This is a genomic window from Sphingopyxis panaciterrulae, from assembly GCF_014199295.1.
GTDB classification, from domain to species: Bacteria; Pseudomonadota; Alphaproteobacteria; order Sphingomonadales; family Sphingomonadaceae; genus Sphingopyxis; species Sphingopyxis panaciterrulae.
Genome location: NZ_JACIJH010000001.1, coordinates 163761 through 220674, shown reverse-complemented (window position 1 = coordinate 220674; position 56914 = coordinate 163761). Strand labels below are relative to the sequence as shown.

52 protein-coding genes (2 of these 52 only partly in view) are annotated in these 56914 nt (G+C 67.7%); 18 read left to right on the top strand and 34 right to left on the bottom strand.

The window, feature by feature from the left end; genetic code table 11:
• The 5 genes in view from FHR21_RS01145 to FHR21_RS01125 are tightly spaced (at most 35 nt apart) and all read right to left on the bottom strand, a layout consistent with a single transcriptional unit that may run on beyond the window.
• A protein-coding gene (locus FHR21_RS01145; protein ID WP_184094460.1) for a flagellar basal body rod protein FlgF crosses the window boundary here: on the bottom strand, positions 1-53 show its 5' end (the start). Its footprint begins 691 nt before the window's first position; 53 of the gene's 744 nt are visible here — the first part of the coding sequence; its start codon is at positions 51-53; its stop codon lies off the left edge, out of view.
• Between the two features lie 35 nt (positions 54-88).
• On the bottom strand, positions 89-916 hold the full coding sequence (locus FHR21_RS01140; RefSeq protein WP_184094458.1) for a flagellar hook-basal body complex protein: 828 nt from the start codon (positions 914-916) through the stop codon (positions 89-91).
• 4 nt (positions 917-920) lie between these two features.
• Positions 921-1235, bottom strand: coding sequence for a flagellar hook assembly protein FlgD (locus FHR21_RS01135; RefSeq protein ID WP_184094456.1), 315 nt, complete (start codon positions 1233-1235; stop codon positions 921-923).
• Positions 1236-1238: 3 nt separating this feature from the next.
• On the bottom strand, positions 1239-1649 hold the full coding sequence (gene flgC, locus FHR21_RS01130; RefSeq protein ID WP_184094454.1) for a flagellar basal body rod protein FlgC: 411 nt from the start codon (positions 1647-1649) through the stop codon (positions 1239-1241).
• Positions 1646-1984 (bottom strand): flagellar basal body rod protein FlgB, encoded by a 339-nt coding sequence (locus FHR21_RS01125; protein ID WP_184094452.1) that lies wholly within the window; start codon positions 1982-1984, stop codon positions 1646-1648. The genes flgC and FHR21_RS01125 overlap by 4 nt, the downstream gene beginning before the upstream one ends.
• Before the next feature lie 276 nt (positions 1985-2260).
• Here FHR21_RS01125 and FHR21_RS01120 point away from each other — a divergent pair, with 276 nt between their 5' ends.
• The 6 genes from FHR21_RS01120 to FHR21_RS01095 all read left to right on the top strand — a co-directional run bounded on the left by FHR21_RS01120 (position 2261) and on the right by FHR21_RS01095 (position 7392).
• On the top strand, positions 2261-2779 hold the full coding sequence (locus FHR21_RS01120) for a flagella basal body P-ring formation protein FlgA (protein ID WP_184094450.1): 519 nt from the start codon (positions 2261-2263) through the stop codon (positions 2777-2779).
• A gap of 232 nt (positions 2780-3011) precedes the next feature.
• The gene (gene flgM / locus FHR21_RS01115) at positions 3012-3320 is read left to right on the top strand and encodes a flagellar biosynthesis anti-sigma factor FlgM (protein WP_184094448.1); all 309 of its coding nucleotides are present in this window, start codon (positions 3012-3014) and stop codon (positions 3318-3320) included.
• Positions 3314-3619, top strand: coding sequence for a hypothetical protein (locus tag FHR21_RS01110; protein WP_184094445.1), 306 nt, complete (start codon positions 3314-3316; stop codon positions 3617-3619). The genes flgM and FHR21_RS01110 overlap by 7 nt, the downstream gene beginning before the upstream one ends.
• An 80-nt stretch (positions 3620-3699) precedes the next feature.
• Complete coding sequence (locus FHR21_RS01105) at positions 3700-4515, top strand: transglycosylase SLT domain-containing protein (protein WP_184094443.1); 816 nt, start codon at positions 3700-3702, stop codon at positions 4513-4515.
• Positions 4512-6635 carry a flagellar biosynthesis protein FlhA gene (gene flhA, locus FHR21_RS01100; protein ID WP_184094441.1) on the top strand — a complete coding sequence of 708 codons (2124 nt, stop codon included), beginning with the start codon at positions 4512-4514 and terminating at the stop codon, positions 6633-6635. Before FHR21_RS01105 ends, flhA begins: the two co-directional genes overlap by 4 nt.
• Positions 6625-7392 (top strand): sigma-70 family RNA polymerase sigma factor, encoded by a 768-nt coding sequence (locus FHR21_RS01095; RefSeq protein WP_184094440.1) that lies wholly within the window; start codon positions 6625-6627, stop codon positions 7390-7392. The genes flhA and FHR21_RS01095 overlap by 11 nt, the downstream gene beginning before the upstream one ends.
• A gap of 82 nt (positions 7393-7474) precedes the next feature.
• Here the strand turns inward: FHR21_RS01095 and FHR21_RS01090 are convergent, their stop codons facing one another.
• From FHR21_RS01090 to FHR21_RS01075, 4 genes are all read right to left on the bottom strand, one after another.
• The gene (locus FHR21_RS01090) at positions 7475-7951 is read right to left on the bottom strand and encodes a MarR family winged helix-turn-helix transcriptional regulator (protein ID WP_184094437.1); all 477 of its coding nucleotides are present in this window, start codon (positions 7949-7951) and stop codon (positions 7475-7477) included.
• Positions 7952-7979: 28 nt separating this feature from the next.
• Positions 7980-8393 (bottom strand): hypothetical protein, encoded by a 414-nt coding sequence (locus FHR21_RS01085; RefSeq protein ID WP_184094435.1) that lies wholly within the window; start codon positions 8391-8393, stop codon positions 7980-7982.
• A 23-nt stretch (positions 8394-8416) separates the two neighbouring features.
• A complete protein-coding gene (locus FHR21_RS01080) occupies positions 8417-8785 on the bottom strand; it encodes a hypothetical protein (RefSeq protein ID WP_184094433.1) in 369 nt (122 codons plus the stop codon).
• Between the two features lie 61 nt (positions 8786-8846).
• On the bottom strand, positions 8847-9344 hold the full coding sequence (locus tag FHR21_RS01075) for a response regulator transcription factor (RefSeq protein WP_246426990.1): 498 nt from the start codon (positions 9342-9344) through the stop codon (positions 8847-8849).
• A gap of 184 nt (positions 9345-9528) precedes the next feature.
• Between FHR21_RS01075 and mobA the strand changes: the two genes are divergently transcribed.
• On the top strand, positions 9529-10089 hold the full coding sequence (gene mobA / locus FHR21_RS01070; protein WP_184094431.1) for an NTP transferase domain-containing protein: 561 nt from the start codon (positions 9529-9531) through the stop codon (positions 10087-10089).
• Here mobA and FHR21_RS01065 read toward each other — a convergent pair.
• Positions 10062-10700 carry a TetR/AcrR family transcriptional regulator gene (locus tag FHR21_RS01065; protein ID WP_246426989.1) on the bottom strand — a complete coding sequence of 213 codons (639 nt, stop codon included), beginning with the start codon at positions 10698-10700 and terminating at the stop codon, positions 10062-10064. The two genes, mobA and FHR21_RS01065, sit on opposite strands and share 28 nt — an antisense overlap.
• 65 nt (positions 10701-10765) lie before the next feature.
• On the opposite strand from FHR21_RS01065, the gene FHR21_RS01060 reads away from it, so the two are divergent.
• The 4 genes from FHR21_RS01060 to FHR21_RS01045 all read left to right on the top strand — a co-directional run bounded on the left by FHR21_RS01060 (position 10766) and on the right by FHR21_RS01045 (position 15339).
• A complete protein-coding gene (locus tag FHR21_RS01060) occupies positions 10766-12181 on the top strand; it encodes an efflux transporter outer membrane subunit (protein ID WP_184094427.1) in 1416 nt (471 codons plus the stop codon).
• A complete protein-coding gene (locus FHR21_RS01055) occupies positions 12181-13335 on the top strand; it encodes an HlyD family efflux transporter periplasmic adaptor subunit (protein ID WP_420825259.1) in 1155 nt (384 codons plus the stop codon). The genes FHR21_RS01060 and FHR21_RS01055 overlap by 1 nt, the downstream gene beginning before the upstream one ends.
• Positions 13336-13341: 6 nt before the next feature.
• Positions 13342-14889: a DHA2 family efflux MFS transporter permease subunit gene (locus FHR21_RS01050; protein ID WP_184094423.1), complete on the top strand. Its 1548-nt coding sequence runs from the start codon at positions 13342-13344 to the stop codon at positions 14887-14889.
• 66 nt (positions 14890-14955) lie between these two features.
• Complete coding sequence (locus FHR21_RS01045; RefSeq protein ID WP_184094421.1) at positions 14956-15339, top strand: OsmC family protein; 384 nt, start codon at positions 14956-14958, stop codon at positions 15337-15339.
• Positions 15340-15442: 103 nt separating this feature from the next.
• Here the strand turns inward: FHR21_RS01045 and FHR21_RS01040 are convergent, their stop codons facing one another.
• Complete coding sequence (locus tag FHR21_RS01040; protein WP_184094419.1) at positions 15443-21136, bottom strand: autotransporter domain-containing protein; 5694 nt, start codon at positions 21134-21136, stop codon at positions 15443-15445.
• 337 nt (positions 21137-21473) lie between these two features.
• Between FHR21_RS01040 and FHR21_RS01035 the strand changes: the two genes are divergently transcribed.
• Positions 21474-23735 carry a sensor histidine kinase gene (locus tag FHR21_RS01035; RefSeq protein ID WP_184094417.1) on the top strand — a complete coding sequence of 754 codons (2262 nt, stop codon included), beginning with the start codon at positions 21474-21476 and terminating at the stop codon, positions 23733-23735.
• On the opposite strand, the gene FHR21_RS01030 is transcribed toward FHR21_RS01035, so the two are convergent.
• The 7 genes from FHR21_RS01030 to FHR21_RS01000 form a co-directional block, all read right to left on the bottom strand.
• Entirely contained in the window at positions 23721-24338 is a 618-nt protein-coding gene (locus FHR21_RS01030) for a response regulator (RefSeq protein ID WP_184094415.1), read from the bottom strand. The two genes, FHR21_RS01035 and FHR21_RS01030, sit on opposite strands and share 15 nt — an antisense overlap.
• A 56-nt stretch (positions 24339-24394) precedes the next feature.
• The gene (locus FHR21_RS01025) at positions 24395-26104 is read right to left on the bottom strand and encodes a sulfatase-like hydrolase/transferase (RefSeq protein ID WP_184094413.1); all 1710 of its coding nucleotides are present in this window, start codon (positions 26102-26104) and stop codon (positions 24395-24397) included.
• A 73-nt stretch (positions 26105-26177) separates the two neighbouring features.
• Positions 26178-28181: a phytase gene (locus FHR21_RS01020; RefSeq protein ID WP_221234949.1), complete on the bottom strand. Its 2004-nt coding sequence runs from the start codon at positions 28179-28181 to the stop codon at positions 26178-26180.
• A 116-nt stretch (positions 28182-28297) separates the two neighbouring features.
• A complete protein-coding gene (locus FHR21_RS01015) occupies positions 28298-29566 on the bottom strand; it encodes a glucuronyl esterase domain-containing protein (RefSeq protein ID WP_221234948.1) in 1269 nt (422 codons plus the stop codon).
• 76 nt (positions 29567-29642) lie between these two features.
• Entirely contained in the window at positions 29643-32240 is a 2598-nt protein-coding gene (locus FHR21_RS01010) for a TonB-dependent receptor (RefSeq protein WP_184094411.1), read from the bottom strand.
• 204 nt (positions 32241-32444) lie between these two features.
• The gene (gene manD, locus FHR21_RS01005) at positions 32445-33656 is read right to left on the bottom strand and encodes a D-mannonate dehydratase ManD (RefSeq protein WP_221234977.1); all 1212 of its coding nucleotides are present in this window, start codon (positions 33654-33656) and stop codon (positions 32445-32447) included.
• 109 nt (positions 33657-33765) lie between these two features.
• The gene (locus FHR21_RS01000; protein ID WP_184094409.1) at positions 33766-34521 is read right to left on the bottom strand and encodes a FadR/GntR family transcriptional regulator; all 756 of its coding nucleotides are present in this window, start codon (positions 34519-34521) and stop codon (positions 33766-33768) included.
• Positions 34522-34641: 120 nt separating this feature from the next.
• Between FHR21_RS01000 and FHR21_RS00995 the strand changes: the two genes are divergently transcribed.
• Positions 34642-36984: a glycoside hydrolase family 95 protein gene (locus FHR21_RS00995; RefSeq protein WP_246426988.1), complete on the top strand. Its 2343-nt coding sequence runs from the start codon at positions 34642-34644 to the stop codon at positions 36982-36984.
• Between the two features lie 15 nt (positions 36985-36999).
• On the opposite strand, the gene FHR21_RS00990 is transcribed toward FHR21_RS00995, so the two are convergent.
• From FHR21_RS00990 to FHR21_RS00920, 15 genes are all read right to left on the bottom strand, one after another.
• A complete protein-coding gene (locus tag FHR21_RS00990) occupies positions 37000-37521 on the bottom strand; it encodes a TonB-dependent receptor (protein ID WP_184094407.1) in 522 nt (173 codons plus the stop codon).
• A complete protein-coding gene (hemN, locus tag FHR21_RS00985; protein ID WP_184094405.1) occupies positions 37518-38822 on the bottom strand; it encodes an oxygen-independent coproporphyrinogen III oxidase in 1305 nt (434 codons plus the stop codon). The genes FHR21_RS00990 and hemN overlap by 4 nt, the downstream gene beginning before the upstream one ends.
• 58 nt (positions 38823-38880) lie before the next feature.
• The gene (locus FHR21_RS00980; RefSeq protein WP_184094403.1) at positions 38881-39108 is read right to left on the bottom strand and encodes a hypothetical protein; all 228 of its coding nucleotides are present in this window, start codon (positions 39106-39108) and stop codon (positions 38881-38883) included.
• The gene (gene ccoS, locus FHR21_RS00975; protein WP_184094401.1) at positions 39105-39257 is read right to left on the bottom strand and encodes a cbb3-type cytochrome oxidase assembly protein CcoS; all 153 of its coding nucleotides are present in this window, start codon (positions 39255-39257) and stop codon (positions 39105-39107) included. The genes FHR21_RS00980 and ccoS overlap by 4 nt, the downstream gene beginning before the upstream one ends.
• A complete protein-coding gene (locus tag FHR21_RS00970) occupies positions 39254-41374 on the bottom strand; it encodes a heavy metal translocating P-type ATPase (RefSeq protein ID WP_184094399.1) in 2121 nt (706 codons plus the stop codon). The genes ccoS and FHR21_RS00970 overlap by 4 nt, the downstream gene beginning before the upstream one ends.
• A complete protein-coding gene (locus tag FHR21_RS00965) occupies positions 41371-41841 on the bottom strand; it encodes a FixH family protein (protein ID WP_184094397.1) in 471 nt (156 codons plus the stop codon). Before FHR21_RS00965 ends, FHR21_RS00970 begins: the two co-directional genes overlap by 4 nt.
• Positions 41838-43295: a cytochrome c oxidase accessory protein CcoG gene (gene ccoG / locus FHR21_RS00960; RefSeq protein WP_184094395.1), complete on the bottom strand. Its 1458-nt coding sequence runs from the start codon at positions 43293-43295 to the stop codon at positions 41838-41840. The genes FHR21_RS00965 and ccoG overlap by 4 nt, the downstream gene beginning before the upstream one ends.
• Positions 43282-44232: a cytochrome-c oxidase, cbb3-type subunit III gene (gene ccoP, locus FHR21_RS00955; RefSeq protein ID WP_184094393.1), complete on the bottom strand. Its 951-nt coding sequence runs from the start codon at positions 44230-44232 to the stop codon at positions 43282-43284. The genes ccoG and ccoP overlap by 14 nt, the downstream gene beginning before the upstream one ends.
• On the bottom strand, positions 44225-44383 hold the full coding sequence (locus FHR21_RS00950; protein WP_184094392.1) for a cbb3-type cytochrome c oxidase subunit 3: 159 nt from the start codon (positions 44381-44383) through the stop codon (positions 44225-44227). The genes ccoP and FHR21_RS00950 overlap by 8 nt, the downstream gene beginning before the upstream one ends.
• Entirely contained in the window at positions 44380-45156 is a 777-nt protein-coding gene (gene ccoO, locus FHR21_RS00945) for a cytochrome-c oxidase, cbb3-type subunit II (protein WP_184094390.1), read from the bottom strand. Before ccoO ends, FHR21_RS00950 begins: the two co-directional genes overlap by 4 nt.
• 14 nt (positions 45157-45170) lie before the next feature.
• Positions 45171-46829 (bottom strand): cytochrome-c oxidase, cbb3-type subunit I, encoded by a 1659-nt coding sequence (gene ccoN / locus FHR21_RS00940; protein WP_184094388.1) that lies wholly within the window; start codon positions 46827-46829, stop codon positions 45171-45173.
• Positions 46830-46992: 163 nt separating this feature from the next.
• Positions 46993-47682 (bottom strand): helix-turn-helix domain-containing protein, encoded by a 690-nt coding sequence (locus FHR21_RS00935; RefSeq protein ID WP_184095512.1) that lies wholly within the window; start codon positions 47680-47682, stop codon positions 46993-46995.
• 56 nt (positions 47683-47738) lie between these two features.
• Positions 47739-48959: an NnrS family protein gene (locus FHR21_RS00930; RefSeq protein ID WP_184094386.1), complete on the bottom strand. Its 1221-nt coding sequence runs from the start codon at positions 48957-48959 to the stop codon at positions 47739-47741.
• A complete protein-coding gene (locus FHR21_RS00925) occupies positions 48956-51205 on the bottom strand; it encodes a cbb3-type cytochrome c oxidase subunit I (protein ID WP_184094384.1) in 2250 nt (749 codons plus the stop codon). The genes FHR21_RS00930 and FHR21_RS00925 overlap by 4 nt, the downstream gene beginning before the upstream one ends.
• 30 nt (positions 51206-51235) lie before the next feature.
• Complete coding sequence (locus FHR21_RS00920) at positions 51236-51568, bottom strand: cupin domain-containing protein (RefSeq protein ID WP_184094382.1); 333 nt, start codon at positions 51566-51568, stop codon at positions 51236-51238.
• Positions 51569-51832: 264 nt separating this feature from the next.
• Between FHR21_RS00920 and FHR21_RS00915 the strand changes: the two genes are divergently transcribed.
• From FHR21_RS00915 to FHR21_RS00900, 4 genes are all read left to right on the top strand, one after another.
• On the top strand, positions 51833-52534 hold the full coding sequence (locus FHR21_RS00915; protein ID WP_184094380.1) for a Crp/Fnr family transcriptional regulator: 702 nt from the start codon (positions 51833-51835) through the stop codon (positions 52532-52534).
• A 377-nt stretch (positions 52535-52911) separates the two neighbouring features.
• On the top strand, positions 52912-53622 hold the full coding sequence (locus FHR21_RS00910; RefSeq protein WP_184094378.1) for a hypothetical protein: 711 nt from the start codon (positions 52912-52914) through the stop codon (positions 53620-53622).
• Positions 53623-53644: 22 nt separating this feature from the next.
• Positions 53645-54610, top strand: coding sequence for a TPM domain-containing protein (locus FHR21_RS00905; protein WP_184094376.1), 966 nt, complete (start codon positions 53645-53647; stop codon positions 54608-54610).
• Positions 54607-55503 carry a hypothetical protein gene (locus tag FHR21_RS00900; protein WP_184094374.1) on the top strand — a complete coding sequence of 299 codons (897 nt, stop codon included), beginning with the start codon at positions 54607-54609 and terminating at the stop codon, positions 55501-55503. The genes FHR21_RS00905 and FHR21_RS00900 overlap by 4 nt, the downstream gene beginning before the upstream one ends.
• Here FHR21_RS00900 and FHR21_RS00895 read toward each other — a convergent pair.
• Positions 55500-56465 (bottom strand): AraC family transcriptional regulator, encoded by a 966-nt coding sequence (locus tag FHR21_RS00895; RefSeq protein WP_184094372.1) that lies wholly within the window; start codon positions 56463-56465, stop codon positions 55500-55502. The genes FHR21_RS00900 and FHR21_RS00895 overlap by 4 nt on opposite strands.
• Before the next feature lie 348 nt (positions 56466-56813).
• On the opposite strand from FHR21_RS00895, the gene FHR21_RS00890 reads away from it, so the two are divergent.
• A protein-coding gene (locus FHR21_RS00890) for a hypothetical protein (RefSeq protein WP_184094371.1) crosses the window boundary here: on the top strand, positions 56814-56914 show its 5' end (the start). 244 nt of this gene lie beyond the right edge of the window; the window shows 101 of its 345 coding nt (coding positions 1-101); the start codon lies at positions 56814-56816; the stop codon falls past the right edge of the window.

The following is a 56914-nucleotide window of genomic DNA, read 5'->3' as shown; positions in this document are numbered from 1 at the left end:
CGGGCCATGCTGCCCCGCATCGCGGTAAGGCTGGTATAGATGACGCGGTCCATGGATCGGCTCCCGGCGGGCGGCGGCTGCGCCGCCGTCAGTTCATGTTGATGACGGTCTGGGTCAGCGTCGACGCGCCCTCGATCGCCTTGGCATTGGCCTGGAAATTGCGTTGCGCAGCGATCAGCATCACCAGTTCCTCGGTGATGTCGACGTTCGAGCGTTCGAGCGCGCCCGAGCGCACCGCGCCCATCGCGCCGCTGCCCGGCGAATCGATCACCGCCGCGCCGCTTTCGCCGGTCGACTGCCAGTGCGCGTCGCCGATCGGGCGCAGCCCTTCCATCGCGGGGAAGGACGCCATGGCGATCTTGCCGAGCATCTGGTTCGACCCGTCGGCGAAGGTCGCGGTGACCAGCCCGTCGGTGCCGACCGAAACGTTGACCAGCGCCGCGTCGGGATCGCTCGGCGACGCCTTGGGCAAGACGAGGTCCGAGGTCGCGTCGAGCGTGCGCGCGGTGACATTGCCGTCGGCATCGACCGGCAGCAACTGAAGCGCCGAGCCCGTCGTATCGACGACGCGGCCGTCCTCGAGCGGGGTGAAGGCGCCGTTGCGCGAATAGGTGACGGCATTGGTCGGCGGCGCGCCCTTGACGACGAACAGCCCCTCGCCGACGATCGCCATGTCGAGCGTCTTTTCGCTCGTTTCATAGCTGCCCTGCGTGAACTCCTGGGTGATGCCGTTGAGGCGCGTGCCCTGCCCCGCGATCATCCGCGTCGACTGGTTGGGCGACGAGGCGAAGATGTCGCCGAACTGCGCGCTGCTGCGCTTGAAGCCGATCGAGCCGGCGTTGGCGATATTGTTCGAGATGACCGACATGTCGGTCTGGGCGCCCTTGAGGCCCGAAAGCGACGTATAGAATGACATGGACTTATCCTTCCTGGGTGGATTGGGTTTCCGGCGACGCCGGTGCGAGGGTCGAGGCCTTGATTTCCTGCAACAGCGCGGTCTGCGCCGTGAGCTGCTCCGAAATCTTCTGCAGCGTCGTGTTGGTTTCGGTGACGCCGGCGAGGCTGGAGAATTGCGCCATCTGCGCGACCATCTCCTGATTATCGACCGGGTTGAACGGGTCCTGCTGCGAGAGCTGCGCGGTCATCAGGCGCAGGAAGTCGCTCTGCCCCATCTGCTGGGGCGCAAGCACCGTCGAGGTTGCCGTGCCGGTGCCGCTGATTGCGTCGATCGCCATTGCTTATTGTCCCAACCGCAGGGTTTCGTTGATCAGGCCCTTTGCGGTGTCGAGGACCTGGACGTTGTTCTGATACTGGCGAGCGGTCTCGACCATCTCGACCAGTTCGGCGGCGCTATCGACCGCCGCTTCCCAGACATTGCCGTCGGCATCGGCGAGCGGATTGTCGGGGTCGTGGCGTTTCGTCGGCGCCATCTTGCTGGTCGTCACCTGGTCGACCGCGACCGTCGCGCGGCCGGCACCGTCCATGACGGTGCGGAACACCGGCTTCATCGAACGGAACGCCTCCGCCTCGCTGCCCGCGACGGTGCCCGCATTGGCGAGGTTCGAGGCGGTGGTGTTGAGGCGGACGAGCTGCGCCGACATGGCGCGCCCGCTGATGTCGAAGATCGAAAGACCGGCGGCCATCGTCATTCTCCCTTGAGCGCTCGCGTCAGCGTGCCGATCCGACCCTGCAGGAACGCGAGGCTGGATCGATAGGCGAGCGCATTTTCGGCGAAGGCTGTCTGTTCGGTCGCCATCTCGACGGTGTTGCCGTCGAGCGACGACTGGACCGGGATGCGATATTCGATCGCCCCCTGGGTCGACGCGCCTTGTTGCGCAAGGTCGAGCGCCTTGGCGAAGTCGAGGTCGCGGGCCTTGTAGTGCGGCGTGGCGGCATTGGCGATGTTCGAGGCGAGCATCATCATGCGCTGGCTGCGGAGCTGAAGCGCCGTCGCGTGCAGGCCGAAGAGCTTTTCGGATGCCATCTGTCCATTCCTCCTGTCGCCGCTGCCCCCGGCCAGGTCGGCCGTGCGGGGCGCGCGGAAAAGCACAAGGCATGTTGCAATGGCCGTGCCAAATCGCATTTTCCTCCGCTTTTCCATGTCTTGGCCGAGAGCGGTGGCGCGGGCCGCGACGGCACATCGGGCGCTCGTCAAAAGATTGACGCGGGCCGGCGTCGGCGCCCGAAATCGGCGGCAAAGGCCGATTGGCACATATGCTGCATTCCTGAGCGCGATCCCTGGAACCGAAGGAGATGGATCATGACCCGCCCTTTCATCGCCGGCCTCGCCGCGATCGCCGTCGCCGTGCCCACCGCGAACGCGCAGCAGCGCTATGAGGACTGGCAAGCGATCGACAATCTGACCGCGATCGTCGCGGGCGCGATGGGCCGCACGGCGGCGCCAGTCGACCGGCGCATCAAGCTGCAGCGCTGCCCCGAGCAGGCGACGATTACCGCGATCGACGCGCAGACGCTCGCGGTGCGCTGCCCCTCGCTCGGCTGGCGCGTGCGTGTGCCGATGGCGGGCGGTGCCGACGCCGCCTCCGGTCTGGTGCCCTATGCGGCGCCCGCGAATTACGCCCGGCCCGCGGCTCCGGTGATCCACCGCGGCGACAATGTCCGCGTGTCGATCGAGACCGAGAGCTTCGCGATCCACTATAGCGCGACCGCCACCGAGGACGGCCGCGTCGGCGACACCATCGCGCTGCGCGGCACCGACAACCGCCGCGTGCTGAGCGCCGTGGTCACCGGACCCGGCCGCGCGCGCATCGCGGATTGAGATTTTATTTTCTTCGTCACCCCGGACTTGATCCGGGGTCCCGCTTTCTCCGTCGTTTAGCGGGGCCCTGGATCAAGTCCGGGTGACGAGACAGGGAATGGCTCCTTCCAGATCCAAACTGCGTCAGCTCCGGTTTTTTCCCCACCATCGCTTAATCGCCCGCTCCCCCAGCCGTAAATGCTCTCCGAATGCTCCGTCGATTTTCCGACGGGGCGGCTTGTGGAGGCTTCGCATGTCGGGTGACAGCAAGATCGGGCAGCCCATCGCGGGACCGGTTCGCGCCGGCGCCGTGCGCAAGCTCGCCGCCGGATCGGCGGCGGCGCGCCCCGATGCGCCGGTGTCGACGGCGGCCGGCGAGGCCGCGCCCGCGACCCGGTTGCTGGGCCTGACCCGGACGCTTGCCGAGCAGGGACCGCCGGTCGACGTGGCGCGCGTCGCCACGCTGCGCACCGCGATCGCCGGCGGCGACTATCGCGTCGAGGCGCGCGCACTCGCGCAGGCAATGCTCGCCTTTCATCAGGGAAGCGCCGGCGCATGCTGATCGAGATGGACGAGATGCAGACGCGGCTCGACGCGCTGGTCGCGGCGCTCGACGGACAGGATCCGGGCGCGATCATCGCGGCATCGGAAGCGCTGGCGACCGCAGTGATCCTGTTTCGCGGCGCGGCAATCCCCGCCGGTGCCGAGGCGCGCGCGCGGGTGCTGATCGGCCAGGTGCTACGCCAGCTCGAAGCCGCGGCGATCCGCGTCAACGTCCTGAAGAACTGGACACGTCAGCGGATTGACAGAAACCATGCGATGCGCGGAACCGCGCCGCGCGGCCTGGCGACAAGCTATTGATAATCCGTCCCTGACAGGCGATTTACCAAAAATGGCACGATGATTGCTTTGGTTTCCGCGAACCAGCGGAACCCGAAAGCATGACCCCGATCAAGCCCCTGCCCCAGACCCCGACGACCGCGCCCGTGCTGGACGCGGTGCAGGCGGCGTCGGCGCGCACGGGGATCGATTTCGACTATCTGGTCGACGTCGCCCGTGTCGAGAGCCGCTTCAACCCGACCGCCAAGGCGCCGACATCCTCGGCACGCGGCCTCTATCAGTTCACGACCCAGACCTGGCTCGCGACGCTCGACCGTCACGGCGCCAGCCACGGGCTGGGCTGGGCGGCGAATGCGATCGCGCGCGACAGCGGCGGCCGGCTGTCGGTCGCCGACCCGGCGCTGCGCCAGCAGATCCTCGACCTGCGCGACGACCCCGGCGCCGCTTCGGCGATGGCGGCGGCGCTGACCGCCGACAATCGCATGGCGCTTGAAGGCCGCTTCGGCCGCCCGATGGAACCGGTCGATCTTTATCTCGCCCACTTCCTCGGCAGCGGCGGCGCGATGCGCTTCCTCGCCGGGCTCGAGGCCGACCCCGACCAGCCCGGTGCGACGATGCTGCCGCAGGCGGCCGCCGCCAACCGGCCGATCTTCTATGCCGGCGACGGGCGGATGCGCAGCCTGGGCGAGATTCGCGACCTGTTCGCCGCGAAGCTCGCCGCCGACGGTTCGCCCCCCGCCCTTTCCGTGCCCGCCGAACAGCGCTGGCGCGCCGAGGCGAGCAGCTTCGCCGGTACCGCCGGCGGCGGCCGCCCGCCGCTTCAGATGATGGAAATCCAGCCGATGCCCAAGACCCTGTCGATGGACTTCGCCGCGAACGCCTATCGGCGGCTCGCCTCGATGGGAGGCGGCGCATGACGGGCGCGCTGGACCTGCGCCGGATCGGCCGCATTGCCGGCGCCGCGGCGCTGCCGCTGGGGATGCTGATCCTCGTCGCGCTGATGGTGATCCCCGTTTCGCCGATGGTTCTCGACATCAGCTTCGTCGGCAACATCATGATCAGCCTCGCGATCCTGATGGTCGCGCTGTCGGCGTCAAAGCCGCTCGATTTCTCCGCCTTTCCGACCGTGCTGCTGCTCGCGACGCTGTTTCGCCTCGCACTGAACGTCGCCTCGACGCGCGTCGTGCTCGTCCATGGGCACGAGGGCACGGCGGCGGCGGGCCATGTCATCGAGGCGTTCGGCCAGGTGCTGATCGGCGGCGACTATGTCGTCGGCCTGTTCGTCTTCGTCGTGCTGATGATCATCAATCTGGTCGTCATCACCAAGGGCGCGGGGCGCGTGTCCGAAGTGTCGGCGCGCTTCACCCTCGACGCGCTGCCCGGCAAGCAGATGGCGATCGACGCCGACCTCAACGCCGGCCTGCTGACTCCCGACGAAGCCAAGGCGCGGCGACAGGAAGTCGCGACCGAGGCCGATTTCTACGGCTCGATGGACGGCGCCTCGAAATTCGTGAAGGGCGACGCGGTCGCGGGCCTGCTGATCCTGTTCGTCAACATCGTCGGCGGGCTGATTCTCGGCATGGCCAGCCATGGGCTGAGCTTCTCCGAGGCCGGCGCCACCTATGTCACGCTGGCGATCGGCGATGCGCTGGTCGCGCAGATTCCGGCGCTGCTGCTGTCGATCGCCGCCGCGGCGATCGTCACCCGGGTCAATTCGCCGCTCGATCTGTCGGGCCAGATTGGCAGCCAGTTCGCCTCGCCGCATGTCTGGATGGCGGTCGGCGGCATATTGTTCATCCTCGGCCTCGTTCCCGCGATGCCGCAGATGCTGATCCTGCCCGCCGCCGCGATCGCGCTCGGCGCCGGCTGGCAGATGCGGCGGATGGCGGCGCTCGCAGTGCCGGCGGAGGAACCCGCCGTGCCCGCCGCCGACCCGCACCATATCGCCTGGGCCGATGTCAGCGAAGCGAGCGCGTGCCAGCTCGAGGTGGGCTATGCGCTGATCGCGCTGGTCGACGAACGCAAGGGCGCGCCGCTGATGGGCCGCATCACCGGCATCCGCAAGCAATTGTCGAAGGAACTGGGCTTCGTCGTGCCGCTGGTGAAGGTGACCGACGATCTGTCGCTGCCCGGCAATTGCTATCGCATTTCGGTCGCCGGGGTCATCGTCGGCGAGGACGAGGTCTATCCGAACGAGATGCTCGCGCTCGATTCGGGCGATCTCGTTACTCCCATCCGCGGCCGGCCGTGCAAGGACCCGACCTTCGGGCTCGACGCGCTGTGGATTCCCAAGGCGTCGCAGAACGACGCGATCGCCGCGGGCTATACCGTCGTCGATCCGGCCACGGTGGTCGCGACCCATCTCAACAACAGCATCATCGCCTCGGCCTCCGAACTGTTCGGCATCGACGACGCGCAGGCGCTGATCGATCATCTGAAGGCGCATTATCCGCAGCTCGCGGCGAACCTCAGCCCGCAGGGCTATGCGCTGCCGCGCGTCGCGGCGCTGTGCCGCGCGCTGCTCGAGGAACGGGTGCCGCTGCGCGACTTCCGCAAGATCGCCGAAGCGATGGTCGCGCTCGCGGGCCAGCAGCTCGGCGACGGCGACCTGGTCGAGGCGGTGCGCCAGCGCATCGGCGCGCTGATCGTCCAGACCATCGTGCCGAGTCGGATGCCGCTGCCCGTCGTGACCTTCAGCCCGGAGATCGAGATGCTGCTGACCCAGGCGGTGCGCGCCAATCCGGGCGCCGAATGGCCATTCGAGCACGGCATGGCGATGAAGATCGTCGAACAGATAGGACAGGCGGTCGAACCGCTGCTCCTCTCGACGCGCAGCTTCGCGCTCGTCGCATCGCCGTTGTGCCGGTCGGCGCTGTCGCGGCTGGTGCGCGCGACCTTCCCCGACGTCGCCGTCATTTCCTACCTCGAAATCCCGCCGAACAAGCCGACTGAGATCGTCGCGACGATCGGCGCCGAACCCGCGCGCCTGCCCGGCGCCGCCGCCGACCAGATGAAGGATGAGCCGCATGAGAGCTGAGCGAGCCGACCAATTCGGCGCCGCCGTCGTCGCCCCGCATCCCGTCCCTGTCGCCGCGACCGCCGCGCGCGGTTATGGCGAGAGCATCGAGGCGCTGGTCGCCGATCATGCGCCGCTGGTCCGCAAGATCGCGTGGCAGGTGTTTTCGCGCGTCGCGCGCACCAGTGAGCTCGACGATCTGATCCAGACGGGCCTCATCGCCCTCATCGAGGCGAGCCGCCATTATGAGGAGCGCGGCTATGCCTTTGCCACCTATGCCTCGACCCGCATCCGCGGCGCGATGATCGACCAGCTCCGCCGCGAGGCCGAGGTCGGGCGATCGGCGATGATCGCGAGCAAGCGCATCCAGACGGTGCGCCGCGACCTCGAACAGCATCTGATGCGCGCTCCGACCGCGGCCGAGATGGCCGATGCGTTCGGGATGAGCGCCGAGGAATATTTCGCGCTCGAGAAGAACGCCGCCCATGGCCGCTCGACCTCGCTCGACGAGATGATCGACCGCGGCACCTTCCTGATCGCCGACGAAGCCGACGGCGCCGACGGCCAGTGCGAGCGCGAGGATATGCTGGGGGCGCTGCAGACATGCATCGAGCGGTTGCCCGAACGCGAGCAGATGGTGCTCCAGCTCTATTTCTTCGAGGAGTTGAACCTGCAGGAGATCGGCGTGACGCTCGACGTCAGCGCGGCGCGCGTGTGCCAGATCAAGCGCGACGCGATGGCGCGGATCGAGGCGATGATACGCGCGATGACCGAATAGGCGCGGGGCCCGCGCGACCGCACGGTTTCCCGGAGAAGATGGCCGGATCGGCGTGCGACCGCCGCCGATCCGGCCGGAGGGGTCAGATCGTCCGCCGCTGCCTGTCGTTCCAGGCGCGGCGGATCGTTTCGAAATAGCGTTTCATCCGGTCGGCGCCCGCGTCGCTCAGGCGGATGAGCGAGCGCCGCCGATCCTTCTCGTCGATCGCGCGATGCACCAGCCCTTCCTGCTCGAGCGCGGCGATCATGCGCAGACCCGACGACAGCGGCACGCCGGCGCCGGTCGCGAGGTCGCTGGCGCTGAGCTGGCGATCCTGCTCGCGCGCGAGCATCAGGTCGAGCATCATGTCCCAATTCGCGCCCGAAAGCTGGGCGCGGCCGAAATGATCCTGACGGATGCGTCGCGTCTGCAGGCTGAAGCTGACCTGTTCGACCAGCATCGTCTGCGGATCACCCTCGGCGCTCACGGGCCGCTCCTCGGAACGGACGGAGAGCATTTCCTGGATCTGGCCGATCCGCGACTTGATCTCGGCGATATCCTCGCGCGAATATTGTTCCATCTGACGACCCCTGGGCGCGACCGATCGGTCACGCGTCGACGTCGCCCGTCCGTCGGGTCGATCCGGCCGCATAGAGAATGACGAACAGGATCGGATAGGAGATATACATCGAAAGCAGCGCATAGGGCCGCGGCAATATCTCGGCGAACATCAGCTTCTGCAGGTGTCCGAAGACCGCGATCAACTGCCAGCCCGTGATCCAGTAGGGCCAGAAGCGCTGCGTCTTCAGCGCGATGACCCAGAAACTGACGAGCGCGATCAAATCGATCACGAAGATATTGGTTTCGACATGCTCCCATTGCGGATTGGGCGACATTATCGTGGTGCAGACCGAGGCGATGAGCGCCGTCAGCGCCGCTCCCTTTTCGAGCGGGCCGCCGCGATAGATCGCGACGCCCACCGTGAGCAGCAGGACGGCATAATAGATCGCCACAGTCCACATGTGACTGGCGTCCCCCGGACGCCTTACGAAGCCTGAGCGAGCGCGGTGACAACGCCGCGATCGTTGCTGCCCTCGTCGGCGAACATGGCGCTGGGCGGCTTGACGCCGGCGCCGAACATGCGGGTGCCGAGCCCAACCTGCTTCTGGGTCGCGGTGAGCGCGAGGTGCGCATCGGTCAAAAGCTGGCGCACGTCGCCCGACGCGGCGAGCGCCTGGGCGACCTTTGCCATCGCATCCTGGCCGACGATCGCCGACATATTGGTGTCGCGGCGCGCGGCCGGCAGCGTTCCCGCGAGCCGGGCGATGCGGATCATGACCTCGTCGATGGCCTCTTGGGCCGCATGCAACTCGCTGGCGATTTGTTTCGCCGCGGATATTCGTTCGTTCAGCATTTCTTCCGGTCCTTGAAAAAGGAATGCTGCGGATTCCCCCCCGCGCATTCGGTTCGAACTATCAGGTCAGAACGCGACCCAGTCCCACAAGGATCGAATAGAGGGCGGAAAAGGCCAAGATCGTCGCCAATGCGATGAGGATCGGCCAGATGATCCTTTCCATCAATCCATGTCGGTTCGTCGGCTGGGACGAAGTCGGAAACGGAAAGCCGATATCGAAGACCCCCCGCCGCGACCGGCGCCCCGTCTCCGCATCGGCGACCGGCGGTTCGCCGCCTAGATCGGCCAATTGATATCTCAATGATTGATAGGGGGTAACTCGGTCGAAGACACCGTTACTCGCCAACAGCTTTGCAGCCTCTATCCGGTTGGAGGTATTGAGTTTTTTCAGGGACCGCCGCACGCGCTCATCTACAGTGTGCGGCGACACGCCCATGATGCGGGCGATTTCCTTGGAATTTTTATGCTCGAAAACATGCCGCAACGTTTCAATTTGCGCAGCCGAAAGGAGACTGAGATAAGTGTCGGGGTCACCTTGCACCGGGGTGGAATAGCTCATCAGGGGTCGAAATCAAGTTGGCGGGGTCGGTAATTCGCACGCGGGAGAGCATGAAAATGAAACGGGACCGGACGGCAAATCTCTGTGTCCCCCGCCATTTTCCGCCGCGGAGCCGCGGCGACGGATTCGACAATTATTTTTTTGCGCCCATTGCCCGACGCGGCATCGCGCGGACCTGCAGCGCGTGACCCGGCTCGGCGCCCTGCTCGCAGGCGGCGGCGCACGGCGCTTCGGTCGCGACAAGGCGCTTGCCCTGTGGGCCGGGCGTCCGCTGATCGCACACGCCGCTGACATATTGATCCAGCACAGCGATGCGCTGGTCGTCTGCGGACGGCTCACCAGCCCGCTCGCCGTCCCGCATCTCGCCGACCGGCCGGCACCGGAGCTCGGTCCGCTCGGCGGACTGTGTGCCGCGCTCTGCCATGCCGCCGAGACGGGACACGCGTGGGTGCTGACGCTCGGCTGCGACATGCCGCGCATAGACGCGGAACTCCTCGCCCGGCTGACGGCGCCAGGGCCTGGGCGCCATGTCGCCGAGGCACCGATCGTCGGCCACTGGCCGACCGCGCTCGCCAAGCCGCTGCTGCGCCATCTGAGCGACGGCGGCGAACGCGCGGTGCGACGCTGGGCGGCAACCACCGGCATCGAAGCCATCGCGGCCGGCGCGCCCCTCGTCAACGTCAACACCCCCGCCGACCTCGCGGCGCTGGCGAAGGATCAGCTATCCGGCCCCCAAGCGCGGTAGAAGGTATCGAGCGCAGCGTCGATTTCGGTCGCGATCCGGGCGCTGTCGGCGCGCCGCGCCTCGGGCAGGTTAAGCAGGGTGAACTGGTAGAAACCCGACTGGCACAGTCCTGCGAGATGATAGACCGCCTGCAGGGGGTCGCCGCGCCGCAGTTCGCCGCGCGCCATCTTCTCCGCCATCCACACCGCGAGCCGCGCCTTGCCGCGGCGCGGCCCGCGTTCGTAAAAGGTCTGTGCGAGATGCGGGAAGCGCCGCGCTTCGCCGATGACGAGTTGATAGAGGGCGAGCAACGGGTCCGAGGTCAGCGTGGTGATCAGCACATGGCAGAAGCGGCGCAGCACGGGTAGAACCGCTTCATCCATCGGCAGCTCGACCTGCAACGCGGCACCGTAATAATCGACGATATCGTCGACGACCGCCTCGAACAGCGCCTCCTTCGACGGGAAATAGGTCCACAGGGTCGTCTTCGACCCACCGACCGCGCTCGCGATCGACGACATGGTGGTGCCCGCATAACCGTTCGCCAAAAACCCCTTGCGCGCCGCCTCGACGAACGCCTTGCGCCGCAGCGCCGCGGCATCGTCCCCAGAAACCGTACTGACTGGTATCATTTCGATTGACAACCTTACTCCACTCGCTATGGGGCGCATGATACCAGACAGTATCGTTGGACGCCATGCCCCGTTTCCCCGTCACGACCGCCGTCCTTCTGGGCCTGCTCGCGGGCTGCGCCGCTCCCGACCTCGGACCGCGCCCGGCACCCGCCGCGCCCGAATCGCTCACCTCGGGCGAAAGCTTTGCCGCGGCTGCCGGCGTCTGGCCTGTCGAGGGCTGGTGGCAGGCGTGGGGCGATGCGCAACTCGGCGCGCTGATCGACGAAGGGCTGGCGGGGTCGCCCGACCTCGCCGCCGCCGCGGCGCGGGTGCGCGCCGCCGATGCGCTGGCGCAGCAGGCGGGCGCGGCGCTGTTGCCCCGCGTCGGCGCCGAGGCGAGCGCGGGCGGCGTCCAGCAGAGCAAGACGATGGGCATCCCGCCCGATTTCGTCCCCGACGGCATCCAGGACACCGGCCATGTCGCCGCGACCTTCGCCTTCGACCTCGACCTGTGGGGCAAAGGCCGCGCCGCGCTCGCCGCCGCGACCTCGGAGGCCGAGGCGGCGCGGGTCGACGAAGCCCAGGCACGGCTGATGCTGACCACCGGCATCGCGGCCGCCTATGCCGATCTCGCCGCCCAATATGAGGCGTTCGACGTCGCCGAGGAGGCGCTGCGCGTGCGGTCGGCGAGCGCGAAACTGTCGGCCGACCGCACCCGCGCGGGGCTCGACAACCGGGCGAGCGCGAGCCAGGCCGAGAGCCGCGCCGCCTCCGCGCGCGCCGATATCGCGGCGCTCGAGGAAGCGATCGCGCTGACCCGCAACCGGATCGCCGCGCTGGTCGGCGCCGGCCCCGATCGCGGCCTGACGATCGTGCGGCCAAACCTGACCGCGCCGGACATCGGCCTGCCCGCCGACGCGGGGATCGCGCTGGTCGGCCGCCGTCCCGACATCGTTGCGGCGCGGCTGCGCGCCGAGGCGGCGGCGAAGCGGATCGACGTCGCGCGCGCCGATTATTATCCGAACATCAGCCTGTCGGCGCTGATCGGCTTCCAGTCGCTGGGGCTGTCCAACCTGTTCGACGCCGGGTCGAAATACGGCAATGGCGGCGTCGCGATCAGCCTGCCGATCTTCGATGGCGGACGCATCGAGGGCCGCTATCGCGGCGCGCGCGCCGATTATGACGCGGCGGTGGCCGCCTATGACCGCACGCTGATCGCCGCGCTGCGCGACGTCGCCGACATCGTGGCGAGCCGCACCGCGACTCAGCGCCAACTCGCCGAGCGCCGCAGCGCGCTCGCCGCGGCCGCCGACGCCGCAAGACTGGCCGGGCTGCGCTACCGCGCCGGGCTCGACAACCAGCTCGCCCAATTGACCGCCGAGGACAGCATGGTCGCGCTGAGCCGGTCGGTCGCCGACCTTGCGGCGCGCCAGCGCGCGCTCGACATCGCCCTGATCCGCGCGCTCGGCGGCGGATATCAGGAAGCAGGAGACAGATGATGGCCGACGACACGGCTGCAGCCGCCCCCGACTCTCCCGAACCGGACGAAGCGCAGGAAGCACGCACCGCGAAGCGCAGGAAGCTGCTGCGCATCCTGGCGATCGTTGTCGCGGCGGTCGCGCTGTTGTGGGGCATCTGGTATTTCCTGACCCAGGCCGGGCGCGTGTCGACCGACAACGCCTATGTCGGCGCCGACAGCGCCACCGTCACCGCGCTCGTCCCGGGCCCGGTCGAGGCGGTGCGCGTCAGCGGCACGCAAGCGGTGAAGAAGGGCGATGTGCTCGTCGTCCTCGACGATGCCGACCAGCGGATCGCGGTCGCCGATGCCGAGGCGGCACTGCGCCAGGCGCGCCAGCGCTATGGCCAGGCCGACGCGACCGCCGACGCCGCCCGCGCCCGCGTCACGGCGCGCGGCGCCGAGATCCGGCAGGCGCAGGCACGGCTGCGCGACGCCGAGGCGACGGTCGAGCGAGCGCGCGCCGAACTCGCGCGGCGCGAGAGTATTGCCGGCACCGGCGCGGTGTCGGGCGAAGAGCTCACCGCAGCGCGCGCCGCGCTCAAGCAGGCGCAGGCGGCGCGCGATCTGGCGGCGGCGGGGGTGACCTCGGCGCAGGCGACGCGCGGCTCGGCGAGCGGCGACCTCGGCGCGGCCGAGGCGGTCGTGCGCGGCACGACGATCGACACCGCCCCCGATGTCGCGGCGGCGCAGGCCCGGCTCGACAAGGCGAAGCTCGACCTCGCCCGCACGGTCATCCGCGCGCCGGTCGACGGCATCGTTACCAACCGGCAGGTGCAGGTCGGCCAGCGCATCGCCGCCGGCGCGCCGATCATGGTCATCGTCCCGATCGACAGCGCCTATGTCGACGCCAATTACAAGGAAAGCCAGTTCGGCAAGATCCGTATCGGCCAACCCGTCGAACTGACGTCGGACTATTATGGCGGCGGCATCGTCTATCACGGCAAGGTCGTCGGCATCGCCGGCGGCACCGGCGCCGCCTTTTCGCTGATCCCAGCGCAGAATGCGACGGGCAATTGGGTGAAGGTCGTCCAGCGCCTGCCGGTGCGCATCGCGCTCGACCCGAAGGAACTCAAGGCGCATCCGCTGCGCGTCGGACTGTCGATGGAAGCGACGATCGATACGCGCGGGAAGTAACGAGCAATGGCCAGCGCTGCCCTTCCTGCCTCTCTCCCCGCCGAGCCGCAGCCGCTGAAGGGCGTGCGGCTGCTCGCCGCGGCCTTTGCGCTCGCGCTCGCCAATTTCGTCGTGGTGCTCGACACAACCATCGCCAATGTCTCGGTGCCGCATATCGCCGGCGGCCTCGCCGTCTCGCCGACGCAGGGGACGTGGGTCATCACCAGCTACGCCGTCGCCGACGCGATCAGCGTGCCGCTGACCGGCTGGCTCGCGGCGCGCTTCGGCACGGTGCGCTGGTTCCTGATCTCGATCGCCGGTTTCGGGCTCTTCTCCTTCCTGTGCGGCATATCGCGCACGCTCGACGCGCTGATCCTGTTCCGCGTGCTGCAGGGGCTGGCCGGCGGACCGCTGATGCCGCTGTCGCAGATCCTGCTGCTGCGCATCTTTCCCAAGGAAAAGGCAGGAATCGGCCTCGCCATCTGGGCGATGACGACGACCACCGCGCCGATCCTCGGCCCGATCCTCGGCGGCGTCATCAGCGACAATTGGAGCTGGCCGTGGATCTTCTTCATCAACCTGCCGGTGGTCGCGCTCTGCGCCTTCGGGGTCGGGACCCTGCTCGCGCCGTTCGAGACCAAGCGCGTCAAGGCGCGCATCGACACCGTCGGGCTCATCCTGCTCGTCGTGTCGGTCGGCGCCTTCCAGATCATGCTCGACACCGGGCGCGAGCATGACTGGTTCGGATCGACCTGGATCGTCGGTCTTGCGATCGTCGCCGCGGTCAGTTTTGTCGCCTTCGTCATCTGGGAACTGACCGACGCCAATCCGGTCGTCGACCTGCGCGTCTTCCGGTTCCGGGGATTCAGCTTCTCGACGCTCGCCATCTCGCTGGGCTTCGGCGCCTTCTTCTCGCAGGTCGTGCTGACGCCGCTATGGCTGCAACAGGTCGCGGGCTATACCGCGACCGAGACGGGATTCGTCGTCGCCTGGCTGGGCGTCTTCGCGGTGCTGCTGTCGCCGGTCGCGGCGGGATCGATCGGCAAGATCGACATCCGCCTGTCGATCAGCGCCGGCATCTTGTGGATGGCCTTCGTGTCGATCCTGCGCGCAAGCTGGAACGCCGACGTCGACTATTGGACCCTCGCCTGGCCGCATATCCTGCAGGGGATCGGCATGCCCTTCTTCTTCGTCGGGCTGACCGCGCTGGCGCTGTCGAGCGTGCCGGCGCAGGACCAGACCAACGCGGCCGGGCTGATGAGCTTTCTGCGCACGCTGAGCGGCGCTATCGGCACCGCGATCGCGACGACGGCGTGGGACGATGCCAGCGCGTCGTCGCGGGCGCAGCTCGTCGCGACGCTCAACGATCCCGGCGGCGCGATGGACCTGCTGTCCAGGGCCGGGCTGACGCTCGAACAGGCGCGCGGCGCGGTCGCACGCATGGTCGAGGTGCAGGCCTCGACCATCGGCGTGATCCACCTCTTCCTCGCGGCGGGCGTGGTCTTCGTGATCGCCGCGATTGCGGTATGGTGCGCGCCGCTGCCCAAGGAAGTGTCGATGGGCACGGCGCATTAGGGCCGCGCCCCTTGCCTGCACACCGCGCGCATGAAATGCTGCGCCGACATGGCAAGGAGACGGACTATGGCGCACGGCACCGCACGCATCGGCAAGGATCGCTATCGCACCGAGATCGACGTCGGGCCGCACCATCTGGTGGCCGACGAACCGCCCGCGCTGGGCGGGCAGGCGGTAGGACCGGCGCCTTACGACCTGCTGCTCGCCGGCCTCGGCGCCTGCACCGCGATCACGCTGCGCATGTATGCCGACCGCAAGGGCTGGCCGCTCGAATCGGTCGAGGTCGGGCTGCGCCTGACCGGCGGGGCGGGCGCGATGACGATCGACCGCACGCTGACGATCGCGGGACTCGACGAGGACCAGCGCGCACGGCTCGCCGACATCGCCGAGCGCACCCCGGTGACGCTGACGTTGAAGAACGGCCTGCCGATCGCGACGCGCCTGATCTGACGGGCGGAAGCGCCGGCCCGCATAATAAATAAAAGCGAGGCCGGGGCGACGGGAAAGATCGCCCCGGCCTCTGAACGCAGGCCTTCCTTCGACGGGTCGCAGGTCAGAAGGAGAAGCTTGCGGTCACACGCGCCCCATGGGTGCGGCGGTCCGACGCCAGCGTGCCGCTGTAGGCCGCGCCGATCCGGAAGGTACCGCTCGTATAGTCGAAGCCCGCTTCGACCTCTGCCGAGCTCTTCGGGATCAGCGTGCCGGTCAGCACGAAGGGCGAACCGCCGCCGCTCGCGAACGCCGCCCCCACCGGCGCTCCGCGATCGCCCGAGGCGCGATTCCAGGCAGCCGAGACATAGGGCTGGAAGCCCGGCTGTCCGGCATTGAAACGGGCGCGCACGCCCAGGCTGAGGAAGTCGGTCTTCTGCTTCGCCGCGGCGAGGGCGAGCGCCGCATTGCCGCCCGTCTCGACGAAGGCGTCACTCTTGGTGCGCACATGCGCGAGCCGTGCGAAGGGCGTGATCGCCGCGGCGCCGACCTTGGCGTCATAGCCGACCTCGCCGAACAGTTGCAGCGTGCTGCCGTCGCGGCCCGAAGTCAGCGACTGGGCGAGCGGCGCGAAGCTCACCGACCGCGTCGTGTCGATGTCGTGCCAGCCATAGGCAAGGCCAAAGCTCGCACGCATCCCCTCGCCCGCGCCATAGGTCGCGTGGACGGCGAGATATTTGCTGTCGGTCTTGGCCCGGTCAGTGCGGCCGCCGAGGCGGAAATCCGAATTGCCGATTCCCGCCGACAGCGCCGCCGCGAAGCCATTGCCGCCGAAACCGACACCGGTCACGAAGCCCTTGTGGTCGGTGTCCATGCCGAAGCGACCGCCCTTCGCATCGAAGTCGCCCCAGCCGCCGAAGGCCGAACCCCAGATGAAGGCGCCCTGCGCCTCGGGCGCGACCATGCCCAGCAGCGCCCCGCGCAAGTGACGGCTGTCGTCGGTCAGCCCGCTGAGCGTGCTCGTGAGAATCTCGCCCGACAGGTCGCCGAACGCCTGCTGCGCGCCCGCCGCATTCTGCGCCAGCACCGCCTCGAACAGCGGATCGTCGATACCACGCGCCTGGATCGCCGCAGCGACTCCTGCCTGGTTGGCGCCAATCGCGACGTCGGCGAAATCGATGTCGTTGCGATAGAGCGACAGCGTCACCGAATTGCCGCCATAGCGCAACAGCGGGTCGAGGAAGGCGAGGTCGGTGGTCACCGATCCGAAGCGGCCTTCGACGCCCTCCGCCCCGGTCAGGATCACATAGTCGGTGCGTCCGGCATAGTCGCCGTCCTCGGCGAGCACCGCGACACTGGCGTCCGTATCGATCGTCACCGTGCCGGTCGCGTCGAGCCGGTCGCCCTCGCCCGCCGCATTGACTTCGACCTCATAGACCGAGCCGGCCGCGAAATTCAGGTCGCCCGCGACGGTCAGACGACCGATCGAATTGCCCGGCGCGATGGTACCGCCCCCCGCGACGGTAGTCGAACCGACCGTGCCGTTGCCGCCGAGCGTGCCGCCTGAATTCACCGTGACGTCGGAGACGATCGAGCCGTTGACCGCCAGCGTGCCGCCATTGACCGCCGTCGGGCCGGTATAGCCGCTGTTGCCAGTGAAGTTCAGCGTGCCGCTGCCGGATTTGGTGAAGCCGCCATCGCCCTCGATTCCGCCGGCGAATTCGCTGTCCTCCTCCTGATCGACGGTCAGGGTGCTGGCGCCGATGACGACGGTCGCCTCCCCGCCGCCCGACAGGCCGCCGATCGTCTGGTCGCCGCCGCTGAGGTCGAGCGTGCCGCCGCCGACGTTGAAGTCGGTCGTCGGGTCGATCTGGCCGGCGAAGCGCACCGATCCGGCGAGGATGTTGGTGACGCCGTCGAAGCCATAGTTGCCCGTGAAATTGAGGATGCCGGCGCCCATCTTGTCGAGCGTACCGGTGCCCGAGAAGGCGCCCGCGAAATCATAATCGTCCGAGCGGTTGAAGACGAAGCGGCCGTTGTTGACCAGATCGCCCGCGAACTGGCCCTCGGTTCCACCGGCGCCGAGCGTGAAGGTCCCGTCGCCCTCGGTCGTGACGTCGCCGAGCAGCGTGCCGGTGAGCACCAGCCCGCCATTCACGACGACCGTGCCGCCGGTGTGCGCGACGGTGGCGGTATCGACGGTGAACACCGCCTCGCCGATCAGTTCGACCGTGCCGGTGCCGGTGATCGACAGCTCGTCGAGCTGCGACACCACGTCATTCTCGCTGAAGTTGAGGATCAGCCGCCCGTTCGTCGTCACCGCGGGGGTGAGGATCGGCGACGACAGCCCCTCACCGTCGCCGAGGTCGACCTCGTTGACCTGCAGCGCGGCGCCTTCGCCGATCGCGACATTGTCGAACTCGCCGACATAGCCCTTCGAGGTCCAATAGCCGTTCGCAACCTCGAGCGTTTCGAAGCCCGCCGCGGCACCGATCTGCTGCGCCTCGGTCAGTTCGAGCACGTCGCCGTCGAGGACGAGGCCATCGACCCCGTCGCCCGCATCGACGAGCCCGGTGATCGCACTTCCAGTCTTCAGCGTCACGCTGTCGTCGAACGCGCCGAGCCGCACCGCGACGCCGGCGGCCCCGATCAGCGTCCCGCTGTTTACGACGTCGATCTGACCGATCGAATTGAGCGCAACGCCTGTTTCGCTGATGATCGTGCCGCTGTTCGTCGCGGTCGCGCTATCGACCTCGATCTCGACCCCGCCATCGATCGTGCCGCTGTTGACGAGTTCGCCGGCCTTGCCCGCACTCGCCTGCCTGCCGATCACCACGCCGATCTCGCCGCCCGAGATCGTCCCGGCGTTGGTGACCGACGCGCCACTGACTGCAAGCACGCCGTAGCGGACGCCCGAGATCGTGCCGCCCTCTTCGTTGACAACGCTGCCGAGCATGGTGGTACCGCTGGTGTCCTGGCCACCGAAGGCCTGGATCGTGATACCGTCGGTCAATTCGCCCGCGATACCTTCGATGGTGCCGCTATTGACGACCGAGCCCCCACCGAACAGCCGTACCGCATCGTTGGCATCGCCGCGGATGGTGCCGCTGTTCGTGACGGCGGTGCCCACCGCGCGGATTTCCGCCTGCCCGGTTTCGTCGTTGTAATAGAGCTGGGTAACGATGCCATAGCCGGCACCCGAGATCGTGCCGCTATTGTCGATCGACGCGCCCGCCGACTGGATCATCACGCCGGCATCGGCGGGAGCGGCGGCACCCTCGTAGCTGCCGTTGCCGCGGATCGTGCCCGCGTTGTCGAGCATCAGCGAGCCATCCCCGCCGGCATAGACGCCATGTGTGCCACCCTCGATCGACCCGCCCTCGGCGTTGGTGATCGTGACGTCGCCGAGCGTGCCATGGAACACGCCCGCACCCGCCTCGCTGCCGATGGTGCCCGAATTATCGAGCGTCGCGCTCGCGAGGTCGCTGCCGAAGCCGACGCCATAGCCGTTGAGGCCATCGGTGCGGCTGCCGGTGATGGTGCCCGAATTGACGACGCTAGCGGTCAGGCCGCTACGCTCGCCGCTGTCGAGCGCGGTGCCCTGGATGAAGAGGCCCCCGTCGACGCCGGCGATGTCGCCCGCATTGGCGACGTCGCCACCACCCGACAGGATCACACCGAACCGCTCGCCCGCGATCACACCGCCCGCCGCGTTGGTGACCAGCGCGGCATAATCCTCGCTCGCCTGCCCTTCATAGGCGTACATGGAGATGCCGTCGGCATCGGCGCGCCCGGCACCGCTGATCGCGCCGCCGTTGGTCACGCTGCCGCCGCCGATCAGGCGGACGCCGTCGTTGCTTTCGCCCGCGATCGTCCCGCTGTTTTCGACCGTGGTGCCGACTGCAAGGCCGACGAGCTGGTCGATCTCCGCGTCATAGAGATAGCTGGTGGTGATCCCCGCGCCGGCGCCCGAGATGGTGCCGCTGTTGGTCACGCTCGACGAAGCCGTGCCGATGGTGATGCCCGCGTCGGGCGCGGCGTCGAAGCCATCGTAGCTGCCATCGCCGCGGATGGTGCCCGCGTTGACCACCGCGAGCGTTCCCCCGGCATTCGAATAGATGCCCGACGTCGCGCCGGTGATCGTGCCGCCCTCGGCGTTGGTCACCGTCACGTCGGCGAGCGAGCCCTGGAGCACGCCGACGCCAAAATCGCTGGCGATCTCGCCGCTGTTGTCGAGCGTCGCGCTCGCCATGTCGCTGCCGAAGCCGACGCCATAGCCGTCGCCGTCGCCGTCGCTGCCGCCGAAATCGCCGGTGCCGCGGATCGTGCCCGAATTGACGAGGCTGCCGGTCACGCCGCTGCGATCGTCGCTGTCGAGCGCGGTGCCCTGGATATAGACGCCGCCGCTGGCGCCGGTAATGGCGCCCGCATTGGCGACGTCGCCACCGCCGGACAGGATGATGCCGAACCGCTCGCCCTCGATCGCGCCGCCGGCATCGTTGGTGACCAGCGCGCCATAGTCCTCGCTCGCCTGGCCCTCATAGGCATACATCGACACGCCGTCGGCGTCGGCACGTCCCGTGCCGCTGATCGTGCCGCTGTTGGTCACGCTGCCGCCGCCGATCAGGCGGACGCCGTCGTTGCTTTCGCCCGCGATCGTACCGCTGTTCTCGACCGTGGTGCCCGCCGCACGGCCTTCGACCAGACCCGTCGCCGGGTTGAAATAATAGGCGGTGGTGATGCCCGCACCGGCACCCGAGATGGTACCGCTGTTGACGACGGTCGACGGCGCGCCGAGGATCGTCACCCCGGCATCGGGCGGCGCGTCGAAGCCGTCATAGCTCCCTTCGCCGCGGATCGTCCCGGCGTTGGCCAGGTCGATCCCGCCTTCGTCGTCATAGACGCCGCTGGTGGCGCCGGTGATCGTCCCGCCAACCTCGTTGATGATCGACACGCGGCCGAGCGAGCCGTTGGCGACGCCATGGCCGGCGCTGCCGGTGATCATGCCGCTGTTCACCAACTCCGACGAAGCGAGCACATTGGCAAAGGTCAGGCCGCTGCCACCCGAAATGGTGCCGGCATTGGTCACCGACGCCGTCTTGTTCCCCGCCGGATCGTTGCCCTGCACCCACAGCCCGCCGCTGCCGCCGATCAACGCGCCGTCATTGTCGACCACGCCCCCATCGAACAGGATCGCGCCATAGCGCACGCCGCTGATCGTGCCGCCCCCGGCATTGGTGATCGTCCCGATCGCGGTGACGTCCGACAAATCCTGATCGTCATAGGCGTATATCGACACGCCGTCGGCATCGGCGCGCCCGGCACCATTGATCGTTCCGCTGTTGGTCACGCTGCCGCCGCCGATCAGGCGCACGCCGTCGTTGCTTTCGCCGGCGATCGTGCCGCTGTTCTCCACGACCACCCCGACCGCACGCCCCTCGAGCGTCTGCGTGTCCGGATTATAGAAATAGGCGGTCGAAATCCCGTGGCCCGCACCTGCGATCGTCCCGCTGTTGGCGATCGTGGCCGGCCCGCCGTCGATCGTTATGCCCCCTTCGGGCAGCACGTCGAGACCATCGGCACTGCCATTGCCCCGGATCGTGCCCGCATTGGTGACGGTCGTTTGACTGGCGCGCGAATAAACACCGATCCGGTCGCCTTCAATCGTCTCCCCCGCCGGATTGTCGACCGACGCCGGCTCGCCTTCGGGGAGCAATCTTCCATGCTCTGCGCCCAGGGCGGGCACAACCATGTGGAGAATCGACAGACCGGCGATCGCGCTGGTCGCGAGCAGGCGGGATTTGGAAATGGCGGACATGTGACGATACTCCCCCTCGCAGAAAAAACGGTAGGCGACGGGATGGGCAAACGGCGCCGATGCGCGCTCTGCCGTTCCGTTCGACCTGTGTATTGCGCCCCCGTGCCGATCGGACCCCTGCGCGACCCCCGGCATTGCCCCGGCGGATTAATTGCCGGGCGCGGCCAGCGTCTACCCAATGTTTTTTGGGGGGTCGGGTCACCGTGCCGCCGCGCAGACGACCCGCCCGGCCTTTTCCCGCGCCTTTCCGCGGCGTCTGCCGCCATCGAGCACAGCAGGCGCCCCGACCCCCAAAAGAAAATTGACTTCGGCAGGGCGCGCAGCAACATCGCCGGTCATGGGGGGAATATATCGGGCCTTGCTGTTCGCGCTCGCGATGCTCGCGGCGCTGCCGGCTGTCCGTGCCGAGCCGGCGCGCCTGCCGATACTCCATCTCCATGCAGGCAGCGACGCGGGGACCGTCACCCCCTATGTGCGCTACAGCCAGACGCCCGGCCGGATCGACACCCTCGGCGTCGCCGATATCCTGGCCGCCCCGCTGCGTCCCGTCGCCGGACCGACGATCCATTTCGGCCCGCCAGGGCAGAAGACGATGGTCGTGGTCAAGGTCCGTAACGCGAGCGCGACGCAGGGAAGCTGGATTTTCACCACCGGACGCGGTTCGCTATCCTGGTTCCGTCTCTACGAAGCGTCGGGCGGACGGTTCGCGCTGCTCGTCGATGGTTCCAATACTGTGGGCGCACGCGCGAATCTGCGCACCTATCAGGCGTTCAGCACCGAACTCGTCCTCGCGCCGGGACAGGAAAAGCTGCTGCTGATCGATTTCCTGTCCGAAAATTCGACCTATATGCCGATCCGCATCCAGACCTATGGCAGCTTCTTCAAGGAACGACGCGCCAATGTCGCCATGGTGTCGGGGGTGGTGTTCGGCATCGCGGTGCTGATCTTCCTCAACTTCCTCTTCTTCTCGATCACCGGGCATCGCGAGTTCATCTGGCTCGGAGTCGCGCAAGGTTGCTTCGCGCTCAATACCGTGCTCGCCGAGGGCTATATCGCCATCTTCTTCCTCAGCGACCGGCCGCTGGCTATCAACGCGCTCGAACAGATTTTCAAATGCGGCTTTGCCGCCGCCATGGCGCAGTTCGCGCGCAGCTTCATCGACACGCCGGTGCATTTCCCGCGCCGCGATCTCGCACTGCGCGCGCTGATCGGCGCGGCGCTGGCGGTCATGCTGGTGCAGCCCGCGCTGACGCTCTATCCGCCCGGCGTGCGTAGCGGGCTGCATATCGCCGGCTGGCTGATCGTCGTCGCGATCGCCTGGTTCCTGCCCTTCGTCGGTTTCGCCGCGATGCGGCGCTTCGGGCGTCAGCTCTGGCCGCTGTTCGTCGGCTGGGCCAGCCTCGCGCTCTTCATCGTCTATGCCGCGATCGCGTCGATGGGCCTTTTCGCCTGGCTGCCGATCAACTGGCATCTTGCCGGGCCGGTCGGGCTGTTCGAATCGATCATGGTGACGCTCGCCCTCGGGCTCAACCTCAAGAAGATCCGGGCCGACAAGCTCGCCGCCGACACCAACTATGCCGAGGCGCTGGCCGAACGGCTGAAGATCAGCGAGAGCGCGGCACGGCTCGCCGAGGAAAAGGCGCTCGCGCTCGCGACGGTCAACAGCCAGAATGCGCTGCTCCACGCCTCGGGCCACGACAGCAAGCAGGTGATCCTCGCGCTCAACAGCGCAGCCGGGGTGCTGCGGCAAAGCGAGGACGGCGTCCACCGCGAACTGGGCCGGATGCTCGAAAGCTCGGCCGCCTATCTCGGTGGCATCGTGTCGACGACCATCTCGGGCGCCAATATGGCGGCCAGCGAATCGGCCTTCCTCGCACTCGGCAGCTTTCCCGCAGAGGCGCTGACCGAGCCATTGATGATGATGTTCAAGACGCCCTTCGCCGACAAGAAGCTGACGCTCGAAGCCCGGATCGACGGCACCGTCACCCTCGTATCGGACAAGCCGCTATTGATGCGCGCGCTCGCGAACCTGCTCAGCAACAGCTATCAGTACAGCGAGCGCGGCGGCGCGCGAATCGAGGTCGCGCGAGAGGGCGAGTTGGCGATCATCACCATCACCGACACCGGCCGCGGCATGCCGGTTGAGGTCATGGCGCGGCTCAACGACGACGCGGCAGTGCGGCTGCGCGCCGACGAAGATGCGCAGGGCAGCGGGTCGGGGTTCCAGTCGGCGAAGCGGCTGATCGAGGCGCTGTCGGGGTCGCTGCGCATCGCCGCGTCGGGCACCGAGGGCACGGTGATCCGCATCGCTCTGCCCTCCGCCTTCGCCGGCGTCACGCCCTGCACGGCGGGCGAACTGCAGGCGGCGCTGCCCGATTGGCACCTCGTGGATTTCGACCGCCGCGACGCCTTCGACGCGGCGCTGTCCGACACCGCGGCACCGCGCGCACGCCTCGCCGCGCTGACCTATGACGACACGACAGTGACGCGCGGGCGGCTGGCCGAGGTGGCGGGGCTGATGATGCTCAAGCCGCTGTGCTGCGAGCTACTCCGCCACCCGCTGCTCCGCGCCGGGGTGGAGGCGTCAGAGCAGCCCTAGCTCGTGCGCGCGCTCGACGATCTTGCGATTGTGCGAAACGTCGAGCTTGCGGCGCAGTTCGGCGATGTGGAACGATACGGTCGGCTGTGCGATCGACAGGCGATAGGCGATTTCCTTGTTGCTCTCGCCCTGTGCCAGATAGTGGAGGATCGCCATCTGCCGCGTCGATAGCGCCACCGGCGGCTGACGATATTTTCCGAGCGCCTCGACCATCTGCGGCGAGACATAGACCTCGCCCGCCAGCGCCGCGTCGCAGGCGGCGAGGATCGCCTCGGGCGGGTCCGACTTGCTGACCACCGCGCGCGCGCCGAGCTTCAGCGCATAGTCGACTTCGGCGTGCCGGGTCTCGCCGGTCAGGATGATGACGGTCATGTCACGCGATCCGACGATCTCCGCCAGGATGTTGACCCCGCGCATGTCGGGCATGTTGAGGTCGAGAATGACGAGATCGACCGGCTGCGAGCGCACGAAGGCGCTGACTGTCGCACCGCGGTCGAGCGCGCCGATCACCTCATAGCGATCCTGCCCCGCAAGCAGCAGGCGCAGGCCGCTCTGCGTGATCGGATGATCGTCGACGATCAGGATCTTGTGCCGTTGCCCCATCCCGCACCCCTCCCGATTTCGCGATGCCCGATAAGCGGGCGCGCCCGCAACCCGAATTAATCTGGGGTGGCGGCGGGCGTATCCTGCGCCGGCGGCGCGGGCAGGGCCTTCGGTCGAATCGCCACCCATAACGGTCCGCGCCCCAGCCGCGCGTTGAAGCGCGCGTTGAAGGTCAGCGGATCGCGCGCCGGCGCGTCGAGGCCCGGACCATAGAGCCGCCGCACCGCGCCCTTGTCATAGCCCATCGCGGCAAGCAGGGTCGGAAAGATACGATAATGGCTCGTCGCGTCGAAATGGCGCCGCGCCGCGGCCGCCCATGCGTCGTCGCCGCCGATGACGACGAGCGGAACCGCCCCTTCCTCGGGCGCCGGCGCGGGGCTGCAATGCGTCGTCGTGCCGGCGTCGCCGCGCTCGTGGAGCGTCTGGCCGTGGTCCGAGGTATAGACGATCAGCGTCCCCGCGGGCACGCCGCCCGCGAACAGGCGGTCGAAGAAACCGCCGACCGTCCACAACAATGTATTGCGATAGCTGTTGCGGTAGCGCCGCCAGCTTTCGGCGCCGGTGACCAGATTCTCGGGCAATTGCATCTCGGTCACCGCCGCCGTCCGCCCGCGCGGCAACGCGGGGCGATAGCGCATCCTGTCGGCGGGATATTTGTCGGCGACGGGAAAATGCGCGCCCATCTTGTTGACCAGCACGACATCGCGCCGGCCGTTGTGGAGCGTCGCGACCAGCGCATCGGCCGCCGCGCGGTCGCGGTCGGCGACGGGCACGGCGTCGAACTGGACGAAGCGGTCGATATCGCGCCGCTCGCGATCGTCCATGCCGTTCTGATAGGCGCCGCCGCCGCGCTGCGCGTCGATATAGACAGTGCCGAATCCGGCGCGCTTCGCATAGGCGAAGAGCGACGGCATGGTGGCGTTGATCCGCCGATAAGCGCCGCGCGTGCCGCCGTGGCGCAGCGTCATGTTGCTGCCATAGCTGCAATTGGTGATCGAGGCGGCGACGCCGAAATTGGCGACCCCCACCCCGGCGGGCGGGCGGGCGAGGCCCGATCGCACCCCGGCGGGATCGTTGATGTCGAGGTAGCGCGCGGCGATGCTTTCGTCGACGATCAGCACGATATCGCCCAGGTCGGTTCCAGAATCCGGCGCGGGGCGGGGCACGAGCCGCACATCCTCGCGCGGGCGCGCGGGATCGCTGACCGCTTCCCAGCCATAGAGAAGCGAATAGGCGGTGCCGACCCACGCCCCGGGAAGCCCGCGCCCGCCCTCCCCGCCGCGCACGAAAAGCAGGATCGACAGCAGCGACAATCCGGCAACGGGCGCCGCCGCGGCCAGCCAGGCGGGAAGCGGGCGACGCGGACCCGGCCGCATCCCGATCGCGATGAACAGCAGCAGCGCCCCCGCGCCCGCCCACGCCATCTCGCCGCCATGCTGCGCGAGCGCGTCGCCCGCGAAGGCGGCCGACTGGGTCATGGTGACGAAGGCGTCATAGCTCATCGCATCGGCGGTCGCGGCCTGGAAGCTGTCGACGAACAGCGTCGCGAGCGCGAAGACCAGCGCCCAGCCCCAGCGCAGCCAGCCGCGCGCGATGAAGGCCGCCCCCCACAGGCAGGCGAGCAGGAGCAGGAACAGGCCGGCATAGAGCGCGAGCCCCGGCGAGACGCCGAGCATCGCGATACGCGCCGCAAAGCCCGGCCAGCCGAAAGCGAGCCCCGCCAGCAGCAATATCGTCTTCAGCCAGGTCCGCCCGGTCCCCGTCATGCCTTTTCCGCCTTTCCGCGGCGGCGATAGCGTCAGGGGTTTGACATTTCCTATACGCGGTCGACGTTCGGGATCAGTCCGCCGGCGCCTCCAGCCCCAGCGCCTCGGCGATCCGTTCCCACGGCACCAGTTTGAAATTCTGGTTTTCGGGCGGCGACACGTTGCGTCCGTCCTGCACGACCATCAGGCCGCGCGGGAACCCCGGCCCCGCAGCGCGGCTGGTGACATCGAGACCGTCGGTTTCGGACACGCCGTCGATCCCGGCCGCGATGTCGGCACCGATCCGGAACGAGCCGACATAGGCGTTGTCGCCTTCGCGGCGGAACAGCGCATAGCTGTCATTGCCCTGGCTCGACACGACCAGATAGCCCTTGCCATCGTCCTGCTTATAAATCGCCATCCCCTCGATATCGTCCTTCAGTGCCGGATTGTCGGCGACGGCGGCAAGCATCGAGCGGGCGGGTCCGCCGCGCGGTTCGGCGCCCTCGCGCCAGACGCCGACATCCTCTTCGCCGACATAGAGCATGCCCGTCTCGTCGTCGGCGACACAGCCTTCGACCTGGCTTTCGAACGGCAGCTCGCGGACCAGCTTTACGCGGACCTTGCCCGCCTGCGTCGCAACCAGTTCCCACTGGCGCATCTGGCCGTCGCCCTGGTTGACGAAAGCATAGGTCCTGTTCGACCGGCCGCTGCGATACAGGCACAGCCCATAGGGGTCGTCGAACCCGGTCGCCTGCAACCCGTCGGCGACGTCGGTCAGCCGACGCGTCGCGGGATCGAGCGTATAGATCGAGATGCCTTTGGTCGTGCGGTTGCTGGCGGCCACCAGCGTGACGTCGCGGCCGCCAAGGCGGAAGCCATCGCGCAGATCGACATTGTTCATGCGCCCGTCGGGCAGATACTGGATCATCTGGCCGTCGAGTCCGTAGACATAGAGGCCCGACTTCTTCTGCGTCCCGATCACCACCGATCGCGCGGGGTCGGCGGGGTCGATCCAGATCGCCGGATCGTCGGCCGCGTCGCCGCCGGTTTCGACCGGCACCGTTTCGACCGACGCGCGGGCGAGCGGCATCGTTTCGGGCGTCGGGACCGGCGGTCGTTCGGCAAGCCCCGCGGCAGCGAGGATCGCCGGCCAGCTCGCGATCTTGAAATTGGGCCGTTCGGGCGCATTGTCGTCGTCGGCGACCACGACGAGCGGACCCGCAATCGTGACGCTGCCCGCATCCTCGACCCGATCATCGCCCTTCGCCAGCGCCACCGAGCCCAGATAGGCGAAGTCGTCGGCCGGATCGTAGAGATTCAGCCGGTCGGCCTTGGCATCGGACACGAGCAGCCGGCCATCGGCGGCGATACCGATCCCCTTCGCTTCCTCCTCGATATGGCCGAGGCGGACGATGTCGACGATTTCGGGCACGATCTCGGCCTCGGGCTCGGCAGCGAAGCGCCAGGCACCGACCGCTTCCTGCGCGATATAGACCGATCCGCGATCGTCGGCGGCGCAATAGCCGGCTTCCGACCCGAGCGACCAGCGCCGCGCGATCCGGCCGCGCATCGCGCCCGCCGCATCGGTCGCCAGCCCCCATTGTTCGACCTCGCCCTTGTCGCCGAGCAGGAAGAGATAGAGGGTGCCGTCGCGGTGGCTGCGCGAGAAGCACAGGCCGGCCACGGTCATTTCGGGCGCGATCCCCGCCAGACCGAGCGGTGCGGGAACGCCGCCGGAACCGATGCGGAACAGCTTCGGCGCATTCGCCTTGCCGTCGAGCGCGGCAAGCAGCGCCCCGCCGCCCGGCGCGGCATCGGCGCGCAGGTCGAGCGCGGTGATATCGCCGACCTTGTGCGTCGCGATGCGGTGGCCCGACAGGTCGAAGACGTCGATCCCCGCCGATTCGGCCCCCGCGAGGATCAGCGACCGCGCGGGATCGGTCGGATCGGCGACGACCACGGCGCCGTCGGCGCCCGATCCGGCCGTCGCCTGCGTTTCGGCCGAAACCGCGGCGACCGGCGCGACGTCCTTCGCCTCGAGCGCGCCCGGAACGACGGCCAGCGCAGCGGCGATCGCGAACATATTCGTCTTCACATCATCCTCCCTGTTCACCCCGAAATCATGATCGGAAGGCCGAAGCGGTCCTTCATGACGCGGTGATGACGACACGCCTTTTTTTGGGTGGCATCGAGAGGATGGGATGGGGTGGTTCAATCGGCCGCGGGGCGGCATCCACCGGGATCGGCCAGCCCCGGGCGCAGATGGCGATCGGCGAAGGCGAGATAGGCCGCCCAGTCCTGAGCGGTGATGTCGTGCGCGCCGCTGCGGATATGATAGCCGATGCATCCGCCGGTCGTCTGATCGGGCGGCGGCATGCGGTCCGTACCGAGCCCCGGCAGGCCGAACAGGCGATAGACGGGGTCGGCGCCGCGCGCAGCCAGAAACTCGCCCCTGGGATCGGACCACCAATCTTCCGTCGCGCTGGCGACATAGACCGGACGCGGGGCGATCAGCGCGATCAGCTCGTGCGCATCGACCGGCAGGTCCTCGGCACGCCCGGCATAGGTCTTGAAGCGCGGGGCGAACCAATAATCGTTCATCACCCGGATCGTTTCGCCGAAATCGCGGCGATAGAGCGCTGCGCCGCCTTCGCCGCTGTCGTTCGACACGACCATCGCGAAGCGCGGATCGACGGCGCCGGCCCACAGCGCCGCCTTGCCGTATCGCGAATGGCCGATCACGATCACCCGGCGCCGATCGACGTCGGCATCGGTGGCGAGATAGTCGTAGACGCGGCTGAGCCCCCATGCCCAGGTCGCGATCGCGCCCCAGCCGTCGGGAGCCGACGGGCTGATCGCATAAGGCGGCTGGATGCTTTCGGCGCGCTTGCCTTCGCCGTCGGGATAGAGATCGCCGGGAAAGAAGGTCGCGACGCCATAGCCCGCCGCCAATATCTGCGCGATCGGCCATTGCCCGGCCTCGATGCCACGCGACGCCGCGGTCGCACGGTGCTTGACGATCCCCTTCCCCGGCGCCGCGACCCAGCTATGCGCGATCGCGATCGCCGGATCGGCGGCGACCGCCTGATTGCCGTGAAAATTGAGCCCGACGAATAGCGGCGCCGGGGCCTTTGCTCCGGCGGGGAGATAGAGGAGCACCGACGTTTGCGGCCCCTGCTCGCTTCCGTTCAGATAGAGCGTCACCTGCTTGCGTACCGCACGGCCGCCCAGCGCGTGACGGTCGAGGTCGGTCACCACGGCGCGCATGTCCGCGGGCGCGGGCGGCGTCACGCCATAGATATGGCGCTGGAAAAGCGCGAGCAGTTCGGGGCGCCGCCGCGCGGTCCATTCGGCCGCGCTCGTCACGCGCTTTCCATCCGCCATCGTCAGGGGATCGGGCAGGCGATAGGGGGCGACCTTCGCCTCGTCGGCATTGCCGTCGAGTTGGGCTTGAACCGGAACCGCGGTGAAGAGCAGCACCAACAGCGCCGAAAGGGAGCGAGGCCGGAGGCGCGTGTCGTGCGTCCGGCCCCTCTCCCTTTTTTCGGGTCCGCGGTCAGAAATTGACGTGGAATCCGATCTGATAGGACCGATCGAGCTGATTGGCGAGCGACGGCTGCAATGGCGTTCCATAATATTGATTCTGATAGGCGACCGTGGCGTTGACCATGTCGGCCTTGACCGAAAGCCAGTTGTTCACATTGTAGGTCGCCGAAATATCGAACGATTCCTGCGGCGCATTCCACACGCTGAGGTCGGGGTCGGCATTGTTGCTCTGGATGCTGCGCGAGCGCCAGTTGTACGAGACGTGGAGCGAGACCGGTCCCTTCTCGTAAATGCCGGTGACATTATAGGCATGCTTCGACAATTGATCGGCGGGAACCCGGCGGTCGATGCCGACAACACCGAGCTTACTGTCGACATAGGTGTAATTGCCCTGGATGCCGAGCCCCGAAAGCACGCCAGGCAGGAAATCGAAGAATTGCTGATAGGTGATCTCGAAGCCCTTGATCTTGCCGTCGCCGCTGTTGCGCGGACGGCTGACCTGATAGACTTCGCCGTCGATCGTCTCGTCGGCGTAGAATTTCTGGATGAAACCGCTGACGTCCTTGCGGAACAGCGCCACCGCCACATAATTCGACTTGCCGAAATAATATTCGAGGCTGGCGTCGTACTGATCGGCCTTGGTCGGTACGAGCGCCGGATTGCCGCCGCTCGCAGTCATGCTGATCGGGTTGAGCAGCAGTGCCGGCGAGAGATTGCCGTAATCGGGTCGGGTGATCGCCTTCGAATAGGCGAGGCGCAGGAACAGGTCGGGCGTGAACTGGAAGCGGATGTTGGCGCTCGGCAGCCAGTTCTCGTAGGGCTTGCCTCCGGTCAGCGGCTGATAATCGCCATTCTCGTCCTCGACGAGCACGGTCTGCTCGCCATCGGTCCGCACATAGCGCAGGCCGATATTGCCGTCGACCGGCAGCGCCCCGATGTCGAACCCGAACTGCGCCTTGGCATAGCCCGCGAGCGTCGTTTCGCGATAATCATAATGGCTGCCCGGATCGGGGGCGGGATCGCCCGGCAGCAAGCCGAACAAGGCGCGCGTGCGCGCCGCATTGTTCATGAAGCGGTGCTGGATCGCGACCCACTGATTGGTCGAGACATCCTGATCGGTGAACAGATCGTCAGGCGTCAGTTCGTTGATCCCCGAATAGGGCTGGGTCAGCGCCCCGCCACCTTGCGACAGGAAGTCGTAGATCGCGCGGTGATGTGCCCAGCGGAAGCCCGCTTCGAGCGTCTTGATCGGGCCGGCATCGAGCTCATAGCTCGCATCGACGCGGAATGACGGCTCGCGGCCGTCCTGCTGCGTGCCATATTCGAAATAGCTGACGTTGCCATATGCGTCGGGGTCGGTGAGATCGACGCCCGAGACCGCGACGTCGGGGGTATCGCCCGCAAGGCTGAGGTCCGCCCGGCCGGCGCGTGTCTGAATCGTCGCGCTGCGATAATAGAAGGGGCCGTGGCTGCGCACATAGGAGCCCTCGGCCGACAGGGTGAAGCGATCGGCGGTATATTTGCCGCCGAAGGCGACATTGATCGTGTCATAGGGATTGTCGGCCTGGCCGACGGTCGACTTCACCACGGGATTGGCCAGCGAATAGGCCGCGGGCACGCGCGATCCGTCCTTGAAGACGGGCGCGTCGATGCCGGTCGTCGCTCCGTCGGTCTGGACCGAAAGCTGCTGGGTATAGGAATGGCCTCCCGAGTGGCTGTAGATCGTATCGAGATGCAGTTCGAGCGCGTCGCTCGGCCGCCATTGCACCGCACCGTAGAAGCCCGAGCGGACGCGGTTGCCGGTCTCGTAGCGCGGGCGCACCTGCGTCGGCATGGTCACCGTGTCGCCGCTGCCGCCCGTTGCGCCATCGCCATCGACATCGAACAGATTGGTGACATCCGCATAGCTGTTGGTCGAAACCTGATAGCCGCCCGAATAATAGCGTTCGAACTGGGCGCCCAGCAGCACGCCGATCTCGCCGATGCCGGTCTGCCAGCGGTTCGAGACGATGCCCGAAATGCGCGGCCCCGCCTTGTCCTGGAATTCCGAATAGGTCGCCGACCCGGTCAGCGCGACGTGGAAGCCGTCGAAATCGAAGGGGCGCGCGGTGTGGATGTTGATCAGGCCGCCGAGTCCGCCCTCGATCTGGTCCGCGGTCGCGGTCTTGTAAACATCGACGCCCGAGAGAATGTCCGACGAGAAATCGAGCAACTGCGCGACGCGATTGGTCGTACCGAAAAGCTGGCGCCCGTTGACCGTCGTCATCACCTGCTTGAGGCCGTGGACGACATAGGCATTGCCCTCGCCGCGGGTGTTGCGCGAGATCTGCACGCCGGGAATCCGCTGCAACGTCTCGGCAATGTTGGTGTCGGGCAGCTTGCCGATATCCTCGGCGACGATCGAATCCTGGATCTGGCCCGAATCGCGCTTGATCGCGGCCGCATTCTCCAGCGAGGCGCGCAAGCCGGTGACGACGATCTCGTCGGCCGCAGCCCCCCCTTCCCCGGCATTCGCCGGATCGGTCGCCTGCGCATGCGCCGGCGTCGCGGTGGCCAACATCAGCGCCGCCAGGGCGGTGGAGCCCAGCAGTGAAATCCTATCAGACATATTCTTCTCCCGCTGGACTCGGGTTCGCGCCCGCCCTGTCTCGAAAAGTGAGAGAATATCAATCTACCTTTGTGATATTTCAGTCAAGGCATTTCATCTGAAAAGTTTCGCTAAGTGGCGATTTCAATGTCTAGATACTGAGATATCAGATAAATATTTTCGGCGATCCCGCAGGCCGCGCACCATCGAGCGTTCGCGAATCCCTCACCAGTGCCACAACGTTCCGTCGGCCAGCCGGGCCACCGGAAGCTGCCTGGGCTCATAGGGATATCTGGCGGCAAGCGTCTCGTCGATCGTGACGCCGTGGCCCGGCGCCTCGCCGGCGATCAGATAGCCGTCCGCGAAGTGGTAATCGTGCGGGAAGACCGCATCGGTTTCGGGCGAGTGACGCATATATTCCTGGATCCCGAAATTGGGCACCCAGCTATCGAAATGGAGCGCCGCGCCCATGCAGACGGGCGACAGGTCGGTCGCGCCGTGGCTGCCGGTGCGCACCTGATACAGCGCCGCGAGATCGGCGATGCGGCGCAGATGGGTGATGCCACCGGCATGGACGACGGTGGTGCGGATATAGTCGATCAACTGGTTCTGGATCAGCTCGCGGCAATCCCAGATGGTGTTGAAGACCTCACCGACCGCGAGCGGGGTCACCGTATGCTGGCGGATCAGGCGGAACGCCTCCTGATTCTCGGCGGGAGTCGCATCCTCCAGCCAGAACAGCCGATAGGGTTCGAGCGCCTTGCCCAGCCGGGCCGCCTCGATCGGCGTCAGGCGGTGGTGAACGTCGTGCAGCAACTCGATCTCGTCACCGTGCGCCATGCGCAGCCGTTCGAACAGCTTGGGCGCGTGGTTCAGATAGGCCGAGGTCGACCACAGCGTCTCGGTGGGCAGCGCCGCGTCGGCTGGCTCGTAATAAAGGTCGCCGCGGCCGACGCCATAAGCGCCCCTGACGCCCGGAATGCCGCTCTGCGCCCGGATCGCGCGATAGCCCATCTCGCGATAGGCCCCGACCTGATCGACCGTCGCCTCGATATCGGCGCCATTGGCGTGGCCATAGACGAGCACGCCCTCGCGCGATCGGCCACCGAGCAGTTGATAGAGCGGCAGGCCCGCCGCCTTCGCCTTGATGTCCCACAGGGCGGTATCGACCGCCGCGATCGCCGACATCGTCACCGGGCCCCGCCGCCAATAGGCGCCGCGATAAAGGAACTGCCAGATATCCTCGATCCGGTGCGCGTCGCGCCCGATCAGATTGGGGATGACATGGTCGGTCAGATAGCTGGCGACCGCCAGCTCGCGGCCGTTGAGCGTCGCGTCGCCGATCCCGGTGAGCCCCTGGTCGGTCTCGATCACCAGCGTCACGAAATTGCGCCCCGGACAGGTGACGACCACCCGCGCACCGCGGATGCGCAGCATCCCGCCCCCGCTCGCCGCCGATCCGTCCTCTGCCTCGCTCACCTGCATCATCCTTTCGATCCGAGTTATCAGACCAATTGCATGATAGGCGCCGACACGCAAGGGGCGTCTAGAAAGCCGCGAGTCGCTCCGAACGGGTGCGCAGTTCGGCCGCCTCCGCCTGGACGCGGCGAATGCCGTCGAGTTCGGTCGCGCGGAGCAGATTGTCGATCACGCGGCCGAGATGATCGCGCATCGCCTTGCGCGCACCCGGCCCGTCGTGCGCCGCGATCGCGTCGAGGATGGCGCGATGGTCGTCGATCATCGGCTTGACCCCCGCGGCACGCGAGCGCGCGAGCATCCGTTCGCACAGCGGCGAGCGGTGCCGGACGTCCCACAAGGTCTCGATCACCAGCACCATCGCGTCATTGTTGGTCGCGCGCGCGATCTGCAGGTGAAAGGCGCGATCGGCGACCTCGTCATGAAGTTCGTGCTCATTTTCCGCGATCATCGCGTCGAGGCTTTCGCGAAGGCTGGCGATCGCCGCCGTGTCGGCGGTGACGGCGGCCAGCGCCGCGCATTCCCCCTCGATCAGCCGCCGCGCCTCGGTCAGTTCGAACGCGCCGATGTCGAGTTCGCTGGCGTGGAGTCCGCCGCTCGGCCGTCCGGTCACATAGACGCCCGATCCGCGCCGCGCCTCGACCAGGCCCAATATTTCCATCCCGATCATCGCTTCGCGCACCGTCAGCCGGCTGACCTCGAACCGTTCGACGAGCGCGCGCTCGGGCGGCAGCCGGTCGCCGGGCGCATAGCGACCCGACGCGATGTCAGCCTGCAAGGCGCCGATGATCGCCTGATAGAGTTTCGGGGCGGCGGGATTCGTCATGGCATCTCCTTTACGGGCGGGATTATCCGATCGGCGCGCCGCTGTCACCGTTGTCAGTGAATGGGACTTGCATTGATCTGCCAAATTGGCAAATTGTTATCAGATAGAAAAGGGGAGCATATGATGGACCTGTCGCGGCGACGCCTCTTGCAAGCGGGTCTGGCCGCGCCGGTCGTGCCGCACGCGCTCGCCGCCGCCTCGCCCGCCGACGCCGCCGAGCCGATCCACCGCTCGCTGCTCTGGTACACCAAGCCGGCCAGCGTCTGGACCGAGGCGCTGCCCATCGGCAACGGCCGGCTCGGCGCGATGCTGTTCGGCGGAATCAAGCGCGAGCGGTTTCAGCTCAACGAAGATACGCTCTGGTCGGGCGGTCCCTATTCGAACGTCAACCCGCGTGCGCGCCAGGCTCTGCCCAAGATACGCGACCTGATCTTCGCTGGCCGCTATGCCGAGGCCGAGGCGCTGGCCGATGCCGAGGTGCAGGCGGTGCCGATGCGCGAAATGTCCTATCAGGCGCTCGGCGACCTTCACATCGACCTCGTCGGGATCAACGAGACCGCGGCTGAGCAGTATCGCCGCGAGCTCGACCTCGACAGCGCGATCGCGCGGTCGCGCTTCGTCGCCGAGGGTGTCACCTACACCCGCGAAGCCTTCGCCTCCGCCTCCGACGGGGTGATCGTCGTCTCGCTCGGCGCCGAGGGCGGAACGATCGACGCCGAATTCGCGCTGAGCTCGGGCCAGCGGGTCGATATCGACGCCGCGAACGGCGAAGTCACGATGCGCGGCCGCAACAACGCGGATCGCGGCATAGCCGGCCGCCTGTCGTTCGAAGCGCGCGCACGCGTCCGCGCCGAGGGTGGACGCATCGAGGCCGATGGTTCGATGTTGCGCGTCGCCGGTGCCCGCTCGATCGAGCTGATCTTCGCCGCCGCCACCAGCTTTCTCAGCCCGACCGATGTGTCGGGCGATCCGGCCGCCAAGGTCCGCACCGCCCTCGACGCGGCGGCGGCGATGCCGCTCGCGACGCTGCGCGAACGCCATGTCGCCGAGCATCGCCGCCTGTTCCGTCGCCTGACCATCGACTTGCCGCGCGGGAAGCGTGCCTTGTCGCCGACCGACCAGCGGCTCGAGCATGCCGGCGACGGCGACGACCCCTCGCTCGCCGCGCTCTATGTCCAGTTCGCGCGCTATCTGATGCTGTCCAGCTCGCGCCCCGGCAGCCAGCCCGCCAATCTTCAGGGCATCTGGAACGAGAGCAACCAGCCGCCCTGGGGCTCGAAATATACGATCAACATCAATACCGAGATGAACTATTGGCCGGTCGACACCGCCAACCTGTCCGAGTGCATCGAACCGCTGGCGAGGATGGTCGAGGAACTGGCCGTCTCGGGCGCGCGAGCGGCGCAGCAGATGTACGGTGCGCGCGGCTGGGTCGCGCATCACAACACCGACCTCTGGCGCGCGTCGGGACCGGTCGACCATGCCCGCACCGGGCTCTGGCCGACGGGCGGCGCCTGGCTCGCCTGCCAGCTTTGGGATCATTGGGATTTCCACCGCGACCGCGCCTGGCTGGAACGCATCTATCCGCTGCTGCGCGGGGCGGCACTCTTCTTCCTCGATACGCTGGTGCGCGATCCCGACACCGGCTTCATGGTGACCAATCCGTCGCTCTCGCCCGAAAACGAGCATGGCCACGGCAGCACGCTGTGCGCCGGCCCGGCGATAGACATGGCGATCCTGCGCGACCTGTTCGACCGCGCCGGCGCCGCGGCCGCCGCGCTCGGCCGCGACGCGAAGCTGCGCGGCGAGATGGCCACGATGCGGGCGCGCCTTGCCCCGCTGCGCATCGGCAAAGCGGGCCAACTCCAGGAATGGCAGGCGGATTGGGACGCGGATGCGCCCGACCCCCATCACCGCCACGTCTCGCACCTCTATGCGCTCTATCCGAGCTTCCAGATCGCGCCCGACAAGACGCCGGCGCTGGCCGCGGCGGCGCGCACGTCGCTCGAGACGCGCGGTGACGACGCCACCGGCTGGGGTCTCGGCTGGCGGCTCAACCTGTGGGCGCGGCTGCGCGACGGCGTCCGCGCGCACCGCATCCTCGTCGACCTGCTGTCGCCCGGACGCACCTATCCCGACATGCTCGACGCGCACCCGCCCTTCCAGATCGACGGCAATTTCGGCGGAGCGGCCGGCATCCTCGAAATGCTGGTGCAGAGCGACGGCGAGACGATCGACCTGCTGCCCGCGCTTCCGCCCGGCTGGGACGAGGGCGCGCTGGCCGGCGTGCGCGTGCGCGGCGGCTGCGCGATCGACGTCCGGTGGCGCGGCCGCCGCGTCGAGCGGGTCGCCCTGCATCCCGAACGCCCGCTTGCCGTCACGGTGCGCAGCCCCGGCGGGCGGGCGCATATCCGCTGCTCGCCTGGCGAAACGGCGATCCTGACGGCGGCGGATTTCGCCTAGCGCGGCCTGCCGTCGTCAAATCTTGACCCGCACCCCGATGTAGAGTTCGCGCCCGATGATATCGCCGTAGGACAGGCTGGGATAGGATGGCTCGACGTTGGTCAGATTGTTGACGCCCGCCCGGATCAGGAACTGCCCCATGTCATATTGCATCGACAGGTTGTGGCGGATGTTGCGCTTCAGCACCGGGACCGGCGTACTCTCGATCGTCGCATCGGGCTGCCACAGCACGCTATCGAGATAGGCGAGCTGATAGGAGGCGCGGAAGCCGCCGTTGATATAGGTGGCGGTGAAGCGCCCCGACCAGTCGGGCTGGTCGACCGTATTGTCGGTGCGGGTGAATGACGATCCGGTGACCGACGTCGTCAGCAGCGACGTGTGCGTCGCCTCTGCATTGAGTTCGAGGCGGCCCGGATTCGCGCCGCCGAAGATCGACGCCAGATCGAAGGCATGGTTGATGTTATAGACCTCGCCCCGGAAACGCACGACGCCCGCGTTGAAGGTGATCGGAGACCGCCTGCCGATACTGAGGCTCAACGCAGGTCGATGGGTCCCCGGATACCGTCGAATTGCGCCGCGACGTGGCGCGCATAGGGCAGGGCGCAATCGCGGATTACCAGCACATCGCCGTTCCACTCGATGAGGTCGCGCCGCTCGAAATCCGACAAGGCACTTCGGGCCGGCGCGAGTTCCCCGGCCCCCAGATGCGCACGCCCGCTGCACAGAAGGTCGCGGATATACCGTGCGCGCCGCTGCTCGCCCGCATCGACCCGAACCCCGCGCGCCGCGGCAAGCCGTCCCGCGCCGACGAGGTCACGATAGGGGCCGGATTTCTTCTCGTTCTGGACGATCAGGTCGGGAAATTTGCTGATCGCGCTGGCGCCGAAACCGAGCAGCACGGGGGCGTCGTCCTCGGTGAAGCCCTGGAAGTTGCGGTTCACCCGGCCCTCGCGCGCGGCGGCGGCAAGCGAATCGTCGGGCCGCGCGAAGTGGTCGAAGCCGACGGGAACATAGCCGGCGGCGGTCAGGCGCCGGTAGCCGAGCCGGGCCTGCTCGAAGCGAAGCCGCTGGTCAGGCAACCGGCCCGCGTCGATCCGCCGCTGGCGCGGGATCATCTGCGGTAGATGGGCATAGCCGAAAAAGGCGATGCGGCTCGGCGCGAGGCGGATCGCCTCGTCGATCGTCGCCTCGACGTCAGCCAGCGCCTGCCCCGGCAGCCCGTACATCAGGTCGAAATTGATCGCGTCGATGTCACGCAGGCGCAGCGCCGCGACGACGCGCTCGATATGCGACAGCGGCTGGATGCGCCCGATCGCCTGCTGAACGTGCGGCGCGAAGGTCTGAACGCCGAGGCTGACCCGGGTGACATGCGCCGCCGCGAGCACCAGCGCCCATTCTGACGAGAAACCGCGCGGGTCGAGTTCGATCGAGACGTCGGGCCGGTGCGCGTCGAAGACGGTGAGCAGCAGGTCGAGCAGGCGCACCAGTTCGACCGGCGCGATCGCGTTCGGGCTGCCGCCGCCGAAGGCGATGCGGCGAATGCGGCCGCGTCCGCCCAGCCGCTTCGCAACGAGCGCGATCTCCGCCCGCAACGCCGTCAGATAATCGTCGAGCCGCTGCTTGCGCCCGGCCGCGCCGGTGTTGCATCCGCAATACCAGCAGATACTCTCGCAAAAGGGAATATGGACATAGAGCGAGACCGGCGTCGCCGACTCGACCGCGTCGAGCGCGCGCGCCTGATCGTCGGCGCCGACGTCGTCGGCAAACTCCATCGCGGTCGGATAGCTGGTGTAGCGCGGTACCGGTTTGGCGAGCAGATCGGGATGATAGGACCACATGCGCGCACCCTAGGCCCGCATACCCGCCTCGGCATTGACCGGGATCAACGGCGGCGGTTCAGCAGCAGCGTTTCGGCCCGCTCACCTTGCCGCGGCGGTCGCTGACCGCATGGCAGGCCTTGGCGCAGTCGCGCCGCTGCTCGGGGTCGGCGGGGTCGCCCGGCACCACCATCCGGTGCGAGACGCCGCCGCACGCCGGAACGGTCAGCACACGCGCCTCGGCCGTGCCGGGCGGCTGCGCCAGCGCCGCCGCAGCCAGCCCGAACACGACATGCCGCATTGTCATGATGCCTCCTCCTCGTCCTCGACGAAGATTCGCAGCGCGGCGCCGTCGAGATCGTCGAACTGCCCGCCGCGCAGCGACCAGAAGAAGGCGGCCAGGCCGAGAAGGCCGAGCCCGAGCGCGACCGGGATCAGGACGAGCAGCCCGTTCACCGCGCCGCGCCCTTCAGCCGCAGGGCGTTGCCGACGACGATCAGCGACGATCCCGACATGGCGATGGCGGCGACCAGCGGCGTCACATGGCCCATGAAGGCGAGCGGCACCGCGATGACATTATAGCCGATCGCGAGCGCGAAATTCTGCCGCACGATCGCCTGCGTCCGCCGCGCGACGCGGATCGCCTGCACCACCGGCATCAGCCGGTCGCCGAGGAAGATGCAATCGGCGGCATTCTTGCCCGCGTCGCTCGCCGAGCCCGGCGCGATCGAGGCGTGGCCGGCGGCGAGCGCGGGGCCGTCGTTGAGCCCGTCGCCGATCATCAGCACCCGGTGCCCCGCCGCTGCCTGCCGCGCGATCGCGGCGAGCTTGTCCTGGGGGCTCATGCCGGTCTGGGCGGTCAGGCCGAGCGCACGCGCCACTGGCACGACGGCGGCGGCGCGATCGCCCGACAGGATGCTCGGCGCGGCGCCCGCCTGGCGCAGCGCGGCGATCGTTTCGGCGGCGTCAGGGCGCAGCGCATCGGCGAAGCGGACGGTGAGCGCCGGCGCGCCGTCGATCGCAAGCTGGGTCGCGAGCGCACTATCGGCGAGCGGCTGCGCTGGCCGTCCGAGCGTCACCTTTCGCCCGTTCCACAGCGCCTCGACTGCGAAGCCGGGGGTTTCGCGGATCGCCTCTACCGTCATCGGCGTCACACCCGCCGCGGTCAGGTCGCGGGTCAGCGCCTCGCTAAGCGGATGGCGACTGGCGCGCGCGAGCGCGAGGAGCAGCGCGCGCGCGGTTGCGTCGGCCTCATCCAGATTGGTCGCGACCGGACGGCCGAGCGTCAGCGTTCCCGTCTTGTCGATCATCGCGCGGTCGACCTCGGCCAGCCGTTCGAGCGCCGACCCGTCCTTCACCAGCACTCCGACTCGCATCAGCGCCCCCGCCGCGACGATCTGCGCCGCCGGCACCGCGAGGCCAAGCGCGCAGGGGCAGGTGATGATCAGCACCGCGACCGCGATCAGCAGGCTGTGGTGCCAGCCGGCGCCCGCGATCATCCATCCGGCGAAGGCGAGCAGCGCCAGCGTGTGCACCGCCGGCGCATAATAGCGCGCCGCGCGGTCGGCGATGCGGACGTAGCGCGACTTGCCCTGCGCCGCCTCGCTCATCAGCCGCGCGATGTCGGCGATCGCGGTGTCGGCGCCCGCCGCGGTTACCCGGACGCGGATCGGCGCCTCGACGTTCAGCGTCCCGGCGTGGACCGGGTCGCCAAGTCCTGCAGCCTGCGGCGCGCTCTCGCCGGTCAGCAATGACAAGTCGATCCGGCTGGCGCCCCCGACAACGACCCCGTCCGCCGACAAGCGCTCGCCCGCCGCGACGAGCATCACCATGCCCGGCTGGAGCGCGGTGGCATCGACCCAGCGGCTCGTCTCGTCGGCAGCGACGACCATCGCGCCGGTGCCCATGTTGCGGAGCAGCGCGGTCACCCCGCCGCGCGCGCGGTCGCGCATCACGCTGTCGAGCCAGCGGCCGCAGAGCAGGAAGAAGAGCAGCATCACCACGCCGTCGAAATAGGCGTGGGGGCCGTGCGTTGCAGTTTCGTAGAGGCTGAGCGCAGTCGCGATCAGCACTCCGATGCTGATCGGCACGTCCATGTTGGTCCGGCCGTGGCGCACCGCGCGCCATGCCGAACGGAAGAAGGCGCATCCGGCATAGGCAACGGTCGGCAGCGCGATCGCCGCCGACAGCCAGTGGAACAGATCGCGCGTCGCACCGCTCGCACCCGACCAGACCGACACCGACAGCAGCATGATGTTCATCATCGCGAATCCGGAGACCGCGACCGCACGCAGCAGCGCCCGGCTGTCGGACGCGCCGCCATCGACCTCGGTCGGGCCATCGCCGATCGGATGCGCCTCGAAGCCGAGCAGCGAGAAGGCACCGATCAGCTCGGGCGTTTCGGCGTCGGGCGTGCAGGAGATATGCACCCGCTTTTCGGTGAAATTGACGCGCGCCGCCGCGATCCGCCGGTCGCGCACCAGCCCCTGCTCCAGCTTGGCGATGCAGCCCGCGCAGCGGATGTCGGGCACCGCGAAATCGCGCTCGACGAGCAGGGCCGCGGCTTCGGTCATTTGAGGTCGACCCGGTAGCGCGCCTCGTCGCCGCCGCGATGCACCGACAGGTCGAGTTGCCAGCGCCCGGCGGGCAAGGCCTCGACCGAACGCAGCGCACCGTCATCCACAGCATCGAAGCGCATCGCGCGCGCCGGCGCCCGGCCGAGCGGGTGACGGAGCGTCGCATCGACACGCAACCCCTCTACCGGCGCGCCGTCCTTGCGGACGGTCAGCCGGACATGGCGGCCCTCGTCGACCGCGATGCTCTTGTCCCAGCCGAGCCGATCCTGCGCGTCGGCGCGCGCGAGCCATTTATTGTAGTGCTGGCTCGCGACATAGCTGTTGTCGACGACGGTGCCGCCGAAGGTCGACAGCGCAAAGCTCGCCATGACCATATTGACGCTGATGACGACGCCGAAGAAGGCGATCAGGATCATCGCCGCATGGCGTCCGGTGAAGGGCTTGCGCTCGCGCTTGTCGGTCATGGCTCGGTCCCCGGCCGGTCGAACGGGATGGTCTCGCGATCGCCGCGCGGATCGTCGTCGAGCGCGCGCACCGCGATGGTGAAATCCTGCCGCGCCGGCCCGTCGCCGGGGGCGACAACGAACAGCTTCGCGCTCGTCACGCTGTCGGGCGCCAGCGGCAGACGCAGGCTCTGCCCCGCCGTCTCGCGCGCGCCGCCGTCGGTCCACAGCCGCGCGCCGGGCAGGCCGCTCAGGGAGACCTCGACCGTGCGCGGGCGGAGTCCCATGTTGCGCAGCTTCAGCGTGTAATTGTTGCGGATCGCGCCGTCGGACAACTGGACATAGAGCGGGCTGCGCTCGTGCTGGACGGAAAGGTCGAGCCGGGTGCGCTGGCCGAGGGTGAAGAGCATCGCCAGCCCGATCGCGCCCCACAGGCCGAAATAGATCAGGGTGCGCGGACGGAACAGCGTCTTGCGGATCGGCGGCGCGACCCCGCCCGCCTTTTCGGTCGCGGCATCGTCGAGCGTGCAATAATCGATCAGCCCGCGCGGCCGGCCGACCTGCGCCATCACGCTGTCGCAGGCGTCGATGCACAGCGCGCAGGTGATGCAGCCGATCTGCGGCCCCTCGCGGATGTCGATGCCCGTCGGGCAGACCGCGACGCACTGGTTGCAGTCGACGCAGTCGCCGAAGGCGCCGGGATTCTTCTCGGCCTTCTTGACGCTGCCGCGCGGCTCGCCGCGCCAGTCCTTGTAGGTCACGAGCAGCGACTTCTCGTCCATCATCGCGGTCTGGATGCGCGGCCAGGGGCACATATAGATGCACACCTGCTCGCGCAGGAAGCCGCCGAGGACGAAGGTCGTCGCGGTCAGCACCGCCACGGTGATATAAGCGACCGGCGGCGCCTGCCCGGTCCAGAAATCGTGCGTCAGCGTCGGCGCGTCGGCGAAATACAGGATCCATGCACCGCCGGTCCAGAAGGCGACGGTCAGGTAGATCGCATATTTGACCGTCCGCTTGGCAATCTTTTCCGCTTTCCATGGCCCGTTCGCGAGGCGGATCTGCGCGTTGCGGTCGCCGTCGATCAGCCGGTCGACATGCTGGAACAGATCGGTCCACACCGTCTGCGGGCAGGCATAGCCGCACCACGCGCGTCCGACCGCGCTGGTGACGAGGAACAGCCCGATCCCCGCCATGATGAGCAGGCCCGCGACATAATAGAATTCATGCGGCCATATCTCGATCTGGAACATGTAGAAACGCCGGTTCGCAAGGTCGACGAGCACCGCCTGATCGGGCGCGTGAGGCCCGCGATCCCATCGAATCCAGGGCGTTCCGTAATAGATCGCCAGGGTGACCGCCATGATCGCCCATTTGAAGCGCCGGAAAGGGCCGTCCACCTTCTTGGGGTAGACGCCCTTTCGCGCCGCATAGAGCGACCCATGCTCGCCGGTCGGATCGTCAGCGCTGGCCATCGGCTCCCAGTCCTTCGGTTCCCGACCCTTCCGAGGCAACGGCCGGGTTCGGCGCCGGTGCCTTCTCGCCACCGCCCAGCGAATAGACATAGGCGGCGAGCATCTTGATCGTCACCGGGTCGAGCCGGCTGTTCCAGCGCGGCATCACGCCGTTGCGCGGCTCGGTCACCGTCGCGGTGATGCTCGCGCGGTCGCCGCCATAGAGCCAGATGGAGTCGGTCAGCTTCGGCGCGCCGACTTCGCGTCCACCCTCGCCCGCGGGGCCATGGCACACCGCGCAATTTGCCTCGAACAGCGCCGCGCCGCGCGCCGACGACGCGCTCGGCTTCTCCTGACGGCTGATGACGCGCACATGGCTGACGACATCGGCGATCTGCCCCGCGTCGAGGATGCCGTCGCGCCCGAAGGCGGGCATCAGGCTGGTGCGCGTCGCCTTGTGGTCGGGATTCCGGATGCCATGCGTGATCGTATAGTCGATCGTCGCCAGGTCGCCGCCCCACAGCCAGTCGTCGTCGGTCAGGCTGGGATAGAGCGTCTTCACCCCCGCGCCGCCCGCGCCGTGGCACTGGACGCAATGGACGCGAAAGGCCGCGGCCCCGCCCTGCACCGCCGCCTGCATCAGCTCGGGCTTCGCGGGCAGGTCGGCGATCGCGGTCGCGGCGATCGCGTTCATCACCGGCGCGCGGCGCTGCGCGTCGGCCTGCATCTCCGCCTCGAGCTGGCCGCGGCTGCTCCAGCCGAGGACGCCCTCGGTCGCACCATGGATCATCGGCCAGGCGGGATAGAGGATGACATAGGCGATGCCCCAGACGATGGTCGCATAAAGCGACCACAGCCACCAGCGCGGCATCGGCGTGTCGAGTTCCTCGATGCCGTCCCATTCGTGACCGGACGTGCTCGTGCCGGTCACCTCGTCGATACGCCGGTTCTCAGCCATGCTCGTCATCCTTGAAGATCATGTTCGCCGCCTCGTCATGGTGACGGCGGGCGCCCTTGCGAAAGGGCCAGGCGACGAAGATGAGGAACATCGCCACCATGACGATCAGCCCCCAGCTATCGGCGAAATGCCGCACCTCGTCATAGCTCATCGCACCGCTCCCGAAGCGGCGGCGGGCACATGCGCCTGCTCCTGCGGCGCCGCCTTCTCGACGTCGACCAGCGTGCCGAGCATCTGCAGATAGGCGATCAGCGCGTCCATCTCGGTCACCCGCGTCGGATCGCCGTCGAAATCGCGCACCTGCGCCTTGGGATAGCGCGCCACCAGGTCGCCGGCGCCCGCATTGGGATCGGCCTGCGCGCGGATGTCGTCGTTCGCCTTGGCGATGTCGATCTTCGTATAGGGAACTCCGACGCGGTAGAGCGCGGTCAGGTCGCGCGCCATGTCACCCGCCTTCAGCTCGCGCTCGGCGAGGAAGGCATAGGGCGGCATGATCGATTCGGGCACAACGCTGCGCGGGTCGATCAGATGCGCCTTGTGCCATTCGTCCGAATAGCGGCCGCCGACGCGCGCAAGGTCGGGCCCGGTGCGCTTCGACCCCCATTGGAACGGGTGGTCGTACATGCTCTCCGCCGCCAGGCTGTAGTGGCCATAGCGTTCGACCTCGTCGCGGAATGGACGGATCATCTGGCTGTGGCAGGTATAGCAGCCCTCGCGCATGTAGATGTTGCGCCCGGCGAGTTCGAGCGGCGTATAGGGCCGCATCCCGTCGACCTTCTCGATCGTGTTGTCGATCCAGAACAAAGGCGCGATCTCGACGATGCCGCCGATCGCCACGGCGATCAGCGAGAAGAAGCCGAGCAGGCTGACGTTGCGTTCGAGCTTCTTGTGGCTGAAGCGCTTTTCGGCAGGTTGGGAAGCCATGTGCCTGAAGCTCCTTATTCGGCGGGAACGGACGCCAGCGGGCGGTCCGCGGCGGCGTTGTATGGGGTTTCGGTCATCGGCTTTTCCTCGCGGACCTTGCCTGCGAGCGTCGCCCAGACGTTGAAGACCAGCAGCAGGAAGCCGGCGAGATACATCGCCCCGCCCGCGGCGCGGATCAGATACATCGGGTGCATCGCCGCAACGCTTTCGGCGAAGCTGTAGACAAGGTAGCCGTCGGCGCCGTACTCGCGCCACATCAGCCCCTGCATGATGCCCGCGACCCACATCGAGGCGGCGTAGAAGACGATGCCCAGCGTCGCGAGCCAGAAGTGCCAGTTGACCATGCGCAGCGAATAGAGCCGCGGCCGTCCCCACAGGCGCGGGACGAGATAATAGACCGCGGCGAAGGTGATCATGCCGTTCCAGCCGAGCGCCCCCGCGTGGACGTGCGCGATCGTCCATTCGGTATAGTGGCTGAGGCTGTTGAACGCCTTGACCGACAGCATCGGCCCCTCGAAGGTCGCCATGCCATAGAAGGCGAGCGCGACGACCATCATGCGGATGATCGGGTCGGTACGGATCTTGTCCCACGCGCCGTTCAGCGTCATCAGCCCGTTGATCATGCCGCCCCAGCTCGGCATCCACAGGATGACCGAAAACACCATGCCCAGCGTCTGCGCCCAGTCGGGCAGCGCGGTGTAATGCAGGTGGTGCGGCCCCGCCCAGATATAGAGGAAGATCAGCGACCAGAAATGAAGGATCGACAGGCGATAGCTGTAGATCGGCCGTTCCGCCTGCTTGGGCACGAAATAATACATCATCGCGAGGAAGGGCACGGTCAGGAAGAAGGCGACCGCATTATGCCCGTACCACCATTGCGTCAGCGCATCCTGCACCCCGGCGAAGGCCGAATAGCTCTTTGACCCGAAGATCGTCGCCGGGATCGACAGATTGTTGACGATGTGGAGCATCGCGATGGTGACGATGAAACTGAGATAGAACCAGTTGGCGACATAGATATGCGGCTCGCGGCGCTTGACGATCGTGCCGACGAAGACGACGAAATAGACGACCCAGACGATCGTCAGCCACAGGTCGACATACCATTCGGGCTCGGCATATTCGCGCGCTTCGGTGACGCCCATGACGTATCCGGTCGCGGCGAGCACCAGGAAGAGCTGATAACCCCAGAAGACGAAGCGCGCCGCGGTCGGAAAGGCGAGCCGCGCGCGGCAGGTGCGCTGCACGACATAGAAGCTCGTCGCGATCAGCGCATTGCCGCCGAAGGCGAAAACCACGGCCGACGTGTGCAGCGGGCGCAGCCGCCCGAAGCTGGTATATTCGATTCCCAGGTTGAGCGCCGGAAAGGCGAGTTGCAACGCGATATAGAGGCCGACCGCCAGCCCGGCGACGCCCCAGAAGACGGTGGCGATGACGCCCCAGCGCACCGGATCGTCGTCATAGACGCCCTGATCCTGCGGCATCCGGAGCAACCCGCGCGCCATACCCGCATAATCGGCGCGCGAAACGCCCGCCCACAGCGCGATCATGCACGCGGCCGCGATGATGACCATATGCACGGCAAAGGGCGTGTCGACGGCGAGCGCCGCAAAGACCAGCGCCAGCAGCGCGAGCCCCAGCCAGCCAGCCGCCTTGAAAACCAGATCGTCCATCATCGCGAATCCCCGTTCGGCGGCTCCATCGGCCGCGTCCATCAAGCCCCATGGCCGCCCGCGCGGCCTGGAACATTGACCTGGATCAACGAAAAATGTTGCAGTGCGTCAATGGGACGATTTGTCCCAGGTCGCGGGAGAAAAGCGCCGCCGACGCGACGCCTCAGCCCGCGATCGCCTCCATCGCGGCGCGGTCGTGGATCACGATCTCGCGGCGCGAGGGCAGGTCGAGCAGGCCCTCGGCGCGCATCCGGGTGAGCTGGCGGCTCGTCGTCTCGATCGTCAGCCCCAATATGTCGGCGATCTGCTGGCGTCCGAAGGGCAGCTCGAACCCGCTCTGCGTTCCCGCCCCGCATCCCTGCCCCGACAGGCGCTCGGACATTTCGAGCAGGAAGGAGGCGACCTTCTCCTCCGCCGACTTGCGGCCGAGCAGCATCATCCAGTGTCGCGCCCGATCGAGCTCGTCGAGGGTGCGGCGCAGCAGCTTGTGCTGCAGATCGGGGTGTGCGCTCGCGAAATCGTCGAAGCTTTTGCGGTTGAAGATGCAGACCTCGGCATCGGTCATCGCGGTCACGCTGTAGGGGCTTTCCTTGCCGAACGGGCGGCCGATGAAATCGGACGGAAAGACGACGCCGACGATCTGCTCGCGCCCGTCGGCGGCCGCGACGACCAGCTTCAGCACGCCCTCCAGCACATTGGCGACGACCGGGGCGTCATCGCCCTCCCACAGCAGGGTATGGCCCGCCTTGACGCGATGATTCCGTCCGAGTTTGCCGAGCAGCGCCAGTTCGTCGGCATCGAGGCTTGCGCAGATCGCCCGGTTACGGACGACGCAGGAGGCACAGTCGGTCACCCCTCCGCCATAATCGACTGCGGCGTCCGTGGGAAGGGCGACGATGATTGCGGCGGTCATGCGGCGCGCACGCCGGGCGCCGGCCGTACCGCCATCGGGACATAGACCAGCAGGAACAGCAGGAACGCCGCCGCCCACAGTCCGCCAGCCACCGCGATGACCGCCATATAATCGAACGGCAGCAGCGGCGCGATCACGCGCAGCAGCGCGCCCGAATGGACGAAGATATAAATGAGGACGGTGGCACGGTCGGCCTCGAGCGGCCGGCCGGTATGGCCGCGCGTCGCGCGCGTCATCACCGCCAGCGTCATCGCGCCCATCGCCCCGGCGCCCAGCGCGTGCACCGCGCTCGACACCGGCAGCAGCGGATGCAGTGTCGCGCAGCCGAGCAGGATCAGCCCCGCCGGCAGCCAGGCGTAGGACAGGTGGAGGACGAAGACGAGCGGATCGCCGAGCGCCTTCAGCCCCGCCCAGCGCGCGAGGCGAACGAGCTGGAGGCCGCCCGCGACGATCAGCAGCCCGGCCGCGACCGGCCTCGCGGGACCGGCAATCCACGCCGCGAGCGCCAACGCCGTCATCCCGATCACTGCCATGTCGAATCGGTTGGGCAAAGTCGGCAGCCCTTCGCTGCTTCCCCGCCGCATCAGCCAGTTGCGGGTGAAGGCAGGGGTGATGCGGCCGCCGATCAGCGAGATCAGCAGCAGGATCAACGCGAAGCCCATATGCACGCCAAGCGCCGGGTCGGCGAGCGCGCCCATCATCGCGGCATGGTCGAGCGCGCAGGCGGCGGCGAACAGGAAGAGGATAATCAGGATCGGCTTGTTGCGATTGCCCGACGCGAAAATCTCGCGCGCCGCATAGGCGAGCAGGATCAGCAGATAGAGGGTGTCGAGCGTCGCGCCGACCAGCGGCGGCACCGTTGCCGAAAACAGGACCGCCAGCCGCGCCGCCAGCCACAGGCCGACGACCGCCGCGACCCGCCAGCCCGTCACCGTCGGCCGCCCGGTCCAGTTGGGCATGGCGGCGCTGACGAAACCGCCGATGATCGCGCCGAGATAGCCGAACAGCATTTCGTGCTGGTGCCAGGCGAGCGGGTCCATCGCGGTCGGCAGCGTCCAGCGCCCGTCGAGCGCGCCGACCCACAGGGTCACGACGCTGGCCGCCCACAGCGCGCCGCATCCGAACAGCACACGATAACCGCCGCGGAGCCACAGCGGTGACCGCGCATCGGCGCCAGGCGCGCCGGCGGACCCCATCATGCTTGCGCCCATGGTCATGCCCGCGCCCCCTTCCGCCACAGGCCGAGGATCACGACCTGCCACGCGACCGCGACCGCGCCGACGATGAACACCACGTCGCCGAAGGTGCGGACCCAGCGCAGCGTTTCGAGGAAGTCCTGCTGCAGGAATTCATCGCTGCGCGCATACCACATGCCGGTGGTCACGCTCGCCTCGAACTGGAACAGCCCGACCGGCAGCAGGCTGGTGAAGATCATCAGCACCAGCCCCGCGTTGAGCCCCCAGAAGCCGAGGCGCATCAGCCGCTCGTTGAACGCGATCTCCGGCCGGATATAGCGCAGCACCAGCAGCGTGAAGCCCAGCGCGAGGAAACCATAGACGCCGAACAGCGCCGCATGGGCATGGACCGCGGTGGTGTTGAGCCCCTGAAGGTAGAAGAGCGCGACCGGGGTGTTGATCATGAAGCCGAAGACCCCGGCGCCGAGCATGTTCCAGAAGGCGACCGCGACGAAGCACATCAAGGGCCAGCGCAGTGCACGCATCCACGGTGCCCGGTCGCGCAGGCTCCAATGCTCCCACGCCTCGTAGCCGAGCACGATCAGCGGCACGACCTCGAGCGCGCTGAACGCCGCACCGACCGCCATCACCGGGGTCGTGGTCCCCGAGAAATAGAGGTGGTGGAAGGTGCCCGGCACCCCGCCGACCATGAACAGCGAAGCCGAGGCGAGGCTGGCCGCGGTCGCGATCCGCTTCGACACCAGCCCCATCGACGCGAAGATGAAGGCGATGGCGGCGGTCGCGAACACCTCGAAAATGCCCTCGACCCACAGGTGGACGACCCACCAGCGCCAATATTCCATGATCGTGATATGGGTCCGCTCGCCATAGAAAAGGCCGGTCCCATAGAAGAGTCCGATCGCGATCGTCGAGACGGTGAGCAGCGCGAGCAGGTTCCGATCCCCCTCCCCGGTCCGCAGCGGCGGCACCATGCAGCGCAGCATCAGCACCAGCCAGAAGAGCAGCCCCGCGAACAGCGCGATCTGCCAGACGCGGCCGAGGTCGAGGAATTCATAGCCCTGATGCCCGAGCCAGAAGCCGAGCCCATCGGGCATCGCCTGCGCGATCGACAGATAATTGCCCACGAACGACCCGACGACGACCAGGATCAGCGCCCAGAACAACAGGTCGACCCCCAGCTTCTGATGCTTCGGATCGCTGCCGTGGATGACCGGCGCAAGAAACAGCCCGGCGGCGAGGAAAGCGGTCGCGATCCACAGCACCGCGCTTTGCACGTGCCAGGTGCGGGTCAGCGCATAAGGGAACCACTGCGACACATCGATGCCGTAGAAGCTCTGCCCCTCGATCGTGTAGTGCGCGGTGAAGCCGCCGATGAACACCTGGAAGATGAACAGCGCCAGCACCACGAACAGATATTTGCCGAGCGAGCGCTGCGACGGGGTCAGCGCCGCTAGCGTCAGCGGGTCCTTGTCCGCGGCGACGAGCGGCGTGTCGTCGTGGCGGCGCAGGAAGGCCCAGCCCCAGATCAGCGCCCCGACACCGGCGATCAGGATCACGACGCAGGCGAGCGACCAGAGGATATTCTCCGGCGTCGGCTGGTTGCCGATCAACGGTTCGGGCGGCCAGTTGTTGGTGTAAGTGGCGACGGTCCCCGGCCGCTCGGTCGACGCCGCCCAAGCGGTCCAGAAGAAGAAGTCGGTCAGCGCCGCGCGCTTCGCGGCGTCGGGCAGCGTCCCCTCCTTCATCGCATAATTGTCGCGCATCTCGCGCAGCGTGGGATCGCTGCCATAGAGCCGGTCGTAATGGGCGGCGGTCAGCGCGATCGCGCGGGCGCGGCGGTCCGACACGGTGACCACGCCCGTTTCGGGGTCGAGGCTGTTATGCCGATATTCCTGCTTCAACCGATGGTTCAGCGCCGCCTTCTGCTCGACGTCGAGGGTGTCGAACGGCTTGCCATAGCTCTCCGCAGCCGCGAGGCTCAGCCAGGCGGTCAGTTCGCGGTGCAGCCAGTCGGCCGACCAGTCGGGCGCCTGATAGGCGCCGTGCCCCCAGATCGAGCCGAGCTGCATCCCGCCGGTGCTCTGCCACGCCGCCTGCCCCGCCATGATGTCGCGCTTGGTCATCAGCACCTCGCCCGAGGCGGCGACGACCTGCGCCGGGATCGGCGGCGCCTTGCGATAGACCTCGACCCCCGAGATGCCGAGGATGGCGAAGGTCACCGTCAGGACCGCGATCAACGTCCACCAGAGCTTGCGATATTCGCCCACTTGAACCCCCTGTCGTCTCGAAAAATCCCGTCAGCCTGCCGCGCTTTCGTCGAACAGGATCGTCAGCAGCAGCGACGTGTCCGCGACCGCCTCGACCGCATGCGGCGTTCCCGGGTCCAGGAACAGCCAGTCGCCGGCCCGCAGCTCGGCGGGCGCATCGCCGCCCAGCCGCGCATGCCCCGCGATGCAGTAAAGCGTCATCGACCCCGCGACGTGGTGCGGAGCGATCGAATCGCCGGCGCGCACCACCAGATGGACCGCCTCGAACGACGGGGTGCGGGCCAGCGCCGCCGTCGCGGTCGCCGGATCGTCGAGCGCGCCCAGGCGCGCCACCTCGCCGGAGCGGCAATGATGCAGCGCCATGCTTAGGTCTCCCGAAGCCGCGCGCGGCGGACGAGAGCGCGGAGCCATCGGCCAAAGACTTTCGTCATGCTGTCGCCACCGGCATGGCGCGCGCGCCGCGCGTCGAGCGGTCCCGATCCGATCACTTCGCCGCATTCCGGGCAGAACATGGTCCATCCTCCACGCGTTGGCCTTCTGCCCGCAAGGATAGCAGAGTCGCCGGCAATGAATTTGCGCTGGATCAAACTTCTCCCTTTCCGGCCCGGCCGGGCCTAGAAGGCGGACATGACCGCCCTGACCCCCGTCGATGCGAAGGCGCTCGCCGATATCGCCCTGTTCGCGGCGCTGCCGCCCGCCGTGCTCGAAGAAGCGGCAGCGATGGCCCGCACGCGACCGCTTCCCCGCGGCCTGCGGATTTTCGACCAGGGCGAGCCCGCCGGCCGCGCCCACGCGCTGCTGTCGGGCGGCGTGCGCATCACCCAGGCGGGCAGCGACGGCGAGGAGATTCTCGTCCGCCTCATCGGCTCCGGCGAGATCTTCGGCTGCGTGCCCGTCCTGACCGATGGCCTCTATCCCGCCGACGCGACCGCGATCGTCGATGCGGTCGAGCTGAGCTGGGACCCCGCCGACCTGCTCGCGCTGATGCAACGCCATTCGCGGATCGCGATCAATATGGTCGCCATCGTCGGCAAGCGGCTCGGCGAAGCGCAGGAACGGCTGCGCGAACTGGCGACGCAAAGCGCCGACCGCCGCATCGCGCGCACGCTGCTCCGGCTGCTCGACCAGGCGGGATGCCGAACCGGCGACGGCCTGCGGATCGACTTTCCGCTACGCCGCAAGGATATCGCCGACATCGCGGGCACCACGCTCCACACCGCCAGCCGAATCCTCGCCGCCTGGCAACGGGACGGCCTGCTGATCAGCCGGAACCGGCATCTGGTCATCGCGTCGCCCGAAGCCATGGACCGGATCGCCGAGGGCAACTGACACCGCCGGCTGCATCACCTTTCCGGAAAGAGCCCGCGCTTCGCGGACCAAAAGGCAGAGTGGAGCGGAAAGAGATAGGCCGGCGCGTCGATGCCCGGAAGACGTAGGCGAGCCGGATCGAATCCAGCGCGGCGTGCACCTCCTGCTGCTCGACCGCATGCCAGCCGGGAGGTCGAAAATCGGACCTTCGGCGGCATAGCCCCACCGCGCCGTTCATCATGGAGCATCATCGCGGACGGGAAGAACCCCATGCGAACACAGCGGCATTATCGATTGGCTACATTTCGCATAGTGCCGGAAAATCCGATGCCTGTTCCGCGTGGTCCGCGACACGGTCCGATCCGGCGTCCATGATCGGCGGCAGCAAGGACGGACTTTTGCCGGGGGGAATCGAGATGCATGGCGAGCCACACCGAACGACGACATGGCGGAGCGCGGCGCTGGGCGTCGCGGCTTGCGCGAGCCTGATCCTCTCCGGCTGCGGCAGTGCGGCGCCCGAGGTCACGCTCCCCGCCGACCGGGCGGAAAGCGCCGGGCTCTGCTATGGCGCCACCATGGCCCTGACGCAGGAAAAGGTCGGCAAGGGTTCCGTCCCGCTCGATGCCGCGAGCCACGCGCTGCATTTCGCGCTGCTCGCCGGGACGGACGGCGACCTCGACGACCCGGCCAAGGTTGTCGGCAAGATCGAGCGCATCGGCACGCACGACAAGGGATTGCAGGACAAACTCTTCGCTGACAAGAATGCCGCCAGCTACACCGCTCCCTGCGCCAAGGCGTTCCCCGAGACGCAGGTGAATGCGTTCAAGGGCCTGCCGCCCGATACGCGCGACACGCGCACCCAATGCTATGTGCTGTCGACCGTGCTGCTTCAGATCTTCGCGCAAAGCGAGATCGCGCCCGATCCCCGCGCCGCGACTTGGGTCAAGCTCAATGGCCATCTCGAACAACTGTCGAACAGCGAAGTCTATCCGGCGGAGGACGACGACCACATCGGCGAGATCGCGATGCGGGCGCTGGCCAAAGCGGTGCGGCTGGGGCCGCCGGTCAACGTGATGAAGGCATGCGGCGACCGTTATCTGAAGGATTGAGGCGCGCGGACGAGGCGCGGCCATGACCTATACGACGGTCTATGACATCGCGAACGATAGCGTCGGCTTGCAGTTTCCGCTGATTGGGCTGGCACTCATCATCGTCGGCGCGGCGATGAAATGGGGGTTCGGGAAACCGGGCTGGACCAGCTATCCGCCCATCGGCTTCGGCCTGTTCCTGATCCTGGCTACGGGCGCCGTGCCGTGGTGGGACCAGCACCGCGTCGCCCAGGTCGTGGCGCGGGGCGGGGCGCAGCAGGTCGAAGGGCCGATCCATGATTGGCGCCTGACGCGCGTAAGGGGCAAGCGCCGAAGCACGGGCAGCTATTCCTACAGCCATTACGAATATTTTTCCGTCGGCCCCGTCGCCTTCCGCATCAATTGGGACGCGCTGGAAGCGGGCTTCGCCAATCGCGGCAGCACCGAGGAGAAACCAGCGGTCCGGCTGGCGAACGGGATGGCCGCGCGCATCTGGTATGTGCCGATCGACGGCCCCGGCAAGCCGCCGCGCGTCGTCCGTATCGACCTGGGCGCCAGCAGTCCCGCCGATGCCGTGCGGCAAGGCGAAGGCGGAGTTGCCTTCCGCATCGTGCAGGGGCGCATCGCCGACGAAGCGAACATCCTGCCCGCCGACAGCAAGGCGCAGCTCGATGCCGTATTGACGGCCTTCGACCAGCGAAGCGGACACCCGCTGGTCATCGTCACCACGCCCTCGCTCGGCGGGCTCGACATCGCCCGCTTTGCCGCGGCAATCGCCGACCGCCGCGGCATGGCGGACAGCGGCATCCTGTTGCTCGTTGCGCCGAACGAAGGGCAGGCGCGGATCATGGTCGGGCGCGAGTTGTCGGACCGCCTGCCCGACGACGACGCGCAGGCCATCATGGACCGCGTGATCCTGCCCCGCTTCCGGCGCGGCGACATCCCCGGCGGAATCGAGGCGGGCGCGGTCGTCATCACTGGCCGGGTGACGGGCGAGGAGGCGCGATGAGCCGGTTGTCGAACCCGCCGGTGCTCGGCGCCGCGCTCGTGCTGCTGCTCGCGGGCGCGGGCGCGCTCGGCTGGGTATGGCTGCGCGACGGCCGGGTCACGCCGATCGGGATCGCTTGCGCCTTGCTGCCGTTCGTCCTGCTGCTGTGGAGCGTGTCCGGCGGTGCGGGCGATCGGTCGCAGACCGGGATCACCGCATGGGCCGCCACTATGTTCGGGGCGCTCGTCCCCGCCGTCTATGCGATGCAGAGCGGCCCCGATAACTGGTTCGCGCAATGGCGGTTCATGCTCGGCTTCGGCGGGGCCTATGTCGCGGTCCTGATTCCATTCCTGATGTGGCTGGCGGCGTGGACCGCGTCGGTCCCGCCCGCGCCGGGCGCCATGCCGGTTCCCGAGTACCGGCTGAAGCAGCGAATCAGGTCGCTGGCCGCTGCCGGACTCGATGTGCGGATCGAGACGCCGCCGGGCCAGCCCGACCGGCTGCTCGTCGCTCGCGATTTTCGCGGCGGCAGGCGGTCGATCGGGATGCGGCTGACCTTCGTGTCCGGGAGTCCCGGGGGCCATTGCGTGCTGGCGCGCGAGGTGTCGCTGATCCGCGGCGACAAGCCAATGAACGCAAGCGAGGCGCGGATGAGCAGCAGCATCCGTTCGCGCGACGGCACCCATCCCGACGCCGATTTGATATACGACGCCAGCCTGACGGTGACATTGCCGAGCGATACCATCAGGCGACAGATCGCGCTGCACATCGCCGATGATCGCGTCGAGATCGCCGGAGACAAGGATGTGGCATCGGCTCCCGCCAATCTGGCGCATGTGTTGACCGAACTGGTCCACCAGTCGGGATGGGCCTGGCAAGGCGTGTTCGCCGACTGGCAGCGAGGCTGCCGCTAGGCGCCCCCGCCGCGTAAGTCCGACGGGGCCATCCCGAAGCGACGGCGGAAGGTGCGACTGAAATAAGAGAGGTCGCCGAAACCGCAGGCATAGGCAATCGCTGTGACGGTACGGCCCGTATCGCCCGGATGCAGCAGCAGGCGATGCGCCCGGTCGAGCCGCTGGCCGAGGACATAGGCCGAGAAGTTCGTTCCTTCTTCCTGAAACAGCCGCCGGACATAGCGGGGGCTGATCCCGCCGCGCTCCGCGACCCCGATGGCATCGAGATGCGGGTCGCATAACCGCGCCGCGATGTCGGCCTTGATCGCGGACAAGCGCGCCGCCTTCACGCCCGATTGTTCACCGACAGTCCCCCGTTCAGACTTCGAAGCAGCAATGGCACTGAACAGATCGCGGATATGGCCTGCCGAAAGCGCCGCTGTGGTGGTCGAGGCAGCGACGGCGCGTAGCCGCAGCATGTCGATGTAGCCGTGGAGCAGGCCCAGCAGGTCGCTTTGCCGGGGCACGACCCGCATCGCCAGATCATCCGCCCCCGAATAACGCGAGCGCAGATCGTCGAGCGCGATGGCGATATTGGTGAAGCGGCTTTGTTTCTGGCAGCTTATGATGCTGACTTCGCCGCCGCGCACGAAGATCGAATCGCCCGGCGCCAGAATATGCTCGCGACCGCCCTGCTTGATTTCCAGCGCCGCATCGGCGGTGATCAGATAGAGCATCTCCACCGGATCGGCGGCAATCAGGCTGCGGGTGCGCGCGACCCGCACCGGCGACGCGGAAACCGAGGCATAGGCGGCGCCCGGCAAAGCGCACAATGTTCCTTCGGCGTGAAAGGGCACATCCCTGGTCGGCTCTATCTCGAGCCGGACCATCGCCTGCCCGAACACCTCGCGCCACATCGGCAGGCGCTCGCGAATCGGAACCGAAGCGGTCGACAATTGCTGCGACAAGCCTGTCGAGTTCAAGCCTCACCCCCCATTCGCCGGCGGCCAACCGCCAGCGTCGATAATCCATCCTTATCCGGTGAATGCCGTCTGGTCCATCTCGCGTTCCCTCTGGTCCGAGACGAGCGCGCGCCGGCATGGCATCTGGCTCTGATCGCGGGAGCGGCGGCGTCAATAGCGACCCATCGGCGCATCCGTGGACGGCTCCAGAGGCAACGCGGCCCGAAAGGCTTCTCTCCACCTCTGCCCGGCCTCCCCGCCCGGCCTGTCCAAGTCCCTTGCGACTTGGACAGGCCATCGACCCGATCGAGCAGGAGCCGGGAATGCCAACCTCGAAAATCGACAGGATGCCTCTCCTGCTGGTCGCGCTTGTCCTGGCTGCGGCGGTCGGGCCGGGCCCTGGATCTTGATCCGCGTCATGACGGCATCGACACGGCCGACCTCTCGGTGACGGTGACGAACAAAAGCCG

Excerpts from the sequence above, each read along its gene's own strand:
- FHR21_RS01075 (WP_246426990.1), bottom strand. The coding sequence starts at position 9,344 with ATGAGCTATTCCACCCCGGTGCAAGGTGACCCCGACACTTATCTCAGT.
- FHR21_RS01040 (WP_184094419.1), bottom strand. The coding sequence starts at position 21,136 with ATGTCCGCCATTTCCAAATCCCGCCTGCTCGCGACCAGCGCGATCGCC.
- FHR21_RS01135 (WP_184094456.1), bottom strand. The coding sequence starts at position 1,235 with ATGGCGATCGACGCAATCAGCGGCACCGGCACGGCAACCTCGACGGTG.
- ccoO (WP_184094390.1), bottom strand. The coding sequence starts at position 45,156 with ATGGCTTCCCAACCTGCCGAAAAGCGCTTCAGCCACAAGAAGCTCGAA.
- FHR21_RS00915 (WP_184094380.1), top strand. The coding sequence starts at position 51,833 with ATGACCGCCCTGACCCCCGTCGATGCGAAGGCGCTCGCCGATATCGCC.
- ccoN (WP_184094388.1), bottom strand. The coding sequence starts at position 46,829 with ATGGACGATCTGGTTTTCAAGGCGGCTGGCTGGCTGGGGCTCGCGCTG.
- FHR21_RS01080 (WP_184094433.1), bottom strand. The coding sequence starts at position 8,785 with ATGCTGAACGAACGAATATCCGCGGCGAAACAAATCGCCAGCGAGTTG.
- FHR21_RS01030 (WP_184094415.1), bottom strand. The coding sequence starts at position 24,338 with ATGGGGCAACGGCACAAGATCCTGATCGTCGACGATCATCCGATCACG.
- FHR21_RS00920 (WP_184094382.1), bottom strand. The coding sequence starts at position 51,568 with ATGGCGCTGCATCATTGCCGCTCCGGCGAGGTGGCGCGCCTGGGCGCG.
- FHR21_RS01105 (WP_184094443.1), top strand. The coding sequence starts at position 3,700 with ATGACCCCGATCAAGCCCCTGCCCCAGACCCCGACGACCGCGCCCGTG.
- hemN (WP_184094405.1), bottom strand. The coding sequence starts at position 38,822 with ATGTGGTCCTATCATCCCGATCTGCTCGCCAAACCGGTACCGCGCTAC.
- flgC (WP_184094454.1), bottom strand. The coding sequence starts at position 1,649 with ATGACGATGGCCGCCGGTCTTTCGATCTTCGACATCAGCGGGCGCGCC.
- FHR21_RS01060 (WP_184094427.1), top strand. The coding sequence starts at position 10,766 with ATGCCCCGTTTCCCCGTCACGACCGCCGTCCTTCTGGGCCTGCTCGCG.
- flgM (WP_184094448.1), top strand. The coding sequence starts at position 3,012 with ATGTCGGGTGACAGCAAGATCGGGCAGCCCATCGCGGGACCGGTTCGC.
- FHR21_RS01050 (WP_184094423.1), top strand. The coding sequence starts at position 13,342 with ATGGCCAGCGCTGCCCTTCCTGCCTCTCTCCCCGCCGAGCCGCAGCCG.
- FHR21_RS01125 (WP_184094452.1), bottom strand. The coding sequence starts at position 1,984 with ATGGCATCCGAAAAGCTCTTCGGCCTGCACGCGACGGCGCTTCAGCTC.
- FHR21_RS01035 (WP_184094417.1), top strand. The coding sequence starts at position 21,474 with ATGGGGGGAATATATCGGGCCTTGCTGTTCGCGCTCGCGATGCTCGCG.
- FHR21_RS00970 (WP_184094399.1), bottom strand. The coding sequence starts at position 41,374 with ATGACCGAAGCCGCGGCCCTGCTCGTCGAGCGCGATTTCGCGGTGCCC.
- FHR21_RS00900 (WP_184094374.1), top strand. The coding sequence starts at position 54,607 with ATGAGCCGGTTGTCGAACCCGCCGGTGCTCGGCGCCGCGCTCGTGCTG.
- flhA (WP_184094441.1), top strand. The coding sequence starts at position 4,512 with ATGACGGGCGCGCTGGACCTGCGCCGGATCGGCCGCATTGCCGGCGCC.
- FHR21_RS00905 (WP_184094376.1), top strand. The coding sequence starts at position 53,645 with ATGACCTATACGACGGTCTATGACATCGCGAACGATAGCGTCGGCTTG.
- FHR21_RS01090 (WP_184094437.1), bottom strand. The coding sequence starts at position 7,951 with ATGGAACAATATTCGCGCGAGGATATCGCCGAGATCAAGTCGCGGATC.
- FHR21_RS01055 (WP_420825259.1), top strand. The coding sequence starts at position 12,181 with ATGGCCGACGACACGGCTGCAGCCGCCCCCGACTCTCCCGAACCGGAC.
- FHR21_RS01095 (WP_184094440.1), top strand. The coding sequence starts at position 6,625 with ATGAGAGCTGAGCGAGCCGACCAATTCGGCGCCGCCGTCGTCGCCCCG.
- FHR21_RS00965 (WP_184094397.1), bottom strand. The coding sequence starts at position 41,841 with ATGACCGACAAGCGCGAGCGCAAGCCCTTCACCGGACGCCATGCGGCG.
- ccoG (WP_184094395.1), bottom strand. The coding sequence starts at position 43,295 with ATGGCCAGCGCTGACGATCCGACCGGCGAGCATGGGTCGCTCTATGCG.
- FHR21_RS01085 (WP_184094435.1), bottom strand. The coding sequence starts at position 8,393 with ATGTGGACTGTGGCGATCTATTATGCCGTCCTGCTGCTCACGGTGGGC.
- FHR21_RS00950 (WP_184094392.1), bottom strand. The coding sequence starts at position 44,383 with ATGAGCTATGACGAGGTGCGGCATTTCGCCGATAGCTGGGGGCTGATC.
- FHR21_RS01010 (WP_184094411.1), bottom strand. The coding sequence starts at position 32,240 with ATGTCTGATAGGATTTCACTGCTGGGCTCCACCGCCCTGGCGGCGCTG.
- FHR21_RS01065 (WP_246426989.1), bottom strand. The coding sequence starts at position 10,700 with ATGATACCAGTCAGTACGGTTTCTGGGGACGATGCCGCGGCGCTGCGG.
- FHR21_RS00930 (WP_184094386.1), bottom strand. The coding sequence starts at position 48,959 with ATGACCATGGGCGCAAGCATGATGGGGTCCGCCGGCGCGCCTGGCGCC.
- FHR21_RS01110 (WP_184094445.1), top strand. The coding sequence starts at position 3,314 with ATGCTGATCGAGATGGACGAGATGCAGACGCGGCTCGACGCGCTGGTC.
- FHR21_RS01000 (WP_184094409.1), bottom strand. The coding sequence starts at position 34,521 with ATGACGAATCCCGCCGCCCCGAAACTCTATCAGGCGATCATCGGCGCC.
- FHR21_RS00980 (WP_184094403.1), bottom strand. The coding sequence starts at position 39,108 with ATGACAATGCGGCATGTCGTGTTCGGGCTGGCTGCGGCGGCGCTGGCG.
- manD (WP_221234977.1), bottom strand. The coding sequence starts at position 33,656 with ATGCTGCGCATCCGCGGTGCGCGGGTGGTCGTCACCTGTCCGGGGCGC.
- FHR21_RS01045 (WP_184094421.1), top strand. The coding sequence starts at position 14,956 with ATGGCGCACGGCACCGCACGCATCGGCAAGGATCGCTATCGCACCGAG.
- FHR21_RS01025 (WP_184094413.1), bottom strand. The coding sequence starts at position 26,104 with ATGACGGGGACCGGGCGGACCTGGCTGAAGACGATATTGCTGCTGGCG.
- FHR21_RS00995 (WP_246426988.1), top strand. The coding sequence starts at position 34,642 with ATGATGGACCTGTCGCGGCGACGCCTCTTGCAAGCGGGTCTGGCCGCG.
- FHR21_RS01120 (WP_184094450.1), top strand. The coding sequence starts at position 2,261 with ATGACCCGCCCTTTCATCGCCGGCCTCGCCGCGATCGCCGTCGCCGTG.
- FHR21_RS01140 (WP_184094458.1), bottom strand. The coding sequence starts at position 916 with ATGTCATTCTATACGTCGCTTTCGGGCCTCAAGGGCGCCCAGACCGAC.
- ccoP (WP_184094393.1), bottom strand. The coding sequence starts at position 44,232 with ATGGCTGAGAACCGGCGTATCGACGAGGTGACCGGCACGAGCACGTCC.